General features: G+C 65.0%; 50 protein-coding genes and 1 other RNA gene. 24 read left to right on the top strand and 27 right to left on the bottom strand.

The features are described from left to right. On the top strand, positions 1-722 hold a 722-nt coding region (locus GXB81_RS12255; RefSeq protein WP_205989247.1), incomplete at its 5' end, for an alpha/beta hydrolase. Positions 723-817: 95 nt separating this feature from the next. On the opposite strand, the gene GXB81_RS12250 is transcribed toward GXB81_RS12255, so the two are convergent. Together GXB81_RS12250 and GXB81_RS12245 are read right to left on the bottom strand one after the other, a co-directional pair. After that, positions 818-1,627 carry an enoyl-CoA hydratase gene (locus GXB81_RS12250; RefSeq protein WP_205989246.1) on the bottom strand — a complete coding sequence of 270 codons (810 nt, stop codon included), beginning with the start codon at positions 1,625-1,627 and terminating at the stop codon, positions 818-820. A gap of 34 nt (positions 1,628-1,661) precedes the next feature. After that, positions 1,662-2,585, bottom strand: a complete 924-nt coding sequence (locus GXB81_RS12245; RefSeq protein WP_167049487.1) for a histone deacetylase family protein — start codon at positions 2,583-2,585, stop codon at positions 1,662-1,664. Positions 2,586-2,913: 328 nt separating this feature from the next. Here GXB81_RS12245 and mltB point away from each other — a divergent pair, with 328 nt between their 5' ends. After that, positions 2,914-4,125, top strand: coding sequence for a lytic murein transglycosylase B (mltB, locus tag GXB81_RS12240; protein WP_241016321.1), 1,212 nt, complete (start codon positions 2,914-2,916; stop codon positions 4,123-4,125). A gap of 114 nt (positions 4,126-4,239) precedes the next feature. Here the strand turns inward: mltB and cysM are convergent, their stop codons facing one another. From cysM to gyrA, 17 genes are all read right to left on the bottom strand, one after another. Then, positions 4,240-5,142 carry a cysteine synthase CysM gene (cysM, locus tag GXB81_RS12235; RefSeq protein ID WP_205989245.1) on the bottom strand — a complete coding sequence of 301 codons (903 nt, stop codon included), beginning with the start codon at positions 5,140-5,142 and terminating at the stop codon, positions 4,240-4,242. Positions 5,143-5,474: 332 nt separating this feature from the next. After that, entirely contained in the window at positions 5,475-5,840 is a 366-nt protein-coding gene (locus GXB81_RS12230; protein WP_167049493.1) for a helix-hairpin-helix domain-containing protein, read from the bottom strand. 78 nt (positions 5,841-5,918) lie between these two features. After that, a complete protein-coding gene (gene rfaD, locus GXB81_RS12225) occupies positions 5,919-6,911 on the bottom strand; it encodes an ADP-glyceromanno-heptose 6-epimerase (RefSeq protein WP_205989244.1) in 993 nt (330 codons plus the stop codon). A 112-nt stretch (positions 6,912-7,023) separates the two neighbouring features. Further along, entirely contained in the window at positions 7,024-8,031 is a 1,008-nt protein-coding gene (gene rfaE1, locus GXB81_RS12220; RefSeq protein ID WP_275691481.1) for a D-glycero-beta-D-manno-heptose-7-phosphate kinase, read from the bottom strand. Continuing rightward, positions 7,997-9,400 (bottom strand): UDP-glucose/GDP-mannose dehydrogenase family protein, encoded by a 1,404-nt coding sequence (locus tag GXB81_RS12215; RefSeq protein ID WP_167284697.1) that lies wholly within the window; start codon positions 9,398-9,400, stop codon positions 7,997-7,999. Before GXB81_RS12215 ends, rfaE1 begins: the two co-directional genes overlap by 35 nt. Positions 9,401-9,550: 150 nt before the next feature. Next, positions 9,551-10,726, bottom strand: a complete 1,176-nt coding sequence (gene lapB / locus GXB81_RS12210) for a lipopolysaccharide assembly protein LapB (RefSeq protein WP_205989243.1) — start codon at positions 10,724-10,726, stop codon at positions 9,551-9,553. 69 nt (positions 10,727-10,795) lie between these two features. Next, the gene (locus GXB81_RS12205) at positions 10,796-11,089 is read right to left on the bottom strand and encodes a LapA family protein (protein ID WP_167049501.1); all 294 of its coding nucleotides are present in this window, start codon (positions 11,087-11,089) and stop codon (positions 10,796-10,798) included. 359 nt (positions 11,090-11,448) lie between these two features. Beyond that, a complete protein-coding gene (locus tag GXB81_RS12200; RefSeq protein WP_007180889.1) occupies positions 11,449-11,772 on the bottom strand; it encodes an integration host factor subunit beta in 324 nt (107 codons plus the stop codon). Positions 11,773-11,793: 21 nt separating this feature from the next. Continuing rightward, the gene (gene rpsA / locus GXB81_RS12195; RefSeq protein ID WP_167049503.1) at positions 11,794-13,527 is read right to left on the bottom strand and encodes a 30S ribosomal protein S1; all 1,734 of its coding nucleotides are present in this window, start codon (positions 13,525-13,527) and stop codon (positions 11,794-11,796) included. A 156-nt stretch (positions 13,528-13,683) separates the two neighbouring features. After that, positions 13,684-14,370 (bottom strand): (d)CMP kinase, encoded by a 687-nt coding sequence (gene cmk, locus GXB81_RS12190; protein ID WP_205989242.1) that lies wholly within the window; start codon positions 14,368-14,370, stop codon positions 13,684-13,686. A gap of 46 nt (positions 14,371-14,416) precedes the next feature. Continuing rightward, positions 14,417-15,721: a 3-phosphoshikimate 1-carboxyvinyltransferase gene (gene aroA, locus GXB81_RS12185; protein ID WP_205989241.1), complete on the bottom strand. Its 1,305-nt coding sequence runs from the start codon at positions 15,719-15,721 to the stop codon at positions 14,417-14,419. Between the two features lie 18 nt (positions 15,722-15,739). Further along, complete coding sequence (locus tag GXB81_RS12180) at positions 15,740-16,681, bottom strand: prephenate dehydrogenase/arogenate dehydrogenase family protein (protein WP_205989240.1); 942 nt, start codon at positions 16,679-16,681, stop codon at positions 15,740-15,742. Positions 16,682-16,752: 71 nt separating this feature from the next. Continuing rightward, positions 16,753-17,880: a histidinol-phosphate transaminase gene (gene hisC / locus GXB81_RS12175; RefSeq protein WP_205989239.1), complete on the bottom strand. Its 1,128-nt coding sequence runs from the start codon at positions 17,878-17,880 to the stop codon at positions 16,753-16,755. A 127-nt stretch (positions 17,881-18,007) separates the two neighbouring features. Continuing rightward, positions 18,008-19,087: a prephenate dehydratase gene (gene pheA, locus GXB81_RS12170; protein WP_205989238.1), complete on the bottom strand. Its 1,080-nt coding sequence runs from the start codon at positions 19,085-19,087 to the stop codon at positions 18,008-18,010. A gap of 65 nt (positions 19,088-19,152) precedes the next feature. Next, positions 19,153-20,235, bottom strand: a complete 1,083-nt coding sequence (serC, locus tag GXB81_RS12165) for a 3-phosphoserine/phosphohydroxythreonine transaminase (RefSeq protein WP_167284693.1) — start codon at positions 20,233-20,235, stop codon at positions 19,153-19,155. Positions 20,236-20,472: 237 nt separating this feature from the next. Further along, positions 20,473-21,078, bottom strand: a complete 606-nt coding sequence (locus GXB81_RS12160; RefSeq protein WP_167049576.1) for a DUF2059 domain-containing protein — start codon at positions 21,076-21,078, stop codon at positions 20,473-20,475. 124 nt (positions 21,079-21,202) lie between these two features. Next, a complete protein-coding gene (gene gyrA, locus GXB81_RS12155) occupies positions 21,203-23,827 on the bottom strand; it encodes a DNA gyrase subunit A (protein WP_167049517.1) in 2,625 nt (874 codons plus the stop codon). A 475-nt stretch (positions 23,828-24,302) separates the two neighbouring features. Here gyrA and ompA point away from each other — a divergent pair, with 475 nt between their 5' ends. The 4 genes from ompA (at position 24,303) to ssrA (ending at position 27,115) form a co-directional block, all read left to right on the top strand. Continuing rightward, entirely contained in the window at positions 24,303-24,950 is a 648-nt protein-coding gene (gene ompA, locus GXB81_RS12150; RefSeq protein ID WP_167049519.1) for an outer membrane protein OmpA, read from the top strand. A gap of 162 nt (positions 24,951-25,112) precedes the next feature. Further along, a complete protein-coding gene (gene ubiG / locus GXB81_RS12145; RefSeq protein WP_167049521.1) occupies positions 25,113-25,811 on the top strand; it encodes a bifunctional 2-polyprenyl-6-hydroxyphenol methylase/3-demethylubiquinol 3-O-methyltransferase UbiG in 699 nt (232 codons plus the stop codon). Positions 25,812-25,851: 40 nt separating this feature from the next. Next, entirely contained in the window at positions 25,852-26,565 is a 714-nt protein-coding gene (gene gph, locus GXB81_RS12140; protein ID WP_205989237.1) for a phosphoglycolate phosphatase, read from the top strand. Positions 26,566-26,745: 180 nt separating this feature from the next. Next, positions 26,746-27,115, top strand: a transfer-messenger RNA (tmRNA) gene (gene ssrA / locus GXB81_RS12135). 140 nt (positions 27,116-27,255) lie between these two features. Here the strand turns inward: ssrA and GXB81_RS12130 are convergent. Then, complete coding sequence (locus tag GXB81_RS12130) at positions 27,256-27,969, bottom strand: IclR family transcriptional regulator (protein ID WP_205989236.1); 714 nt, start codon at positions 27,967-27,969, stop codon at positions 27,256-27,258. A 165-nt stretch (positions 27,970-28,134) separates the two neighbouring features. Here GXB81_RS12130 and GXB81_RS12125 point away from each other — a divergent pair, with 165 nt between their 5' ends. The 10 genes from GXB81_RS12125 (at position 28,135) to GXB81_RS12080 (ending at position 39,266) form a co-directional block, all read left to right on the top strand. Further along, on the top strand, positions 28,135-28,836 hold the full coding sequence (locus tag GXB81_RS12125) for an RraA family protein (RefSeq protein WP_167284689.1): 702 nt from the start codon (positions 28,135-28,137) through the stop codon (positions 28,834-28,836). Next, positions 28,836-29,783, top strand: coding sequence for a hydroxyacid dehydrogenase (locus GXB81_RS12120; RefSeq protein WP_205989235.1), 948 nt, complete (start codon positions 28,836-28,838; stop codon positions 29,781-29,783). Before GXB81_RS12125 ends, GXB81_RS12120 begins: the two co-directional genes overlap by 1 nt. A gap of 24 nt (positions 29,784-29,807) precedes the next feature. Next, positions 29,808-30,737, top strand: a complete 930-nt coding sequence (locus GXB81_RS12115) for an SMP-30/gluconolactonase/LRE family protein (protein ID WP_167049531.1) — start codon at positions 29,808-29,810, stop codon at positions 30,735-30,737. A gap of 135 nt (positions 30,738-30,872) precedes the next feature. Further along, positions 30,873-32,192, top strand: a complete 1,320-nt coding sequence (locus GXB81_RS12110; protein WP_241016322.1) for an MFS transporter — start codon at positions 30,873-30,875, stop codon at positions 32,190-32,192. Positions 32,193-32,246: 54 nt separating this feature from the next. Continuing rightward, positions 32,247-33,401 carry a porin gene (locus GXB81_RS12105; RefSeq protein WP_205989233.1) on the top strand — a complete coding sequence of 385 codons (1,155 nt, stop codon included), beginning with the start codon at positions 32,247-32,249 and terminating at the stop codon, positions 33,399-33,401. Between the two features lie 11 nt (positions 33,402-33,412). Beyond that, positions 33,413-34,459 carry an amidohydrolase family protein gene (locus GXB81_RS12100; protein ID WP_167049537.1) on the top strand — a complete coding sequence of 349 codons (1,047 nt, stop codon included), beginning with the start codon at positions 33,413-33,415 and terminating at the stop codon, positions 34,457-34,459. After that, on the top strand, positions 34,456-35,739 hold the full coding sequence (locus tag GXB81_RS12095) for an MFS transporter (protein ID WP_205989232.1): 1,284 nt from the start codon (positions 34,456-34,458) through the stop codon (positions 35,737-35,739). Before GXB81_RS12100 ends, GXB81_RS12095 begins: the two co-directional genes overlap by 4 nt. Beyond that, positions 35,736-36,977: an MFS transporter gene (locus GXB81_RS12090; RefSeq protein WP_205989231.1), complete on the top strand. Its 1,242-nt coding sequence runs from the start codon at positions 35,736-35,738 to the stop codon at positions 36,975-36,977. The genes GXB81_RS12095 and GXB81_RS12090 overlap by 4 nt, the downstream gene beginning before the upstream one ends. A gap of 17 nt (positions 36,978-36,994) precedes the next feature. Continuing rightward, positions 36,995-38,320 (top strand): MFS transporter, encoded by a 1,326-nt coding sequence (locus GXB81_RS12085; protein WP_205989230.1) that lies wholly within the window; start codon positions 36,995-36,997, stop codon positions 38,318-38,320. A 1-nt stretch (position 38,321) separates the two neighbouring features. Further along, a complete protein-coding gene (locus tag GXB81_RS12080) occupies positions 38,322-39,266 on the top strand; it encodes an amidohydrolase family protein (protein ID WP_205989229.1) in 945 nt (314 codons plus the stop codon). A gap of 100 nt (positions 39,267-39,366) precedes the next feature. Here GXB81_RS12080 and GXB81_RS31410 read toward each other — a convergent pair whose 3' ends face one another. Continuing rightward, positions 39,367-39,648 (bottom strand): immunity 50 family protein, encoded by a 282-nt coding sequence (locus GXB81_RS31410; protein ID WP_241016319.1) that lies wholly within the window; start codon positions 39,646-39,648, stop codon positions 39,367-39,369. Positions 39,649-40,144: 496 nt separating this feature from the next. On the opposite strand from GXB81_RS31410, the gene GXB81_RS12070 reads away from it, so the two are divergent. Further along, the gene (locus GXB81_RS12070; protein ID WP_167049547.1) at positions 40,145-40,513 is read left to right on the top strand and encodes a hypothetical protein; all 369 of its coding nucleotides are present in this window, start codon (positions 40,145-40,147) and stop codon (positions 40,511-40,513) included. 192 nt (positions 40,514-40,705) lie between these two features. Here the strand turns inward: GXB81_RS12070 and GXB81_RS12065 are convergent, their stop codons facing one another. Continuing rightward, positions 40,706-40,972 carry a hypothetical protein gene (locus GXB81_RS12065; RefSeq protein WP_167049549.1) on the bottom strand — a complete coding sequence of 89 codons (267 nt, stop codon included), beginning with the start codon at positions 40,970-40,972 and terminating at the stop codon, positions 40,706-40,708. A 202-nt stretch (positions 40,973-41,174) separates the two neighbouring features. Further along, entirely contained in the window at positions 41,175-42,251 is a 1,077-nt protein-coding gene (locus GXB81_RS12060; RefSeq protein WP_167284679.1) for a substrate-binding domain-containing protein, read from the bottom strand. A gap of 134 nt (positions 42,252-42,385) precedes the next feature. Here GXB81_RS12060 and GXB81_RS12055 point away from each other — a divergent pair, with 134 nt between their 5' ends. From GXB81_RS12055 to GXB81_RS12040, 4 genes are read left to right on the top strand one after another with little or no spacing between them, the layout of a single operon-like run. Beyond that, on the top strand, positions 42,386-42,871 hold the full coding sequence (locus GXB81_RS12055) for an NAD(P)H-dependent oxidoreductase subunit E (RefSeq protein ID WP_205989227.1): 486 nt from the start codon (positions 42,386-42,388) through the stop codon (positions 42,869-42,871). After that, the gene (locus tag GXB81_RS12050; protein WP_205989226.1) at positions 42,868-44,445 is read left to right on the top strand and encodes a formate dehydrogenase beta subunit; all 1,578 of its coding nucleotides are present in this window, start codon (positions 42,868-42,870) and stop codon (positions 44,443-44,445) included. The genes GXB81_RS12055 and GXB81_RS12050 overlap by 4 nt, the downstream gene beginning before the upstream one ends. A gap of 15 nt (positions 44,446-44,460) precedes the next feature. After that, positions 44,461-47,418 carry a formate dehydrogenase subunit alpha gene (gene fdhF / locus GXB81_RS12045; protein WP_205989225.1) on the top strand — a complete coding sequence of 986 codons (2,958 nt, stop codon included), beginning with the start codon at positions 44,461-44,463 and terminating at the stop codon, positions 47,416-47,418. An 8-nt stretch (positions 47,419-47,426) separates the two neighbouring features. Beyond that, entirely contained in the window at positions 47,427-47,684 is a 258-nt protein-coding gene (locus tag GXB81_RS12040; protein ID WP_167049559.1) for a formate dehydrogenase subunit delta, read from the top strand. A gap of 114 nt (positions 47,685-47,798) precedes the next feature. Here the strand turns inward: GXB81_RS12040 and GXB81_RS12035 are convergent, their stop codons facing one another. After that, positions 47,799-49,532 (bottom strand): FAD-dependent monooxygenase, encoded by a 1,734-nt coding sequence (locus GXB81_RS12035; protein WP_205989224.1) that lies wholly within the window; start codon positions 49,530-49,532, stop codon positions 47,799-47,801. 251 nt (positions 49,533-49,783) lie between these two features. Here GXB81_RS12035 and GXB81_RS12030 point away from each other — a divergent pair, with 251 nt between their 5' ends. After that, a complete protein-coding gene (locus GXB81_RS12030) occupies positions 49,784-51,631 on the top strand; it encodes a tetratricopeptide repeat protein (protein WP_205989223.1) in 1,848 nt (615 codons plus the stop codon). A gap of 163 nt (positions 51,632-51,794) precedes the next feature. Here GXB81_RS12030 and GXB81_RS12025 read toward each other — a convergent pair whose 3' ends face one another. Further along, positions 51,795-53,096 carry an MFS transporter gene (locus tag GXB81_RS12025; RefSeq protein WP_167284673.1) on the bottom strand — a complete coding sequence of 434 codons (1,302 nt, stop codon included), beginning with the start codon at positions 53,094-53,096 and terminating at the stop codon, positions 51,795-51,797. A 313-nt stretch (positions 53,097-53,409) separates the two neighbouring features. On the opposite strand from GXB81_RS12025, the gene GXB81_RS12020 reads away from it, so the two are divergent. Together GXB81_RS12020 and GXB81_RS12015 are read left to right on the top strand one after the other, a co-directional pair. Beyond that, complete coding sequence (locus GXB81_RS12020; RefSeq protein WP_167284672.1) at positions 53,410-53,934, top strand: GNAT family N-acetyltransferase; 525 nt, start codon at positions 53,410-53,412, stop codon at positions 53,932-53,934. A gap of 267 nt (positions 53,935-54,201) precedes the next feature. Then, complete coding sequence (locus GXB81_RS12015; RefSeq protein WP_205989222.1) at positions 54,202-55,323, top strand: hypothetical protein; 1,122 nt, start codon at positions 54,202-54,204, stop codon at positions 55,321-55,323. 152 nt (positions 55,324-55,475) lie between these two features. On the opposite strand, the gene GXB81_RS12010 is transcribed toward GXB81_RS12015, so the two are convergent. Both GXB81_RS12010 and GXB81_RS12005 read right to left on the bottom strand, forming a co-directional pair. Continuing rightward, positions 55,476-56,204 (bottom strand): DUF2968 domain-containing protein, encoded by a 729-nt coding sequence (locus GXB81_RS12010; RefSeq protein WP_205989221.1) that lies wholly within the window; start codon positions 56,202-56,204, stop codon positions 55,476-55,478. Between the two features lie 418 nt (positions 56,205-56,622). Beyond that, the coding region (locus GXB81_RS12005; RefSeq protein ID WP_205989220.1) for a type 1 glutamine amidotransferase at positions 56,623-57,621 on the bottom strand (999 nt) is incomplete at its 5' end.

Here is a 57,621-nt window from a genome sequence, read left to right as displayed (position 1 = left end):
ACGCCGCGCTGGCCGGCCGGCTCAACGGCGCGGGCATCGAGCTCGTCGCGATCGATCTGCGTGGCCACGGCCATGCGCCCGGCAAGCGCGCCTACGTGAAGCGCTTCGACGACTATCTGCTCGACGCGCAGGCGCTCGTCGACGCCGCCGCGCAAAGCTGCGCACCGCTGTTCCTGATGGGGCACAGCATGGGCGGCGCAATCGCCGCGCTCCATGCGATCGAACGGCTTGCCGCAAGCGGCCGTCGCTTGAGCGGCCTGATCCTGTCGAGTCCCGCGCTGGCGCCGGGCCGCGACGTGCCGCGCTGGATGCTCGCGGCGAGCCAGATAATCAGCCGCCTCTACCCGGGCTTCCCGGCGATGAAGATCGACCCCGCGCTGCTCTCGCGTCTACAGCCGGTGGTGAACGCCAATCGCAACGATCCGCTCGTGCATCACGACGCGATTCCGGCACGCACGGGTGCCGAGCTGCTGCTCGCGATGGCGCGCATCGAACGCGGCCGCGCGAATCTGTGCATGCCGCTGCTCGTCTATCACGGCACCGCGGACAAACTGACCGAGCCCGACGGCAGTCGCGCCTTCGGCGAGCACGCGGGCTCGCCGGATAAAACGCTTACGCTGTACGAAGGCAGCTATCACGAGACGATGAACGATCTCGACCGCGATCGGGTGATCGGCGCGTTGATCGAGTGGATCGAGATGCGGGCGGTAGGGCGAAGCTGAGCGATGCGGGGTGCGACGGTGACCTCTGGGCGACCTCGAATTGACGGCTGCGCCCAGCGACGGTTGACGAACAGAACCACAGCGCTTGCGACCGTCTACCGCTTCCAGTCCGGCGCGCGCTTGTCGATGAACGCCTGCACGCCTTCGAGCGCCGAGTCGTCCATCATGTTGCAGGCCATCGTCTGGCCGGCAAGTTGGTAGGCAGCCTCGATACCCATTTCGAGCTGCCGGTAGAACAGCCCCTTGCCCGCGCTGACCGCTTCGACCGGCTTCGCGCAGATGCTCGCGGCGAGCCGCGCGAGTTCGTCGTCGAGCATGTCGGCCGGGACCGCGCGATTGACGAGGCCCTGCTGCTGCGCCTGCGCGGCGTCGATGAAATCGCCGGTGAGCAGCATTTCGAGCGCCGCCTTGCGCGACAGGTTGCGCGACAGCGGCACCGACGGCGTCGCGCAGAACAGCCCGAGATTCACGCCCGAGACGGCGAAGCGCGCGGTATCGACGGCGACCGCGAGATCGCACATTGCGACGAGCTGGCAACCGGCCGCGGTCGCGATGCCGTGCACGCGCGCGATCACCGGCTGCGGCATGCGCTGGATCGTCATCATCAGCTTCGTGCAGCGCGCGAAAAGCCGCTGGTAATACTCAAGCGACGGCGCCGCGCGCATCTCCTTCAGATCGTGTCCCGCGCAAAACGCCCACCCGGCCCCGGCGATCACGACAACGCGCGCGTCCGTCTTCGAGATCGCGCTCAAGCTCTGCTGCAGTTCGTCGAGCAATGCTTCGGATAGCGCATTGAACGCGGCGGGCCGGTTCATCGTCACGCGCACGACACCGCGCACGCGATACGCGTCGTGTTCGATCTCGACCAGTGAGACCTTGCCGCTGTCGGCGGGACTGGCGTTCATGGCTCGCTCCTCGCTGCCGGACGTTGTGGCGATATCAGATCCCGGCCAACGCCCGCACGTGCGCGACCACGCTGCGCCCGAGCGCCGACAGGTTGTAGCCGCCTTCGAGACAGCTGACGATGCGCCCGCGCGCATAGCGCCGCGCGATCTCGCGCATCTGCTCGGTGATCCATGCGTAATCGTCCTCGACGAGCCCCATGTTGCCGAGGTCGTCTTCGCGATGCGCATCGAAGCCGGCCGAGATGAACAGCATCTCCGGCTTGAATTCGTGCAGGCGCGGCAGCCACAGCATGTCGACAGCCTCGCGCACGGCCATGCCGTTCGAGCGCGCCGGCATCGGCACGTTGCACATGTTGGACGCCTGGTTGTCGGCGCCCGTGAACGGATAGAACGGATGCTGGAAGATGCTGCACATCAGCACGCGCGGGTCGCCCGAGAACGCGGCCTCGGTGCCGTTGCCGTGGTGCACGTCGAAGTCGACGATCGCGACGCGCGCGAGGCCATGCACTTCGAGTGCATGACGCGCCGCGATCGCGACGTTGTTGAAGAAGCAGAAGCCCATCGCGCGCGCCGGCTCCGCGTGGTGGCCGGGTGGCCGCACGCTGCAGAACGCGTTGTCGTAACGGCCTTCGAGCACCGCGTCGGTGGCGGCGACCGCCGCGCCCGCGGCGCGCAACGCGGCTTGCCAGGTGTGCGGATTCATCGTCGTGTCGGGATCGATTTCGGCGATGCCCTCGGCCGGCGAGCGGCTGCGGATGTAGTCGACATGCGCCTGCGTATGCACGCGCAGCAGCGCGGTTTCGTCGGCGAGCGGCGCCGGCTCGCGCTCGATCAGCGTGTCGATGCGGCTCGCGATCAGTTGATCCTCGATCGCCTGCAGGCGCGCGGGACATTCGGGATGCCACCGCCCCATGTCGTGCAGCAGACAGTCGGCGTGGGAATAAAAGGCTGTTGCCATGGTTCTCTTGTGCGTCTCTTCTACGCGCGGCGCATGCGATGCGCGCGGCGTGTCTCCGTCGAGCGGCGCGCCCCGGCGCGCCAACATGCATCAAGTTACCACAGGCCGCCGCCGCGGCGTCGCCGCCTGACGGCTGTGGCACGATCGGCACGGTTTTGCGAAAGCCGTCGGGTATACTGCCCCGACCTGTTTCCCGGTGCCTCACTGTCTTCCACGCATTGCGCCCACTGCTCTCACTATGACCGTCAAGTCTGCCCTGTCCGCACGATCCACACGCAACCGGTTGCGCCTTGGCGCGCTGGCCGCCTCACTGTCCGCCGCATCGTGCATGCTCATGACAGCGAGTCCGGCGCACGCGCAAAGCGCCGCGCGCAAGGCGCCGGTGCTGGTCGCGCAGAGCCAGCCGCAGCAGCCGGTCCAGCAGGGGCAGACGTTCGAGGAAGAGATCATTCCGCAGCGTTACGCGAATAACGCGAATGTCGACGCGTTCATCAACGAGATGGTGGCGCGCTATGACTTCGACGCAGCCGCGCTGCACGCGCTCTTTGCCGGCGTCAGCTATTCGACGACCGCGGTGAAACTCGTGACGCCCTCGCCTTCGCCGTCGATCAAGAACTGGCGCGTGTATCAGGCGCGCTTCCTGGACCCGGTGCGCATCAATGCCGGCGTGCGCTTCTGGCGCGAGAACCAGGCCACCTTGCAGCGCGCCTATGAAGAGTTCGGCGTGCCGCCGGAAGTGATCGTCGGCATCATCGGCGTGGAGACGATCTACGGCCGCTACATGGGCAACTTCCGCGTGCTCGATGCCCTGACCACGCTGAGCTTCGATTACCCGAACACCGCCAATCGCGCGGATCGCCAGGCCACCTTCCGCAAGAATCTCGAAGACTATCTGGTGTGGACGCGCGACTCGCAGATCGACCCGACCACGGTGCTCGGCTCCTATACCGGCGCGATCGGCATTCCGCAATTCCTGCCGAGCAGCATCGTGCAATACGCGGTGAACTACGACGGCAACAAGGGGATCGATCTGCGTACGAGCCAGGCGGACGCGATCGGCAGCGTCGCGAATTATCTGCGGCAGAACGGCTGGGAAAGCGGCCGGCCGGTGGTGTGGCGCATCGCCTCGGATATCGGCAGCCTCGGCGTCGCGCAGGCGGCCGCCGACGGCCGGCCCGAACCGCACTGGCCGCTCGACCAGTTGCTGCGTGCCGGGCTCGTGCTGAACGAGCCGAACGTCGATATCGCCCAGGAAGCGGGCACGCCGGTGACGGTGGTCGATCTGCCGTCGCCGGGACGCGGCACCGAGTTCATGCTCGGCCTGAAGAACTTCTATGTGCTGACGCGTTACAACCGCAGTTTCTTCTATGCGCTCGCGGTGTATCAGCTGGGCCAGCGGGTCAAGGCGCAGATGCAGGCGCTCGATGCGGTCAATGCAGCGAAAGCGGCCAATGCGGTTGATACGGTCAATGGCACGGCATCGCAAGGAGCACAGGGAGCGCAAGCGCCGGCCGGTGCGCCGAACCCCGCTTCGCAATAAATGCCGCGACGAGGCGCCATGTGCGCTTCGCTTCGAACGACATCAAAAAGCGCCGGCTCGACCGGCGCTTTTTCTTGACACCTACGACTCGCGAGACTCGCTCGGCTCGCGCACTCAGGCCGGAAACACACCCGTGGACAGATAACGGTCGCCGCGATCGCAGACGATGAACACGATCGTCGCGTTCTCGACCTGGCGCGCGACACGCAGCGCGACTTCGCATGCACCGCCCGACGAAATGCCGGCGAAGATGCCTTCGACCGACGCCAGGCGGCGTGCCATCGCTTCGGCTGCGGACTGGCTCACGTTCTCGACGCGATCCACGCGGCTGCGGTCGAAAATTTTCGGCAGATAGGCTTCCGGCCATTTGCGGATGCCGGGAATACGCGAACCTTCGTCGGGCTGCGCCCCGATGATTTCGATCTGCTGATTCTGTGTTTTCAGATACGTCGACACGCCCATGATCGTGCCGGTCGTTCCCATCGACGACACGAAGTGCGTGATGCGCCCTTCGGTGTCGCGCCAGATTTCCGGGCCCGTGCCTTCGACGTGCGCCGCCGGATTGTCCGGGTTCGCGAACTGGTCGAGGATGATGCCCTTGCCTTCGCGCTGCATCTGCTCGGCGAGATCGCGCGCGTATTCCATGCCGCCCGTGACCGGCGTCAGAATGATCTGCGCGCCATACGCGGCCATGCTCTGACGGCGCTCGACCGACAGGTCTTCCGGCATGATCAGCACCATCTTGTAGCCGCGGATCGCCGCAGCCATCGCCAGCGCAATGCCGGTGTTGCCGCTCGTCGATTCGATCAGCGTGTCGCCCGGCTTGATGCGGCCGCGCGCTTCCGCCTTCTTGATCATCGACAACGCCGGACGGTCCTTCACCGATCCAGCCGGATTGTTGCCCTCGAGCTTGGCGAGAATCACGTTGTTGCGGCTGCGGATCTCGTCGTCGAGGAGCCGGACCAGTTGCACGAGCGGCGTGTTGCCGATCGTGTCTTCAATCGTTTTGTATGCCATATCGGGTTCTGAGGCGAGCGATGCGCGAAAGTTTGTATTCAGTCCGTTGATTTTAAACCACCCTCTGCGACGCTGCCGTGCGCCCCTTCTGCCCGCATGGATGCCCGCACCGGCAAGGCCCAAAGCCCGCGGCCGGGGAGCCGCGGGAGCCCGTCATGGAAATGACAGCTGAAGGCGTGTCCATTTACGCCACTCGCGATGGAGCAACGACAGCAGAACAAACTGAAAGCGGCCGCGGACCGCGCGTGCGCACGAAGCAGGCGAGCCGGATGCCCGCGGTGGTACGAAACCACACGAAACTGCACGAGCTTGCACACACGCGGCCCGCGCGCTTACTTCTTCACCGCCACGGCAGTGCCGTCTTTAGCCGTGACGGCCGGAACGGCCGTGCCCTTGGCCGGAGCCGCCGCCGCAACCTGCGCGCCAGCAGCCGCGCCAGCCGGACCGACAGCGAGACCCTCCGCCTGCAGGCGCTCGATGGTATGCCCGCCCATGCCCTTGACGCGCTTGCCGAGATCGGCCGGGTCCTTGAACGGGCCATGAGCGGTACGCTCGTCGAGAATGGCTTTCGCCTTCGCGGGACCGATGCCCTTGATGCCGCGCAGCGCATCCTCGTTAGCCGTGTTGACGTCGACCGTCGCATACGCGTGGCCGAAAGCGGCGAGCATGGCCGCGGTAACCAGAACTTTTCGAAACATATTGGAATCTCCCTGTTGCCACTGACCGGCGACCATCACCGGTCAGGAGATTCCAGTTTAAAGAGGTATCCGAATTATTTACACCTGGCCGAATAGCCAACGTACGTAGCGATCGACACCTTCCTGCACGCTCAGAAACGGCGCATCGTAGCCGGCCGCGCGCAGCTTCGACTGGTCGGCCTGGGTGAAGCACTGGTACTTGCCGCGCAGCGCGTCGGGGAACGGCACGTATTCGATAAGCCCGCGCTGTACCTGCTCCGCGAGCGACAGCGCCGGCTCGTTATTCAGCGCGCGCAGCGTGTTGACCACGGTGCTCGCGATGTCGTTGAACGGTTGCGCGCGGCCGGTGCCGAGATTGAAGATGCCCGATTTTTCGGGATGATCGAAGAAGAACAGGTTGACCTTCACGACGTCTTCGACCGAGATGAAATCGCGCGTCTGCTCGCCGGCAGCATAGCCGTTGTATTCGCCGAACAGCTTGACCTTGCCCTCGGCGCGGAACTGGTTGAAGTTGTGAAACGCGACCGACGCCATGCGCGCCTTGTGCGTTTCGCGCGGCCCGTACACGTTGAAGTAGCGGAAGCCGGCGATCTGGCTCTTCGCGGCGGGCAGCACGCGGCGGATCACCTGGTCGAACAGGAACTTCGAATAGCCGTACACGTTGAGCGGCTGCTCGACCTCGCGCTCCTCGACGAAGCGGCTCGAACCGCCATACGTCGCCGCCGACGAAGCGTACAGGAACTGGATGTTCTGCGCGAGGCAAACGTCGAGCACGTCGCGGCTATAACGATAGTTGTTGTCCATCATGTAGCGGCCGTCGGTTTCCATCGTGTCCGAGCAGGCGCCTTCGTGGAAGATCGCGCGCACCTTGCCGAAGTCGCCGCGCGCAAAGCGCTCGACGAATTCGGTCTTGTCGAGATAGTTGTCGATTTCGCAGTCGACCAGATTGCGGAACTTGTCCGCGCGCGTCAGATTGTCGACGGCGATGATGCGTTGTTCGCCGCGCTCGTTGAGCGCCTTCACGAGATTGCTGCCGATAAAACCGGCCGCGCCGGTGACGATGACGGTCATGATGATCCTGCGGTAGTTGAGCCTGCAGTAATGAGCCTGCGGTATGAGCTTCGCTCGGTCGCCTGCGCGAGCCCTGCGCGTCCGCCTGGACGGCAGGGCCCGGCAAGCTGCGTCAGGAAAAGAGTTCGTCGTAGTCGACGGTGGCGGTGCCGAGTTTGCCGACCACGATGCCGGCCGCGCGATTCGCGAGCCCGACCGCTTCGACAAGCGAGAGCCCCGCGCCGAGCATCGCGGCGAGCGTCGCGATCACGGTGTCGCCCGCGCCCGACACATCATACACTTCGCGTGCAACGGCCGACGCATGCAGGATGCCGTCGTCGGCGAACAGCGTCATGCCCTCTTCCGAGCGCGTCAGCAGCAGCGCCTTGAATTCGAGTTCGGCACGCAGCTTCGTCACGCGCGCGAGCAGATCCTCTTCGGACTTCCACTGACCGACCACCTCGCGCAACTCGGCGCGATTCGGCGTGATCAGCGTGGCACCGCGATAGCGTTCCCAGTCGTCGCCCTTCGGATCGACGAGCACCGGCTTGGCCGCCGCGTGCGCCTTCGCGATCATCTGCGTGACGTGCGTGAGACCGCCCTTCGCGTAATCGGACATCAGGATCACGTCGTGCGCCGGCAGCAGTTCGTCGAAGCGCGCGAGCCCCGCGAGCAGCACTTCGTGCGCCGGCGAATTTTCGAAGTCGACGCGCAGCAGTTGCTGCTGACGCGACAGCACGCGCAGCTTGATCGTCGTGAGCAAATCCGGATCGCGTTCGAGATGCGGCGTCACGCCGCTTTCGTCGAGCAGCTGCACGATGCGCTCGCCGGGCTCGTCATGGCCGACCACGCACAGGAGACCCGCCTGCGCGCCGAGCGCCACTGCGTTGCGCGCGACGTTCGCCGCGCCGCCAAGACGGTCTTCCTGACGCTGCACGTGCACCACCGGCACCGGCGCTTCCGGCGAAATGCGGTTCACGTCGCCGAACCAGTAGCGGTCGAGCATCACGTCGCCGACCACGAGCACGCGCGCCGCGCCCAGTTGCGCGCGCGGCACGACCGTCAACGGCATGGCCTGCCTGGACGCGGAAGCCGCGGGTAGGGTCTCAGGCATCGCCCGGAAGTTCAGAGGGTTGGGCATAGGGGCGTCCAATGGCGTGATAGTCGATGCCGAGTTCGGTCATCGCGTCCGGCTCGTAGAGATTGCGGCCATCGAAAATCAGCGGCGTCTTCAGTACCGATTTCAGATGCACGAAGTCCGGACTCTTGAACTCCTTCCATTCGGTCACGATCACGAGCGCGTCGGCGCCCGTCAGCGTTTCGTCCTGGGTGCTCGCGAAGCTCAGACGCGCGAGCTGCTCGGGTGCATCGTGCAGGTCCATGGCGAACACGCGGCGCGCTTCCGTGACCGCGACCGGATCGTACGCGCGCACCTGGGCGCCGCGCGCGAGCAACTCGCCGATCACGCGGCGGCTCGGCGCCTCGCGCATGTCGTCGGTATTCGGCTTGAATGCGAGCCCCCATACCGCGAACGTGCGGCCGCTCAGATCGTCGCCGAGCTTCGCCGCGATCTTGTTCACGAGCACGTCCTTCTGCTGGTAGTTCACTTCCTCGACCGCTTCGAGAATGCGCAGGTTGTGGCCGCTTTCGCTCGCGGTGCGGATCAGTGCCTGCACGTCCTTCGGGAAGCACGAGCCGCCGTAGCCGCAGCCCGCATACAGGAAGTGATAGCCGATGCGCGGATCGGAGCCGATGCCGCGGCGTACCGACTCGATATCGGCGCCGACTTTATCCGCGAGATTCGACATCTCGTTCATGAACGAGATGCGCGTCGCGAGCATCGCGTTGGCCGCGTACTTAGTGAATTCGGCCGAGCGCACGTCCATGTACAGCGTGCGTTCGTGGTTGCGATTGAACGGCGCGTAAAGGCGCTTCATCATTTCGCGCGCGCGCTGGCCGGCTTCGTCTTCGTCGATGCCGATCACGATGCGATCGGGGCGCATGAAATCGTCGACGGCCGCGCCTTCCTTCAGGAACTCGGGATTCGACACCACCGAGAAACGATGCTGCCTGCTGTCCGCGAGGCCGCGTTTCGCGAGCTCTTCCTCGATCACTGCGCGCACGCGCTGCGCCGTGCCGACCGGCACCGTCGATTTGTCGACGATCACCTTGAAGCCGTTCATCGTGCGGCCGATATTGCGCGCCGCCTCGAGCACGTATTGCAGATCGGCCGAGCCGTCCTCGTCGGGCGGCGTGCCGACCGCGATGAACTGCACGTCGCCGTGCGCGACGCTCGCCGCGACGTCGGTCGAAAATGTGATGCGTCCGGCCGCGCGCGTACGGGCAATCATCTCCTGCAGGCCCGGCTCGTGAATCGGCACGCCACCTTTGTTGAGGATGTCGATCTTGCGCGGATCGACGTCGAGACAGAAGACGTCGTTGCCGATCTCGGCGAGACACGCTCCGGTGACGAGGCCCACATAGCCAGTGCCGATAATGGTGATTTTCATACGTTTTCCGGTAGAGGGGTCCGGTGATGAGTGCCGGTCATGAGGCCGGCGGCGATGAATTCGTGGTGAAGCCCGCGCCGCTCGAACGGGGGCGGCCGGCATACGCGCAACGCGGTGGCCGCCGCGCCTGCCGGTCCGAGCGGCGCGGCGTCAGTTCGGCGCGGCAATCGGCTCGACACGGCGTGGCGCATAGGTTTCCCAACCGCTGCAGCCCGGGCATTGCCAATAGAAAAGCCGCGCCCTGAAACCGCAATTCTGGCACGTATAACGTGGCAGATTTTTGGTGCGCTGGCGGATCAGCGTGCGCATCAGCTCCAGTTCGCTGCGACGCGGTTCTTCCGCGACCGCCTGCTGCGCCTCGAGCAAACGCGTCATGCCGGCCAGATTCGGCGACTTCTGCATTTGCGAGCGCGCGAGCGCATGCGCCGCCTCGGCGCCGCGCAGCGACGCGACGTGCTGATAGGCGACGTCGAGCAGATCGTTGTTCGGATGCTGGTCCACCCAGCTCGTGAGCAGATCGGCGCCTTCCTGCGCACGGCCGAGCGCTTCGTAGGCCTTCATGATTTTTTCGGCGACGAGCGGCAAATATGCGGAGTTCTGCTCCTCGACGCGCCGCCATTGCCGGACCGCCGCTTCGGGCTCGCCGCCGGCCGCGTCGACGTCGCCGAACAGGATCGTCGCGCGCACGTTGGTCGGGTTCGCCTTCAGCGCAAAGCCAAGCTGGCGGCGCGCTTCGTCCGGCTTCTTCTGCTGCAAGGCTTCCTGCGCGAGCTCGCAATGGAACTGCGCGATTTCCTTATCGAGCGACGGCGCGCCCATCGCTTCGAGATGGCGCGCGGTGTCGATCGACTTGATCCAGTCCTTCTCGATTTCGTAGATCGTGAGCAGCGCGCGTTGCGCGCCCAAAGCGTAATCGCCGGCCTGCAGCGAGCGGAAGGTTTCTTCCGCACGATCGAGTAGGCCCGCTTTCAGGAAGTCCTGACCCAGTTCGTAGAGCGCGTGATCGCGTTCGCTGACGGGCAGGTCCGCGCGGCTCAACAGGTTCTGATGCACGCGAATCGCGCGATCCGTTTCGCCGCGGCGGCGAAACAGGTTGCCGAGCGCGAAATGCAGTTCGACCGTTTCGGGGTCGAGCTTGACGACCTCGATGAACGCGTCGATTGCCTGGTCAGGCTGCTCGTTGAGCAGGAAGTTCAGGCCGCGAAAATACGAGCGCGGCAGGTTCGCGCTTTCGGACAGCAGCGTCTTGAGGTCGTAGCGCGCCGCCATCCAGCCGAATGCGAATGCGACGGGTATGACAAGCAGCCACCAGAAGTCTAGATCCATGCGATTGATGCAAATGTGCGGGCAAGCGGAAACAAAAAGCCGCGCTCAACGCGCGCGGCACGGGGAAATTCAGATCAACGGCGGCAGCGGCGGCTGTTCGACGACCGGCGGCGTTTCGCGCGCCACACGCAGCTCGCGCTTGAGACGGCCATTTTCCATGCGCAAGCGCACGACGGCCGGCATCGCCGACACAAGCCCCGCGAGCAAACCGACCACGAAAAACGCGAGGCCAATCAGGATCAGGGGCGCCGACCAGGCATAGCCGGCGAGGAAATTCAGCGTAGCGGGTTGCGTATTGGACAGTGCCAGCACCAGCAACAGCACGAACACCAGCACGCGGATCAGCCAGACGATAAATTTCATGAGTAAGTCTCTTGACGGCAGTTGCGGGGTGACGCCGGCTTGATGACGCGTCGCGCCACGGTGTTGCCCGCGCCGAAGTGACCCGTATTGTAATTGAAGCCCTCGCGGCTGGGCAGCAGGTGGTGGCGCAGAGGCTTGCCGGGGGCTGGTCTCTGGTTGCCGCGAGCGGAAATGCGGGCGCACATAGGAACGGCAAGCGCCGCCTGGTTTGTGACCTGCGCCTGCGTAGGTATCACCGCACCAGCCACACAGTACAGACGAAAAAAAAAGCGCCCGAAGGCGCTTTTCCTGGTCTTTTGCCGACTGGCTTTGGCCGCTGACGCTAGCTATGCCACGCTGCACGACGCACAGCGAAGCATTTACAGGTCGTCATCCGGCTCTTCGGCCTTCAACGGCTCGCCCGCGCGGCGATCCACCCGCTCGCGCAACTCCTTGCCCGGCTTGAAGTGCGGTACGTACTTCTCAGGTACCAGCACCTTCTCGCCCGACTTCGGATTGCGTCCGACGCGGGAAGGACGGCGGTTGAGGCCGAAGCTGCCGAAGCCGCGAATTTCGATGCGATGGCCGTTGGCAAGCGCCTCCGACATCGCATCGAGCATCGTCTTCACCGCGAAATCCGCATCTTTGAGAACAAGCTGCGGAAATCGCGTAGCCAGCTGGGCGACCAATTCCGATTTGGTCATACTGCAGCAGACCTCTCAGGCTTACTGGTTCTGGCCGTCGAGCTTGGCCTTCAGCAGCGCGCCGAGGTTCGTCGTGCCGGTAGCGGCTGCGCTCGAATCCGAAGCAGCGAGACCGCGGATGGCTTCCTGTTGCTCGGCCGAATCCTTCGCCTTGATCGACAGGTTGATGCCACGCGACTTGCGATCGATGTTGATGATCATCGCGTTGACCTTGTCGCCTTCCTTCAGCACGTTGCGAGCGTCTTCCACGCGGTCTTGCGCGATTTCCGAAGCGCGCAGGTAGCCTTCGACTTCACCCGAGAGCTGAACCACGGCACCCTTCGCGTCCACGGTCTTGACCGTGCCATCGACGATCGAACCCTTGTCGTTCATTGCAACGTAGTTGCTGAACGGGTCGCCTTCGAGCTGCTTGATGCCCAGCGAAATGCGTTCCTTCTCGACGTCGATGCCGAGAACGATCGCTTCCACTTCGTCGCCCTTCTTGTACTTGCGGACGGCTTCTTCGCCGGTTTCGCTCCACGACAGGTCCGACAGGTGAACCAGACCGTCGATACCGCCCGGCAGACCGATGAAGACGCCGAAGTCGGTGATCGACTTGATCGCGCCTTGCAGCTTGTCGCCCTTCTTGAAGTTGCGGCTGAAGTCGTCCCACGGGTTCGGCTTGCACTGCTTCATGCCGAGGCTGATACGGCGGCGGTCTTCGTCGATTTCGAGAACCATGACTTCGACTTCGTCGCCCAGCTGGACAACCTTCGACGGCGCAACGTTCTTGTTGGTCCAGTCCATTTCCGACACGTGGACGAGGCCTTCGATGCCCGATTCCACTTCGACGAATGCGCCGTAGTCGGTGATGTTGGTGACCTTGCCGAACAGGCGCGTGCCCGACGGGTAACGGCGCGAGATGCCTTCCCACGGATCGTCGCCCAGTTGCTTGATACCGAGCGAAACGCGGTTCTTTTCCTGATCGAACTTGAGGATCTTCGCGGTGACTTCCTGGCCAACCGACAGCACTTCGCTCGGGTGACGCACGCGACGCCATGCGATGTCGGTGATGTGCAGCAGGCCGTCGATACCGCCGAGGTCGACGAACGCACCGTAGTCGGTGATGTTCTTGACCACGCCTTCGACGATCGCGCCTTCCTTCAGCGTTTCGAGCAGCTTCGCGCGCTCTTCGCCTTGCGTTGCCTCGATGACAGCGCGGCGCGACAGCACGACGTTGTTACGCTTGCGGTCGAGCTTGATGACGCGGAATTCGAGGGTCTTGCCTTCGTACGGGGTCGTGTCCTTGACCGGACGTGTATCGACCAGCGAACCCGGCAGGAACGCGCGGATGCCGTTGACCATGACAGTCATGCCGCCCTTGACCTTGCCCGTGATCGTGCCGGTCACGAGCTCGTTGTTGTCGAGCGCTTTTTCCAGCGACAGCCACGAAGCGAGACGCTTCGCCTTGTCGCGCGACAGGATCGTGTCGCCATAGCCGTTTTCCAGCGCGTCGATCGCAACGGAAACGAAGTCACCCGCCTGCACTTCTACCTCGCCCGCGTCGTTCAGGAACTCTTCGAGCGGGATGTAGGCTTCGGACTTCAGACCAGCATTCACGACCACGAAGTTGTGGTCGACACGCACGACTTCGGCGGAAATCACTTCGCCGGCGCGCATGTCCTGCTTGGTCAGCGACTCTTCGAACAGAGCCGCAAAAGATTCGGTATTCGGGGTAGAGGTTTGCAGGTCGGACATAAAAATCAGAATTTGCATGGTTTTCGCAGCGCCTGGCTCACCGGACGGTCAGCAACTTCGGCAAAAACGCGAATGCCACGCGGGGTTAAAGGGTTAAAAACAACGCTTCGCGACCATCGCGAAGCACCTACCAACAACGGAACTGTTGCGCCGCCGCTGCGTTACTGTTTCGAGTCACGCATGCGGGACTAGCGCTTCATACCATTGCACCACCTGCTCGACCGCCTGGTCGACCGACAATGCGGAGGTATCAAGCAGCTTTGCATCCGCCGCGGGCTTGAGCGGCGCGGCTGCGCGCTGACTGTCACGCTCGTCGCGCTCACGCAAATCCCGGAGCAAGTCATCTATATTAGCAGAAAATCCTTTTTGGATCAATTGCTTATGCCGGCGCGCCGCGCGCGCTTCCACGCTCGCGGTCATGAACACTTTCAGCACCGCATCCTGGAAGATCACGGTGCCCATGTCGCGACCGTCGGCAACAAGCCCCGGCTCCTTGCGAAACGCCCGCTGACGCGCCACCAGCGCGGCTCGCACGGGCACGTGCACGGCGATCGCCGAGGCCCGGCTGCCCACTTCCTCGGCGCGGATTTCGTTCGACACGTCGACGCCGTCGAGTTGCGCGAGCCCCTCGCGAAACGTGATGTGAAGGTCGTCGATCAGCGTCACGAGCGCGTCGACGTCGTTTTCGGCAACGCCGTAGCGCAGGCTCGCGAGCGCCGCGAGCCGGTAGAGCGCGCCGCTGTCGAGCAGGTGAAAGCCGAGGTTCGCGGCGACCAGCGCGGCCACGGTGCCTTTGCCGGAGGCACTCGGGCCGTCGATCGTAATGACGGGCGTCTGGTGAAAGGGACGGGTCGGTTTCATCGAAAAAGTCGCACGTCAGTCGGTTCGCAAGCGAATCCGGGTTGAATCAGGGTTGGGCGAGCGCGGCGAAGCGCTCGAAATAATCGGGGAACGTCTTGCCGACGCACTTCGGGTCGTTGATGCGGATCGGCACGCCGCCCAAGCTCACAAGCGAAAAGCACATCGCCATACGGTGGTCGTCGTAGGTGTCGATCGCGGCGTTCGGAATCAGCTTTTCGGGCGGCGTGACGACAAGGAAATCCTCGCCCTCCTGCACCTTCGCGCCGACCTTGCGCAGTTCGGTCGCCATCGCGGCGATGCGGTCGGTCTCCTTCACGCGCCAGCTCGCGATGTTGCGCAGCGTGGTCGTGCCGTCCGCGAACAGCGCGGCGACGGCGATCGTCATCGCGGCATCGGGAATCAGGTTGAAGTCCATGTCGATCGGGTCGAGCTTGCCGTGATCGTTGCCGACGCCGCGCACTTCGATCCAGTCCTCGCCCATCTGCAGGTTCGCGCCCATCCGGATCAGCGCATCGGCAAAGCCGACGTCGCCCTGGATGCTCGCGCGGCCGACGCCCTCCACTTTCAGCGGGCCGCCGCCGAGCGCGCCCGCCGCAAGGAAATACGACGCCGACGACGCATCGCCCTCCACCATGATCCGGCCCGGCGACTGATAGCGCTGCCCCGCCGGCACGACGAACTGGTGCCAGCCGTGCCGCTCGACCTTGATGCCGAAGCGCTCCATCAGCTTGATCGTGATCTCGATGTACGGCTTCGAGATCAGCTCGCCCTCCACCTGCACGGTGGTGACGCCGCTCGCGGTACGCAGGAGCGGCAGCGTCATCAGCAGCGAGGTCAGGAACTGGCTCGACACGTCGCCGCGCACGCGGATCGGCGCCTCGGCGGAAATCTGCGCGGGGCGAATGCGCAGCGGCGGATAGCCTTCGTTCTGCTCGTAGTCGATCTGCGCACCGATCTGCCGCAAGCCGTCGACGAGATCGCCGATCGGCCGCTCGTGCATGCGCGGCACGCCGTGGATCCGGTAGTCGCCGCCGTTCACGGCGAGCGCCGCGGTCAGCGGACGCACCGCCGTGCCCGCGTTGCCGAGGAACAGGTCGGCCGTGCGCGCGGTGAACGCGCCGCGCGTGCCGGTGACGACGCAGGTGTCGCCGTCGCGCTTCAGACGCACGCCGAGCTTTTCGAGCGCGTCGAGCATCACGCGGGTGTCGTCGGAATCGAGCAGGTTCGTGATCGTCGTGTCGCCCTCGGCGAGCGCCGCGAGCAGTAGCACACGGTTCGAGATGCTCTTCGAGCCGGGCAGACGAACCGTGCCGGACGCACGGGAAAAAGGTCCGAGATCGAGGAATTCCATGATGAGTCCAGTTTCCGGTTATTTCGACGCGTCGCTGCCGGCCACGCCGGTTGCGCGCTGTTCCTGCCATTGACTGCGCGCGACGCGCGAGCGCGCGAACACGGCTTCGAGCGCGGCGCCGTCGCCGGCTTCGATCGCCGTGCGCAGGCGCGCGAGCACCGCGGTGTAAGCGTCGAGTTCGTCGAGCAACGCGGCCCGATTGGCGACGCACACGTCGCGCCACATTTCCGGGCTCGACGCGGCGATGCGTGTGAAGTCGCGAAAGCCGCCCGCCGCGAACGAGAACTTCAACGCGGCATCGGGCGAATTGAGAATCTGCTCGACGAGCGCGAACGACAGCACGTGCGGCAGATGGCTGACCGACGCGAACACGCGGTCATGCTGCTCGGGCAGCATGACCCGCACGAGCGCGCCGGTTGCGCGCCACATCGCCGCGACCCGCTCGACCGCCTGCGGCGCATTCTCCGGCAGCGGACACAGCACGACGTTGCGATTCACGTACAGATCGGGCAAGGCGGCGTCGACGCCGCTCGACTCGCGCCCGGCAATCGGATGGCCCGGCACGAACTGGCCGATCCGCGCGCCGAGCGCCGCGCGCGCCGCGGCCACCACGTCGGACTTGGTGCTGCCCGCGTCGGTAACGATCGTGTTTGCATCGAGATACGGCGCGATGCGCTCGAGCAACGGCTGCGTCTGGGCGACAGGCGCCGCGAGCAGCACGAAATCCGCGCCGGCGAGCGCGGCGCGCAACGCGGCATCGTCGTCGAGCGCCGCGGCGTCATCGATCACACCGAGCGCCAAGGCGCGCTCGCTCGACGCGGACGTCCGTCCCACGCCGATCACCGTGCGCGCCCCATCGGCCTCGCCGCGTTCGCGCAAAGCGCGCGCGAGCGATCCGCCGATCAGGCCGACACCGAAAATCACCAGCTTGTCAAAAGAAAACGCGGCCACGTCGGTCACACAGTCGGTTACACAATAAGCACGCCAGCCTCGCTGGGCGGGCGCGCGGTTCAAGAAGGATCAGCGCTGATTCACGCCAAAGGCGCGGCAAGCTCCGCAAGCGCCTTTTCGAGCGCCGCGACAAACGCGTCGTTTTCCTCGGGCAGCCCGATCGTAATACGCAGCCATTGCGGCAAACCGTAGTTGGCGACCGGCCGCACGATCACGGCCTGTTTGAGCAGCGAGAGGTTCACACGGGCGCCCGCCGAATCGTCGTTGCCGACGCGCACGAGCACGAAATTGCCCGCGGACGGCACGTATTCGAGGCCGAGCCGGTCGAACGCCTCGGTCAAACGACGATAGCCTTGCGCATTCAGCGCCGCGCTCTTTTCGAGAAACTCGCTGTCGTTCAGTGCGGCGATGGCCGCGGCCTGCGCGAGCGTATTCACGTTGAACGGCTGACGCAGACGGTTCAGCAGATCGGTCAATTCAGGCTGCGCGATCGCAAAGCCGATGCGCAAACCGGCGAGCCCGAACGCCTTCGAGAACGTGCGCGACACGAGCAGGTTCGGGTAGCGGCGCACCCAGTCGATCGAATCGTAGCGCTTGTCCGCCGGCAGATATTCGGTGTACGCCTCGTCGAGCACCACGACCACATGGCGCGGCACCTTGTCGAGAAACGCCGCGAGTGTCGGGCCGTCGACGAACGTGCCGGTCGGATTGTTCGGATTGGCGACGAAGACAAGCCGGGTGTCGTCGTCGATCGCGGCGAGCATCGCGTCGAGATCGTGACCATGACGCACCGCCGGCACAGCGATCGCGCGCGCGCCGACGCCCTGCGCCGCAAGCGCATAGACCATGAACGAATACTGCGAGAACACGACCGCCTGGCCTTTCTCGACGAACGCATGAGCGGCGAGTTCGAGAATGTCGTTGCTGCCGTTGCCGAGCGTGATCCACTCGGCCGGCACGCCGTAGCGCGCGGCGAGTGCCGCCTTCAGCTCGAAGCCGTTCGAATCCGGATAACGGCCAAGATCGGCGATCGCCTGCGTCATCGCGCGCTGCGCCGAGGCAGGCATGCCGAGCGGATTTTCATTCGACGCCAGCTTCACGATGCTCGCCTCTTCGAGACCGAACTCGCGGGCCACTTCCGAAATCGGCTTGCCGGCGATGTACGGCGCGATCGCGCGCACGTAGGAAGGGCCGAAAGACGCTGTCATGAAAAAATCTCCGAACGACGATGATGGGTGAAGCTGATGGGTGAAACACGCGTAAATCTGCCGTCCGAACACCCGGAGCAGGCCGCCGGGCAACGCACTGCGCGTCGCACGGATTCCGCTGCCCGCCCTAGCGGGCGCGCGGATACGAGCCGAGTATCTTCAGGAACGCGGCCTTCTCGCCGAGTCCGGCCAGCGCGGCGGCCACGGCCGCATCGTCGCGATGACCCTCGATGTCGATGTAGAAGTAATACTCCCACGTGCCGACGCGCGCCGGACGCGACTCGAAACGCGTCATCGACACGCCGTGGCGCGAGAGCGGCTCGAGCAGCTTGACCATCGCGCCCGGCTCGTTGGGAACCGACACGATCAGCGAGGTCTGGTCGTGACCGCTCGGGCCGGTCGGCTGCTTGCCGATCATGACGAAGCGCGTGCGGTTGTGCGGGTCGTCCTGAATCAGCGCGTTGGTGACCTGCAGGCCGTAGTGGATCGCGGCGCGGTCGCCGGCGACGGCGGCAACGCTCGGATCTTCGGCCGCCATGCGCGCGGCTTCCGCATTGCTCGACACCGCCTCGCGCTTCAGATGCGGCGCGTTCGTCGATAGCCAGCGCTGGCACTGCGCGAGCGCCTGCGCATGCGCGCATACGCGCGCCACACCGGCGAGACCGTTTTGTGTGAGCAGGTTGTGATGGATCGGCAACGCGAGTTCGCCGCCGATAATCAACTGCGTCTGCAGCAACAGATCGAGCGTGCGCGACACCGCGCCTTCGGTCGAATTCTCGACCGGCACGACGCCGAAGTCGGCGGCGCCCGCCTCGACCGCGCGGAACACTTCGTCGATCGACGGACACGGCAGCCCTTCGATCGACTGACCGAAGTACTCGTGCATCGCCTGTTCGCTATAGGTGCCGACCGGCCCGAGGTAGGCCGCCTTGAGCGTCTTTTCGAGCGCGCGGCTCGCCGCCATGATCTCGCGCCAGATCGCGCCGATATGCTCGTCCTTGAGCGGTCCCGCGCTCATCTCCTGCAAGCGCGCGATCACCTGCAATTCGCGCTCGGGGCGGAACACCGGCGCGTTGAAATGCTTCTTGACCTCGCCCACCTCGAGCGCGACCGACGCGCGCTGGTTCAGGAGCGCGATCAGTTGCGCGTCGAGCGCGTCGATACGATCGCGCAGAGGTTTGAGTCGTGTATTGAGTTCGTCGTCCATGCGTGAAAAATGGCTCTGCCGGGTAACTGCTGGAAAAGATGCGCGCGCCTGCCGGTCAATACGGCTCAGGCGCTGCGCTGTTCGAATTCCTTCATGTATTCGACAAGCGACTTGACGCCTTCGAGCGGGACGGCGTTATAAATCGACGCCCGCATGCCGCCGACGGACTTGTGGCCCTTTAGCTGCACCAATCCCCGCGCTTTCGCGCCGGTCAGGAAATCTTCGTTGCGCGACTCGTCGACGAGGAAGAACGGTACGTTCATCCGCGAACGCGAGCCACGTTCGACCTTGTTCAGATAGAAGCGGCTCGAATCGATCGCGTCGTACAGCAGCTTCGACTTTTCGAGATTGCGCGCTTCCATCGCCGCCAGGCCGCCCTGCTTTTTCAACCACTTGAACACGAGCCCGGCGATATAGATCGCGTAGGTGGGCGGCGTGTTGTACATCGAATTGTTTTCGGCGACGGTCTTCCATTCGAACGCCGACGGACAGATCGGCATCGCGCGATCGAGCATGTCCTCGCGCACGATCACGACCGTGACGCCGGCCATGCCGATATTCTTCTGCGCGCCGCCGAACAGCACGCCGTATTTGGCGATGTCCATCGGGCGCGACAGGATATGCGACGACGCGTCCGCAACGAGCGGAATCTCGCCTAGATCGGGAATCTCAAACGTCTCGACGCCGTGAATCGTCTCGTTCGTGCACAGATGCACGTAGGCCGGATCGTCCGACAATTGCCATTCCGAGTGCGCCGGCGCGCGCGTAAAGCCGCTCGCGGTCTGACCGGTCGCGGCCAGATGCACGGTGCCGTATTTCTGCGCTTCCTTGAACGACTTCTGCGACCACGAGCCAGTCACGACGAAGTCGGCGCGCGGCTTCGTGCCGAGCAGATTCATCGGCACGATGGCGTTTTCGCCGAGCCCGCCGCCCTGCAGGAACAGGATGCGATGACTGGCCGGCACCTGCAGCAATTCGCGCAGATCGGTCAACGCTTCCTCGTGGATCGACATGAACTCCTTGCCGCGATGGCTCATTTCCATCACGCTCATGCCGCTGCCGTGCCAGTTGAGCATCTCGTCGGCTGCCTGGCGCAGCACTTCTTCGGGCATGGCCGCCGGGCCGGCGGAGAAATTAAAGACGCGCATGTGGAGTCCTGGAAGCGGGCGCGAAAAAACGGAATCGCGCGGGAAATCGGCGAAAAGACCTGCGAAATGGCTCGCCGAAAAAGAAAATGGCCGTCTGCGCCAGTGCGCAAACGGCCATTATCGCATTGTCGCCGCCAACCCGCCACGCCGCGTGGCCCGGCGGCTGCGCCCTCCCGGGCATTGACCCGACGGACGCGGCGGCAGGCTGCGCACTCAGCGCAGCCGTGCGAGCGGAATTTACTTGGCGGCCGGCTTGACCGAAGCGACTTCCTTGTCGGCTTGAGCGCGCGTTGCCTTGATCGATTCCGGCATGTACTTCTGCATCAGACCGTTCACGACGTCGCGACCAACCTGATCCTGCACCTGGATGAACTTGCGGCCAGTCGGGCTCTTGTAGAACGTGGTCAGGTCCTTGATTTCCGACGTGCTGTAGTACTTCGCGTACGCGTCGTACTGAGCCTGCATTGCGTCCTGACGGAAGGCGTCCGTTGCGAACACCTGACCTGCGCCGTCGACCAGCTTCGGCACTGCGTTCTGCTGCAGCGACGGAACGGCAGCCTGCTTCTGCTTGTCCGTCAGCGTCTTGTTTTCGCTCAGCGCGTCCGACAGGATGGCCGGCACGAGCTGCTTGGCCTGCATCTGCGCGCTGTTGCCGATTGCACCGACCAGCTTCTGCGCGTCGATGGCGTCGAGCAGGTCCTTGATGGCAGCCTGCTTGGCCGGATCAACCGGTGCTGCGGCAGCAGCCGGTGCCGCCGGCGCCTGGTTCTGCAGCGCTTGAGCCATGGCGAAGGTCGGTACGAGGGCAGCCAGCAACATCAGTTGTTTGAATCGTTTTTGCATCATTACTCCCTAAGAGAAATTAACTTGAACCGCGCGCCTCGCTGGAAGCGCGTATCGGCCCGATACGCGAGGATTCGCAGCGTAGCTTCAACTTATTAACCGGGGCTGAAACCACCGGCACGGATCAGACCGCGCCGCCTTCGTCGTTGTCGCCTTCAGCGGGGCTTTCGGAATCGCTCTCCGCCTCGCCTTCAGCCTCAGCCACCTGTTGCAGACCGGACAGCTTGGTCCCTTCGTCAAGGCTGATGAGTGTAACACCTTGGGTTGCGCGCCCCATTTCGCGGATTTCCGAGACACGCGTGCGGATCAGCACGCCCGTCGTCGTGATCAGCATGATCTGCGCCTCCGGGTCCACCAGCGTCGCGGCGACGACCTTGCCGTTACGCTCCGACGTCTGGATCGCGATCATGCCCTTCGTGCCGCGGCCGTGACGCGTGTACTCGGTGATCGAAGTGCGCTTGCCAAAACCGTTTTCGGTCGCGGTCAGCACCGACTGCTGCTCGTCGCCGGCCACCAGCAGCGCGATCACGCTCTGCCCGTCTTCGAGCTGCATGCCGCGCACGCCGCGCGCTTCACGGCCCATCGGACGCACGTCGTTTTCGTCGAAGCGCACCGCCTTGCCCGAATCCGAGAACAGCATCACGTCGTGCTGGCCGTCCGTAATGGCCGCGCCGATCAGGTAGTCGCCCTCATCGAGACCGACCGCAATAATACCCTTGCGCAGCGGGCGGCTGAATGCTTCGAGCGGAGTCTTTTTTACCGTTCCTAACGCGGTGGCCATGAACACGAATTTGTCGGCCGAAAACTCCTTGACCGGCAGCACGACCGTGATCTTTTCACCTTCCTGCAACGGGAACATGTTGACGATCGGGCGGCCGCGCGAATTGCGCGAGCCCTGCGGCACTTCGTAGACCTTGACCCAGTACACGCGGCCGCGGTTCGAGAAGCACAGAATGTGGTCGTGCGTATTGGCGATGAAGAGCGTGTCGATCCAGTCGTCTTCCTTCATCGAGGTGGCCTGTTTGCCGCGACCACCGCGCTTCTGGGCCCGATATTCGGACAACGGCTGCGATTTCACGTAACCCGCGTGCGACATGGTCACGACCATTTCCTGCGGCGTGATCAGGTCTTCGGTATTCAGTTCGGTCGCGTTCAGCTCGATCTTCGAGCGGCGCGCATCGCCGAATTCGGCCTTGATCGACGTGAGTTCCTCGACGATGATCGCCGAAATGCGCTCCGGGCGCGCCAGGATGTCGAGCAGGTCGGCGATCTGCGCCATGACGTCGCGGTACTCGCCGATGATCTTGTCCTGCTCGAGACCGGTCAGGCGCTGCAGACGCATCTGCAGGATTTCCTGCGCCTGGGTGTCGGACAGACGGTAGAGACCGTCGGCCTGCATGCCGAACGACGGGTTCAGCCCTTCCGGACGGTAAGCCTCGCGGCCACCCGCCGTGGCGTTGTCAGCCTCGGCGCGCGACAGCATGTCGCGCACGAGCGACGAATCCCACGCGCGCGACATCAGTTCCTGCTTGGCGATAGGCGGCGTGGGCGCGGCCTTGATGAGCGCGATGAATTCGTCGATGTTCGCGAGCGCAACCGCGAGACCTTCGAGCACGTGGCCGCGTTCGCGCGCCTTGCGCAGTTCGAAGACCGTGCGCCGCGTCAGCACTTCCCGGCGATGCGACAGGAAGCACGTCAGCATTTCCTTCAGATTCAGCAGCTTAGGCTGGCCGTCGACGAGCGCGACCATGTTCATGCCGAAGGTGTCCTGAAGTTGGGTCGCCTTGTACAGATTGTTCAGCACGACCTCGGGCACTTCGCCGCGCTTCAACTCGATCACGACGCGCATGCCGCTCTTGTCGGATTCGTCGCGGATGTCGGAAATGCCTTCGAGCTTCTTCTCGTTGACGAGCTCGGCGATACGCTCGAGCAGCGAACGCTTGTTCACCTGATACGGCAGCTCGTCGACGATGATCGCCATGCGCTGGCCGCGGTCGATTTCCTCGAAGTGCGTGAGCGCGCGCATGACCACGCGGCCGCGCCCCGTGCGATAGCCGTCGCGCACGCCTGCCACGCCATAGATGATGCCGGCGGTCGGGAAGTCGGGCGCGGGGATGATCTCGATCAGCTCGTCGATCGTCGCTTCGGGGTTTTTCAGCAGATGCTGACAGGCGTCGACGACCTCGTTGAGGTTGTGCGGCGGGATGTTGGTTGCCATGCCGACCGCGATGCCCGACGAACCGTTGATCAGCAGGTTCGGGATGCGCGCGGGCAGGATGGCCGGTTCGTTTTCGCTGCCGTCGTAGTTCGGCACGAAGTCGACCGTTTCCTTGTCGATGTCGGCCAGCAGTTCGTGGCCGATCTTCGCCATGCGGATTTCGGTGTAGCGCATGGCCGCAGCGTTGTCGCCGTCGACCGAACCGAAGTTGCCCTGGCCGTCGACCAGCATGTAGCGCAGCGAGAAGTCCTGCGCCATGCGAACGATGGTGTCGTAGACAGCCGTGTCGCCGTGCGGATGGTATTTACCGATGACATCGCCGACGATACGCGCCGACTTCTTGTACGCCCGGTTCCAGTCGTTGTTCAGTTCGTGCATCGCGTACAGCACGCGCCGGTGCACCGGCTTCAGGCCATCGCGGACATCGGGAAGCGCTCGCCCTACGATCACGCTCATCGCGTAATCGAGATACGAACGGCGCATTTCCTCCTCTAGGGAGATTGGCAGAGTCTCTTTGGCGAATTGATCCATTATCCGTATCTTTTACGTGCGAAGGCGACGGGTTCGCAGCACCTTCGCGTAAGCATTGCAGGCGCAACGCATCACGCGATTCTAACATGCCGGGCATCCGCCTCCGGCGATGGTACGTATACATATTAGAGGGCATGCGAAAACACCATTCCGGCCTGCCACTTTCTGTCACGATCAGGCTCGATTCCTGCATGCGGCGATTCGCCGCTGAGCCAGGCCTGGCGTACCCGCGCGGCGAATATCTTTGTTGCGCATGCACCACAATTGAAGAGGGATTTGATGGGGGGCGGATTTTTTTTTCGTAGGAGGGGAACGATATGGCAAAATGCCAACGCACAAAGAGTCAGACGCTGCTCGAAGTCTACACAGACGTTTTTTGTTCTGCACCAATGTTATACTTCGAGCAATGTATGACTTGTCTTCGTCAACAGGCTCGCAGTAAACCTGCGGTAATCTCAATTTCGAGAGGAGAAATATGAATAAACTTTCAAAGCTCGCGTTCATTGCAGCTACCGCGGTTATGGCTGCATCCGCCATGGCACAGTCGGTGCCGGCGTCGCGACAAGCCACGAACGACAACTGGGTGAATGGCACCGGCGAATACGTGTGGATGAACGGCACGAACGAGCTTTGCTGGCGCGATGCATTCTGGACGCCGGCAACGGCTAACGCCAAGTGCGACGGCGCTCTGGTTGCTCAAGCTCCTACCCCGCCGGCACCGGTCGCTCCGGTCGCTCCGATCACCAGCCAGAAGATTACGTACCAAGCCGACGCTCTGTTCGACTTCGACAAGGCAATCCTGAAGCCGGCTGGCAAGGAACGTCTGAGCGAACTGGCAGCGAAGATTCAAGGCATCAACCTCGAAGTCGTGGTCGCTACGGGTCACACCGACCGTATCGGTTCGGACGCATACAACGACCGTCTGTCGATGCGCCGTGCTCAAGCTGTGAAGGCATTCCTGGTCAGCAAGGGCATCGAATCCAACCGTATCTACACGGAAGGCAAGGGTCGCCGCAACCCGGTCACGACCGGCTGCAACCAGAAGAACCGCAAGCAACTCATCGCCTGCCTCGCACCGGACCGTCGCGTGGAAGTCGAAGTTGTCGGTACGCCGAAGCAGTAAGCTGCGACTTACCGCAGTATCGAAAGCCCCGCTCTGGCGGGGCTTTTTTTATGCCCGCGCGCCTCATCGAGCCGGCACTTTTGCCGCCCCGTCTCTCGCCCTATATACTCGGGGTTTATCCTCGAGCGCTCGCTCACCGCTCTCATCGAGGCAGCTTTCGCCATGACCAACGCCGATCCCCACGAACTACAGAAATTCAGCGACCTCGCGCATCGGTGGTGGGACCCGAATGCCGAATTCAAGCCGTTGCACGAACTCAACCCGATTCGCCTCGGCTGGATCGACGCTCACGCGCATCTGGCTGGCAAAAAAGTGCTGGATATCGGTTGCGGCGGCGGCATTCTGTCGGAATCGATGGCGAGTCTCGGCGCCCATGTGAAGGGCATCGACCTGTCGACGCAGGCACTCGGCGTCGCAGATCTGCACAGCCTTGAAAGCGGTGTAACAGTCGATTACGAAGAAATCGCCGCCGAAGCACTCGCTGCCCGCGAACCGGCCACCTACGACGTGGTCACCTGCATGGAAATGCTCGAACACGTGCCCGAGCCGGCCGCAATCGTCGACGCCTGCAAGAAACTCGTGAAGCCGGGCGGCTGGGTGTTCTTCTCCACCTTGAACCGCAACGTGAAGTCGTACCTGTTCGCGGTGATCGGCGCCGAATACATCGCGCGGATGCTGCCCAAGGGCACGCACGACTACGCGCGCTTCATCCGTCCATCGGAACTCGCGGGCTTCGTGCGCGCCGCCGGCCTGCACACGACCGACATCAAGGGCATCGTCTATAACCCGCTCAGCAAGCATTTCGTGCTGTCGGCCGACACGAGCGTCAACTACATGCTCGCCTGCCGCCTCGACACCTGAACGTCCCGACCCGCTTTGACCTGCAGCCTCCGATCGAACAATGAGCGACCCGACTCCCCTACCCCAACGCGAAGACAATGACGACGCACTCGGTCTTTGCCAGGCCGTGCTTTTCGACCTCGACGGCACGCTAGCCGACACGGCACCCGATCTCGCGGCGGCCGTCAACAAGATGCGCCACGATCGCGGACTCGACATGGTCCCGCTCGAAAAGCTGCGTCCACTCGCGTCCGCGGGTGCGCGTGGGCTGATCGGCGGCGCGTTCGGCATTGGACCGGATCATCACAAATTCACCTCGATGCGCGAGGAATTCCTCGCCAACTACGAAGCGGATCTGTGCATCGAGACCACGCTCTTTCCGGGCATCGCCGAAGTGCTCGACGAACTCGACGCGCGCGGCGTGCGCTGGGGCATCGTCACGAACAAGGTCACGCGGCTCACCGAGCCGCTGGTCGCGCAACTCGGCCTCGAGGAACGGGCAGGCTGCGTGGTGAGCGGCGACACCACCCCGCATCCAAAGCCGCACCCCGCGCCCTTGCTGCATGCCGCGCGCGAACTGGACATGGCGCCGGAGCGCATCGTCTATGTCGGCGACGACCTTCGCGACGTGCAGGCGGGCTTTGCCGCCGGCATGAAAACCGTCGCCGCGGCATACGGCTATTGCGGTAACGATATCCCGCCGACGCAATGGCACGCTCAGCACGTGGTCAGATCGCCGGCCGAGTTGCAGAAGCTGCTGCGCGAAATCAGCTGATTACGTGACGCCAATTCACCGGCATCACAGCCGTATCGCGCCGATCCGACACACTTGCTGACACAATTGCATAGCCTCCGCACTGGCGCGCCGCCAACCGGAAGTACGCGGAAACACGACGCGGCCGTCGATCTATTGTAAAATCTCCACTTGGCTCATAGATTCAGAGCAACGAACCGCGGGGGCGACCTGGTTTCGACAGGGGTTGCGAAGCGGCTAGGGCATGTCGAGGACCCGTCACCTCGTTAATCAATGGGAAAAACGTAACTGCAAACGACGATACGTTCGCACTGGCAGCCTAAGGGCCGCCGTCCTCTGCCTAGTTCACTGACGGGCTAGTGTCGCAAGACCGGTAGCAATACCGACAGAGGTCATATACGTCAGTTAAGCCTTGGCGGCGTCACGACGTCCGGGTCGAAAATCTAGTGAATCGCCGTAGCGCAGCGTGTTCGTCCGCGTCGCTCCGGTTAAATCAAAAGACAGAACTAAACATGTAGAACTGGTCGTAGAGGACTTCTGGACGCGGGTTCGATTCCCGCCGCCTCCACCAAACATTGATTGAACACAAAACCCCGTAAGCCGCAAAAGCTTACGGGGTTTTTGTCTTTTCCGGCTCAACCATCGAGCCCGTCACCCGGGCGACAACTGCCCCCGAGCGAATTGGCACCACGCCTACTCCGCTCCCAAAGTCTACGCACCACCATACATGCGCTCACAGAGCCCAACGCTCGCCCCGAGCTTGCGCGAAAGATCGAACGCTGCGCGTAGCTGCAGGCCTTTGAACTCTCCCGACTCGTGGGCCGCCTCGAGCCTCGATGCCGGCCCGGACAGCGTAAGCGCGGCCACGCACTTGTCTTCCGCACCGAAAACCGGCGTGGCGAAGGCGGCCGTATGCTGGTCACGCGCGCCGGAAGTGAAAAGCGGAATGTCCGGCGTGGCATCGAAAACCGGCTCGCCCAATGCCCAGAACCGCAGGACGCATCCAATCGCCGTATCGTCGAGCGGCAGAGAGGTTCCGGGAAGCCGCGTCTCGCGCAAACCCTCCGCCGGCTCCGCCCTGAACAGGCAAAGACGCTGGGAATTCCCGAGAACGTAGTACGATGCGCTTTCCTTCGTTGCGGCGGCCAGTGCGTGCAGAATCGGCTCGACCACCGACGACAGATGGAAGGATTGCTCGTAGAGCTTCCCGAGATACAGCACCCTCGGACCCAACGAATACATCCCCGCCTCCGAGCGTATGACGTAGTTCGTCCGCTCCAGCGAATTCATCAGGCGATACACCGTCGTCTTGTGCATGCCCGACGCCTGCGCGAGCGCGGCGAGCGACAGCGATTCCGCGCCAGGCTTGAAGCAATCGAGCAGCGCCAGCGCCTTTTCAACTGACTGAACCCCTTCGTTTCCCATCGCAATCCCCGAATTGGTCAATCGGAGAATTGTACATCGTACAACGTCGTTTTATACCATAAAAGGGTAAACACCAGTGGATACCGATTAATCGCGCGGCTAAAGTAGTTTCATTAAGTACAACACAGTTGTACATTGTACAACTCAATACATGAGGCTACTCCCATGAGCGCAATTTCCAACGCAACTCCCGCCATCGTTCGCGACTTCGAACGCGTTTCACCTGAACTCGTCGAGGCCGCGTCCCGTTTTCAGGCCGCCATTCTTGCCGACGTTGCCGGCCGCCGCGGCACCCTGCACGGCCGCGTCAAGCCCCTGTCGCCGAACATGAAGGTCGCGGGCCCGGCCGTGACCGTCGAAGTCCGCCAAGGCGACAACCTCGCCATCCATGCCGCGCTCGCCATCGCCAAACCCGGCGACGTGATCGTCGTCGATGGCAAGGGCGATCAGAGCTGCGCGCTCATCGGCGAAATCATGGCGACCCAGGCGCACGCAAGCGGCTTTGCCGGCTTCGTGATCGACGCGGCGGTGCGCGACTCGCACGAACTCGCGAACGGCGCGTTCCCGGTCTTCTCGGCCGGCCTGAATCCGTGCGGCCCGACCAAGGGCGTCGCGGGCCGCGTGAATCATCCGATCGCCGTTGCCGGTGCCGCCGTCAAACCGGGCGACCTCATCGTGGGAGACGCCGACGGCGTCGTCGTGATTGCGCGCGAAGAAGTCGAGCAGATTCTCGTGCTCGCGCAGAAGAAGCTCGACGCGGAAACGGCGCGTATCGCCGCGATCCGCAACGGCGAGGCGCTGCGGCCGGCCTGGGTGGAAAAGGAATTGCGCGCGGCCGGCATGCTGGCCGAAGGCGAGGCGCTGTAATGCAAACGGCCAACCAGAAACCTGTCGTGCTCGTCACGGCGGCGGATCTCGCGCCGCAAGCGCTCGCGTTGCTCGACCGCTTCGAGGTGGTCTTCGCGGGCAAGCAGCCGACCGAGGACGACATCGTCACGCTGTGCGCACAGTACAAGCCGGTCGCGATCATCGTCCGGTATGGCAAGGTCAACGCGCGCATCATGGATGCCAGCGAAAACCTGCGGGTCATTTCCAAGCACGGCAGCGGCATCGACGTGATCGATCAGGACGCCGCGGCGCAACGCGGCATCGCCGTTCGCGCCGCGGCCGGCGCAAACGCGGCCGCCGTCGCCGAGCATGCCTGGGCGCTGATTCTCGCGTGCGCCAAGTCCGTGACCCAGCTCGATGGGCGCATGCGTGCCGGACATTGGGACAAGTCGACGCATAAGTCGGTCGAGCTCAACGGCCGAACCCTCGGTCTCGTGGGTCTCGGCGCGATCGGCCGGCGGGTCGCCGCTGCGGCCCAGGCCTTCGACATGCAGGTGATCGCGTTCGATCCCTATACGAAGGAAGCCCCCGCCGGCGTAAAGCTCGTCACGCTCGACGAGCTTTACGCATCGGCCGACGTGGTCTCGCTGCACTGTCCGCTGACGGCCGAAAACCGCCAGATGATCGATCGCGAGACGCTCGCCAGGCTCAAGCCGGGCGTCATTCTCGTCAATACCGCACGCGGCGGACTCATCGACGAGCCCGCACTCGTCGACGCCCTCGCCAGCGGCCAGGTGCGCGCGGCAGGTCTCGACAGCTTCGACGTCGAACCGATGGCGCATCCCCACCCGTTCCAGCGCGTGACCAACGTGATCCTGTCGCCGCATATCGGCGGCGTGAGCGACGCGGCCTACGTGAACATGGGCAAGGGTGCGGCGGCGAATGTGCTCGCAGCGATCGAAGAGCACGCCCAACGCCTCGTGTGATCGGCGCCAGAGTCAGAGGTTGATATGTATTTGCTCAAGTCCCCGGAAGTCCGCGAAGCGGAAGTCTTCACCCGCATGCCGGAGCGTTTTCGCAAGCCCGGCGTGCAGACCGAATGGGCGCGCGCCAATCGCGGCGGTCAGTCGACCGATTCGTTTCTCGAAGGCCCGGTCTGGAGTCCTACGGGTCATCTCTACGTGACCGACATTCCGCATGGCCGCATCTTCCGCATTGCCGGCGACGGCGAGTGGGAACTGATCGCCGAATACGACGGCGAGCCCAACGGCATGAAGCGGCTCGACGACGCCCACCTGCTCATCACCGACTATCGCAACGGGCTGATGCGGCTGGACATCGAGCGCGGCACAGTGTCGCCTTATCTCGAGCGCCGCAATACCGAGCGCTTCCGGGGCGTCAACGATCTGACCTTCGACTCGGCCGGCAATCTGTACTTCACGGACCAGGGGCAGACAGGTCTGCACGATCCGACCGGGCGCGTCTACCGTCTTTCGCCGCAGGGCAAGCTCGATATGCTGCTCGGCAATTGCCCGAGCCCCAACGGCCTCGTGCTCTCGCCCGACGAAAAGGTGCTCTACGTCGCGATGACACGCGGCAATTGCGTGTGGCGCGTCCCGCTTCAGGCGGACGGATCGGTCAGCAAGGTCGGGCAGTTCTTTACCTCGTATGGCCCGAGCGGCCCGGACGGACTCACCATCGATACGGCGGGACGCCTGTTCGTCGCCAATCCCGGTCTTGGCCGTGCGTGGGTCCTCAATCACCTGGCGGAACCCGAAGTTGTCCTGACCAGTCCGGCAGGCGCATCGCTCACCAATCTTTGCTTTGGCGGGCCCGACATGAAGACGCTCTTCATGACTGAATCCGTCTCGGGAACCGTCCTGCGAGCCGACATGGATATCGCCGGCCCGCTTCCTCAGCAGGCCAGGCACACTCACTAGCCGGCATCCAGGCGGATCGCTGCCGCGACCCGCCCGTCCGATCAGAACACGTTGCGCCCGGCGAGGCGCAATGGAGGAGCGCACATGCAAGTTTCCCGAACCTTGAGCGCGAACAGCGCGCCGCCCGACAACCCCATGCCCGGGCATCCGGCAATGCACCCGGAGCACTATGCCGCCAGCGAGCGCACGCTGGCCAAGGCCTATCGCCGGATATTGCCGTTCATTTTCGCGTGCTACGTGGTCAGTTATCTCGACCGCACCAACGTCGGATTCGCAGCACTGACGATGAACCGCGAGCTCGGCCTCACCGCCCAGGAATTCGGCCTGGGCGCCGGGCTCTTTTTCATCGGCTATTTCCTGTTCGAAATCCCGAGCAATCTGATCATGCAGAAGGTCGGCGCGCGCGTCTGGATCGCCCGGATCATGATTACGTGGGGCCTGATTTCGATGGCGACGGCTTTCGTCACGGGGCCGAAGAGCTTTGCCGCCGCCCGCTTCCTGCTCGGTCTCGCGGAAGCCGGCTTCACGCCCGGCATCTATCTGTATTTCACGCACTGGTTCCCCGGCAGATGGCGCGCGAAGATCACGGCGGCCTTCCTCGTCGGCATTCCGGTCGCGAACATGATCGGCTCGCCGATCTCCGGGGCGCTGCTGCAACTGAGCGGCCTGCACGGGCTGCACAGTTGGCAATGGCTTCTGCTCGCGGAAGGCTTGCCGGCCATCCTGCTCGGCATCGTGTGTCTCTTCGTGCTGGCCGACCGTCCGGAGAAAGCGCGCTGGCTGAGCGAGGAAGACAAGCAGCTCCTCGCGCAACGCCTCGCGCTCGAACAGCAGGGCATCGCCAGAAAACATGGCGCCAGGCTGCGCGACGCCATGACGAACTGGCGAGTCTTCGTGCTGGCGTTCGTCAACTTCTGCGGGATTGTCGGCTCGATCGGCGTCGGCTTGTGGATGCCGCAAATCATCAAGCAATTCGGTGTCAGCCATGCGGTCGTCGGCTGGCTCGCGGCGATTCCCTACGCGCTCGGCGCCGTGCTCATGCTGGTGTGGGCGAGAGTCGCCAACCGCGCGTCGAACCGCGTGCCCTACGTGGCGGGCGCGCTGCTCCTCGCCGCGGCGTCGCTCGCTGTCAGCACGATGCTCGACGTCCCGACGCTCAAGCTGATGGCGCTGTGCCTGACGGTCAGCGGCATCCTCGCCTTCCAGGCAACCTACTGGGCGATCCCTTCCGGATTTCTCACGGGCCGCGCCGCGGCAGGCGGCCTCGCGCTGATCGTCTCGGTCGGCAACCTCGGCGGTTTTGTCGGGCCGTCGATGATCGGCGGCATCAAGGAGTTCTCCGGCAGCTTCACCGCGCCTTTGCTCGCGGTGGCGTGCGTGATGCTGGTCGGCGCCCTGACGATCGCGTGGCTGGGAGACCCCGGCGCGGACGCCGGCGAAGCCTCGCGCACCTGACACCGTTGCCTCACCCATAACTTCAATATACCTAAACGACTTTCCGGAGACATCATGCCGTACAAAAAGGCCGTCACGACCGTCGCCACCCAGCCTCCCGTTCCGTTGCGCGCCGCCGCTGCACTGGCCGCGCTCGCGCTCACTCCTCTCGCGGCGCATGCGCAAAGCAGCGTGACGCTTTATGGCATCGTCGATGTCGGTGTGGAGCACATCAACAACACGCCGACGGGCGGCGCAGTGACCCGCGAGGTCTCGGGCAATCTCTCGGGTTCGCGCTGGGGTTTGAAGGGCGTCGAGGATCTCGGCGGCGGGATGCAGGCGATCTTCACCCTCGAAAACGGCTTCAACATCAACGACGGCACGCTCGCGCAATCGACCAAGGGGCTGGGCGCCAATGCGGCCACCACCTCGCGCCTTTTCGGCCGCCAGGCCTGGGTCGGCCTCGCGTACGGCAATCAGAAGCTGACCTTCGGCCGGCAGAACTCGGTCTTCTACGATCAGGCGGTCGTGTTCGATCCGATGGGCGCGTCGTCGCGCTATTCGACCTTGTCGGTCGACTACGCAGCCGCGGGGCGCATCGACAACGCCGCGAAATACGTCGGCGCGTTCGGGCCCGTAACCGTTGCGGCCATGTACAGCACGCGCTATGACACGGGATACGGCAGCGAAGTGCCGGGCGCCCAACTGACCGGCCGCTACTTCGGCGGCTCGCTTACTTACGCGCGCGGCCCGCTCGCGGCGAGCGTGTCCTACGAACAGCGCAACAGCAACACCGTCGCCACGAACACCGCCACGGAACGGCGCGCGGTCGCGGCGGCAACGTATGTCATCGGCAGCCTGAAGGCATTCGCCGGCTATCGCTATCTGCAGGCGTCGAACGCGTTCCTGCCTGCCAATCCGATCGCGCTCGCGAACGGTGCGCAGTCGAGCGCCGCCAATCTGTACTGGGCCGGCGCGCTCTATAACTTCACGCCGGTTTTCTCCGTCACCGCGTCGGCCTACTACCAGGACGTCCATTCGACGAGCGCCGATCCCTGGATGGCGGTGCTCAGCGCCGACTACCTGCTCTCGAAAAGCACCGACCTCTACGCGACCGCCGGCTTCGCGCGCAACAAGGGCAACTCCGCGCTCGGCGTGAACGGCTACGGCACCGTCGCGGCGGGCTACGACCAGACCGGCTTCGTGGTCGGCATGCGCAAGAAGTTCTAGGCGGCGAGGCCATGCAGATCGTCCACGCCCCTCACCTGCCCATCCGGGAAAACTGGCTCGCGCGGCGGCGCGAGGAAGTGTTGCAGCCGGATCTCGCCATCGTCGACGCGCACCATCACCTGTGGGACCGGCAGACGGGCCGCTACCTCGCCGACGAATTGCGGCAGGACACGGGCGGCGGCCATCGCATCGTCTCGACGGTCTACGTGCAGTGCCGCTCCATGATGCGAAGCCACGGCCCCGACGCCATGAAACCCGTCGGCGAAGTCGAATTCGCCAACGGCGTCGCCGCGATGTTCGCCAGCGGTGCCTATGGCGCTTCGCGTTGCTGCGAGGCCATTGTCGGCGGCGCGGACCTCGCGCTCGGTCACGCCGTCGCACCGGTGCTCGAAAAGATGCTCGACGTCTCGGGCGGGCGGCTGCGCGGCATTCGCAATCCGCTCGCATGGCATGACAGCGAGGCGGTGCGGTCGAGCCCGGTCGTGCCGCCGCCCGATCTCATGCAGCGCCGGTCGTTTATCGACGGTGTGCAAACGCTCGCGACATACGGCCTCAGTCTCGACGCCTGGGTCTATCACACCCAGCTCGATGCGCTCTACGACCTCGCCGTGCAAGCGCCGAACGTGACGATCGTAATCGATCACTTCGGCGGTCCGCTCGGCATCGGGCCTTACATCGGCGAGCAGGCCGAAGTGCGACGCGCCTGGACGGCCGCACTGCGGCGCCTCGCGCATCTGCCGAACACGCGCATGAAACTCGGCGGCGCCGGCCTGACCGTATTCGGTTTCGACTTCGCGGCGGCCGAACTCCCGCCGTCGTCCACCGACCTCGCGGCCGCGTGGGCGCCGATGTTCGAGACCTGCGTCGAGCTTTTCGGCGCGCAACGCTGCATGTTCGAAAGCAATTTCCCGGTCGACAAGGGGATGTTCGGCTACACGGTGCTCTGGAACGCCTTTAAGCGCCTGGCAGGCAGTGCGTCGCCTGACGAGCGTGCCGCGCTGTTCAGCGGAACCGCCGCGTCGACCTACGGGTTGGACCTATCAGGAGACAAGACATGAAACCGGAAACGGCGACGGTAGCGACCGCGGCAAGCGGCGCCAGCACGCACGCGAAGGGGTACCGCGACATCTCGCGCGCGGAATGGCGCTCGCTGTCACTGGCGGGTCTGGGCTGGACCTTCGAGAGCTACGACTCCTTTCTCCTGTCGCTGCTGTTGCCCACGCTGGCCTTGCAGTTCGGCCTGAGCAAAGCGCAGCTCGGCCTCTTCACGAGCATCACCGCCGCCGGGCAGATCGTCGGCGGCATTCTCTTCGGCTATGTGTCGGATCGCCTCGGCCGCGTGCGTACGGCCTTGCTGTGCATCGGCATTTATTCACTGTTCTCAGGACTGCTTGCGTTTGCGCCGAACGAGCACTGGTTCGCCGTCTCGCGATTCTGCGGCGCGTTGGGCATGGGCGGCATGTGGACGGCCGGCGCCGCGCTCGTCGCCGAAACCTGGCATGCGAGCCGGCGCGGCAAAGGCGGCGCGCTCATGCAGATGGGGCTGCCGATCGGCGCGATCATCGCCATCAGCGTGGCGGGCATCGTGAGCATGGCTAACGGCGGACTCGCCGGCAACGGCTGGCGCCTGCTGTTTCTGATCGGCGCGCTGCCGTTCTTCATTCTCTTCTGGGTCGCGCGCAAGACGCCCGAATCGCCGATCTGGCTCGAACGCAAACAGGCCGCGCGGCACGACAAGGCGCATCAGTCCGCCGCTGCCACGCAGCTCAACGTGCGGGGCTTGCTGACCGCGTTCACGTTCATCTTCTTCCTGCAATACCTGTACTGGGGCGTTTTCACGTGGACACCCACGTTCCTCGTGACGGTGAAGCACCTCGACTTCGTGCACAGCCTCAAGTTCGTTCTCGCGTTGCAGTTCGGCGCCATCTCGGGCTTCCTGCTGTTCTCGGCCTTCGTCGACAGGATCGGCCGGCGGCCCATGTTCATCGCTTATCTGCTCGTGGGCGCAGCAGCCGTGGGCGTCTATATCTTCTCCGCGAATCCGTTGCTGCTGATGGCCGCGATCTTTCTCACCGGGTTCGGCGTGAACGGCATCTTCGCGGGTGCGGGCCCCTTTCTCGCCGAGATCATCGGCGACACGGCCTCGCGCGGCTTTCTCATGGGCCTCGCCTATAACGGCGGACGGCTCGGCGGCTTTATCGCGCCACTCGTCATCGGTGCGCTGGCTTCGAGCGCCGGCGGCTTCGTGCTGGGCCTCGCGACCACGATCGTCGCGTTCGTCGCGGCGGCGATCGTCGTGTTCTTCGCGCCGGAAACGCGCGGCAAGGCACTCGCATGAACACGACGGCACGGCAGCCCGGCTTCTACGACCGGCTGTTTCCGGCGCTCGCCGAACCGGCTTTGCGCCGCTACGCGTGCGGCCAGGTCGTTTCGGTGCTCGGCAGCTGGACCCAGAACATCACGCTGAACCTGCTCGTGTACCACCTGTCGGGCATGGCATCGGTGCTGGCGCTGCTGAATTTTCTGCTGTACGGGCCGCAACTCGTGGTCGCGCCGCTGGCGGGATCGCGCATTCACTCGGCCAACGCGCGGCGCACGACGCTCTGCGTGCTCGGCACGTCGATGCTGCTCACGATGAGCCTGCTCACGCTCTGGCTGCTGGGGCTGCTCGGCGTCAAGCTGATCCTGCTGCATGCGCTTGCCATCGGTATGTCGAGCGCCGTGGAAACGCCCTCCCGCCAGATGCTGCTGGTGACGAGCCTGTTCGATCAGCGACTCACGTCCAATGCGGTTGCCATGAACACGATGGTCTACAACGTGGGGCGCATGGTCGGCCCGAGCATCGCCGGCTTCGTCTATCCGGCGTTCGGGCCCGGCGCCGCATTTGGCGTGTATGCGTGCGCGCTGGCCGTGATGGCACTGTGCGTGCGTTCGATGAAAACCACCGGCGCGCCGCACGCGGCACGCGCGGATAGCGGCCTGAGAGACGCGGTGGGCTACGTGATGTCGGACGCGTTTTCGGCGCGCTACCTGCCGATCCTCGCCTGCATCGGACTCTTCGCCGCAAGCTACCAGACGCTGGTTCCGCTGCTGGCCGACCGCGCCTATCACAATGCCGCGCACTATACGGGCCTCTTCTTCGCCGCGGCCGGCAGCGGATCGCTCAGCGCGGCGGTGCTGCTTTCGTCGGCCTGGGGGCCGCGCGCCTCGGCACGGCTGCTCGCGCTCTCGCCGTGGAGCGCCATCGCGGCACTGCTCGTGCTCGCCTCGACGAACGACATCGGCCTGTCGATCCCGGCGTTCTACGCGCTCGGATTCAGCCTGACCTTTTCGGCGACCTCGACCAACGCGACGATCCAGCAGCGCTGCCCGGAGCAGGTGCGCGGCGGCCTCGTGGGCATGTATGGCATGGCCTACAACGGCACGATGCCGTTCGGCTATCTGCTCGCGGGAACGGCCGCCGAAGCGCTCGGCGTGCGCAATACGTTCAGCGTCATGGCGTTCGTCCTCGCAAGCTGCGTCGTCGCGATCCACGTTTTACATCACATCCGACTGCGCCGCTCCGGCGCACAATAACGCCAGGAGACTCACTCATGCAATTCAACGGCAGCGCCGCTGCATCCGCGCTCGAGCAGCAGACCCTTCGCAAGGTCGTCTGGCGGCTCGTGCCCTTCCTCATGCTCTGCTACCTGCTCGCGTTCATCGACCGCGGCAACGTCGGCATGGCGTCCCTGCAGATGAATCACGACCTCGGACTTTCACCGCGCGTTTTCGGGTTCGGCAGCAGTCTCTTCTTCGTCTCGTACTTCTTCTTCGAAGTGCCGAGCAACATGGCGCTGCAACGCTACGGCGCGCGTATCTGGATTGCCCGCATCATGATTACGTGGGGACTCGTTTCAACGGCCACCGCGCTGGTGCGCACGCCGACCGGTTTCTACGTGCTGCGCTTTCTGCTCGGCGCGGCCGAGGCCGGTTTCTTCCCCGGCGTGCTGCTTTACCTGTCCTACTGGGTTCCTGCGAAGTATCGCGCCCGCATCGTCGCCACCTTCATGGTGGCGATTCCCGCCGCGAGCTTCATCGGCTCGCCGATCTCGGCGGCCCTGCTGCAACTCGACGGCTTCGCGGGGCTGCGCGGCTGGCAATGGCTCTTCATCCTCGAAGGCATTCCGACCGTGCTGCTCGGCCTGGTCTGCCTCGTGCTGCTGACCAACAAGCCGGACGAAGCGCGCTGGCTGTCGGCCGGCGAGCGCGAGTGGCTGACCGGCGCCATCGCGAGCGAAGCGCGCGCTCCCAGCAAAGTCCCGCCGATGCCGCTCGCGAAACTGTTTCGCAATCGCTATGTGCTGTGTCTCGCGCTCGTCGATGTGTGCGCCTCCGGCGCGGGCAGCACGCTTTCCGTGTGGCAGCCTCAATTGCTGAAGTCGTATGGCTTGACGGTCATGCAGACCGGTCTGCTCAACTCGGTGCCCTACGCGCTGTCGTCCGTTCTCATGGTGTACTGGGGACGACGCTCGGACCGGCGGCAGGAACGGCGCTGGCATACGGTGATTCCGATGCTGCTCATCGGCCTCGGCCTGTTCGGCACGTCGCTGAGCGGTTCGCTTTTGCCCACCCTGACGATGCTGTGCGCGGTGCTGGTCGGCGCCTATGCCTTCAAGGGGCCGTTCTGGGCGCTCGCCTCCAGCATGCTGTCCAACAGCACGGCCGCGGCGGGACTCGCGACCATCAACGCGATCGCCAATCTGCTCGGCGGCGGCCTGATGGTGAACGTCTACGGCTGGGTCAAGGAAGCCACGGGCAGCTACGCGCTCGCGCTGATGCCGCTTGGCCTGCTGACGCTCGTGAGTGTGGCGACGCTCCTGCTGCTGAGCCGCCCGGGCCCCGATCAACGCGTGCCGAATAAAGTCGAGGTGGTTTGACATGCCCGATATCAAACGCCGCCAATTCCTCGGCATGCTCGGTGCGGGCAGCCTCGCCGCCGCACTGCCCCGTCTCGGCGAGTGCGCCGGGATCTGGTCCAGCGGCACCGAGCGGCCATCGTTCAGGCTTCCTGAAGGTACGGTGGACTGCCATATGCACATCTACGACGACCGCTTTCCGAGCGCGCCGGGCACCACGCTGCGGCCACCCAATGCGACCGTCGGGCAATACCGGCAGATCCAGCAGCGCCTCGGCATGCGCCGCAATGTCGTGGTGACGCCATCGACCTACGGCACCGACAACCGCTGCCTGCTGGACGCGCTGAAGCAGTTCGGCGCCGACGCGCGCGGCGTGGCGGTCGTGGATACGTCCGTCACCGACGCCGGGCTTGCGCAGATGAACGAAGCGGGCGTTCGCGCCATACGCTTCAATCTCAGCTATCCGGGCGCCACGACCGTCGAGATGCTCGCGCCGCTTGCGGCCCGTATCGCGCCGCTCGGCTGGCACATCGAGCTGGTCGTGCAGGGCGCGAAGCTGCCGGCGCTGGAGAAGCACCTGCTCGCGTTGCCGTGCCCTCTCGTGCTCGATCACATCGCGCATGTTCCGCAGCCGGACGGCCTCGGCTCGGATGCCATGAAGAGCGCGCGCAAACTGGTCGAGCGCGGCAATACCTGGGTGACGCTCTCGGGCCCGTACGTCGATACGAAAAGCGGCGCGCCCGAGTATGCCGACGTCGCGCCGGTGGCGAAAGCATTCATCGCGATGGCGCCCGAGCGCATGCTGTGGGGCACCGACTGGCCTCATCCCACGGAAAAAACCACCAAGCCCGACGATGCGGGATTGGTGGATGTGATCGCTTCGTGGATCGGCCGTAGCGATTGGCAACGGATGATCTTCGCGTCCAATCCGGAGAAGTTATACGGGTTTCCTCAGATCGCCCGTTGAGGGCGTTTGCCGCGCGAGGGATGGTGTCGCGTTTTTTCACGTTTTGTCACGACAAGGCCGGCGGTGGAGCCGCCCTCTCTCTCCGGCCGCGGCATGGCTCTTACGAAACCTCGCGCACATAAGGCCGCACGTCGACGATCACGACTTCCTTGCACGTCAGCCGGATATCGAGACCGACATTCGGCATGAGGTCCAGTTGGATCAATGCTCCCGGTGCTTGCGCGAGCGTCATTTCCATGATCGTGGCTTCCTCGAGCATGGCGTTCACGTCGATCCCGGAAGTCCGCACGTCCAGACAGTCGAGCACGACCACCTGATCGGGACGTCCGTCTACGGCCGGCGCGCCATAACGGTTGTGCAGCACTTCGAGCCGCACATCCACTAGTTCGCGCGTACGCGCACCGGGTAGCAGGCGACCGTCTCCGTCCTCCCGCGTTTGCCGTTCCCGTCGCATGCAAAACGAACGAACCGCCGAATCATGAAAGGACGGATAGCCGCCGAGAGCCCTTGCCAGCGTTTCGCCATGGGTTGCCAGTTCCCATCCCCATGTTTTTTGCGGGTGACTCTTTGGCGGACTATTCATCGCGTGACCCTTATTCAAGATTGATTGGCGACAGGGGCAGGCTGGATCGTGCCCCACGCGCGGAATATTCCCCCGCTCCCACCCGTTCATCCCGTACGCGCGCGCCGGTGAAGCCGGTGAATCGCGCCGGCGGATCGCAAATCGGCATCCGCTGCCTATACTCGAACCTGGCGAAGTCCAACGCAGATGTCCAGCGCGTTAGCAAAACGCGTTGCCAGAAACGCAGTGCCCGCAACACGCGGTCAAACCGCACCGTCCGACCATCCAACACGTCGTCAACACAGGAGCCCGCATCATGCGCAAGTCCATCCTCGTCCTGGCCCCACTCGCCTTCGTTGCGCTGCAACAGAGCGCCCTCGCCGATCCGCCCAAGGTAGACGGCGGCCGCTTCGTCACCGCGGACGGCATGTCGCTCTACACCTTCGACAAGGACACCACCCCAGGCGTGAGCGCCTGCACCGGCGGCTGCATGAGTTACTGGCCCGCGGCGACGGCAGCCCCGACCGACAAGCCCGCGGGCGACCTGACGCTGATCCCGACCGCGGACGGCAAGCAGCAGTGGGCGTACAAGGGTCATCCGCTCTATCGCTATTCGTCCGACAAGCAGGCGGGGGATACGAAGGGCGACGGTTTCAAGGACGTGTGGCACATCGCCAAGCCTTGAACCGACACACGCGGAAACACTTCGGTCGCAAGGCATATCGGCCGTAGGCTGTCACAAATCGCCCACGCAGAATCGCGCGGGGAAGCAGGCCCACAAAGCACAACGCCGGCGCAAAGCCGGCGTTGTCGTTGCCTCGGGCACTGTCAGACGTTCGACGTTATCAGACGTCGAACGAAGCCCGGCACACCCCTCTTACTGGTCCTGAGGACACTGCAGATTGCAGCCGTTCGGATCGCCCATGTCGCCACGCTTGCGCGCCGCCGTGGGTTTGCCATGCTGATACTTGCTCGACGGCGCGGACGCCGCGAACGGCATCTGCGGATGTTCGTTGATACGGAACTCGTCCTGCAGGATGCCGCCCGGCACGCCGGGCGAATTCTGCGCGAAAGCAACGGAAACGGTGGCGCAAAGCACACCCGCCGCGGCGACCGCGGCACATGCGTGAAGAAGAGCTTTCATAGTGTTCGGCGCGGCGTGGCGCGTGGTTAAAGCGGATGCGAAGCCAAGAGAGTAGCTGAAACGAACGCACTTCGCAGCGGCCTACGCAGCTTAACGATTACAACCGCTTACGCCATCGCCGGGGCAGCGCCGATTCCACCCTCCATCCCAGCGCACTTTCCAGCGCGCTTGCCACCCCACTTGCCATCGCGTTTTCCACCGCTCAAGCCGCCTCGCCGAGGCCTTCCGCCAGATCCACGAGCCTGCCGCAGTCGCGCGGATCGTAGCCGTCGAGCTGCTCGACGCGATGGCGAAACGCGCTGCCGCGCAGCAGTTCGATCACCGAGGCGAGCGGCGCGCGCGTCAGATGCGCGCGGTCGCACGCGAAGTAATAGTCTTCGTCGACGACCGGAATGAAGTCGAGCCCGAAGTGATGCGCGGCCGGCTCCACGCCGAAACCGACGTCCGCCATGCCGCTCGCGACGAAGGCCGCGATCGCCGAATGCGTGAGTTCGGTGGACGCGTAGCCGTTGACCCGGTCCGGGTCCACGCCGATCCGGCGCAGCGCGAGATCGAGCAGCATGCGCGTGCCGGAACCCGGCTGCCGGTTGACGAAGCGGATGTCGTCGCGCGCGAGATCGCCGAGGCCGCCGATCCGCTTCGGGTTGCCCTTGCCGATGAACAGCCCCTGCTTGCGCCGCGTCAGATGCACGAGCACATGGCGCTGCGGATCGAGCCAGCGCCGATAGGTATCGGCGCACACCGCGCGGAATTCGCCGAGCGGCAGGTGAAAACCCGCCAGATCGCACTCGCCGCGCGCGAGTGCACTGACCGCGTCCGCGCTGTCGCGATATTTGATCTCGACCGGCAGATCGTGCGCGACGAGCGCCGTCACCAGTGCGGCCACCGCGTAACCGTGCGAGGCGTGGATGCGCACGTCGTCGGCGGGCGGCGCGAGCCAGCGGTTCAGGTCGCTCGCCACCTCGCTCGCGAGCGCCTGCAGATTGCCGTCGAGCCGCTCGCCGCACAGCCGCTGCGCGCGCAGCACCGCTTGGCCGAGTTCGGAGAGCACCGAGCCGCGCCCGCGCTCTTTCTCGATCAGCGCGCCGCCCAGACGCTCCTCGATGCCGCGCAGCAAACCCCACGCATGCCGGTAGGACAAACCCTTAAGCGCCGCGGCCTGGGCAATGCTGCCCGATTCGTCGACGAGCGCGAGCAGCGGCACCAGCTCCGACAGGCTGGCCTCGCGGCCGTCCGCACCCTTCACCACCAGTTCGACCTGGCATTCGATCCTGACCATATATGTGTATCTCTTTCCTATTGCGTGCGCCCGTCGGCCCGCCTATCGTTCGGCTATACCATATCGAATAAGCGAAGCATACGTGCACGTATTATGAATAACAAGTGCATATATCGCTTTGGAGGAGCCCCCTTTTGGAAGATTCTCTCGCCACGGCGCCGGAGCAACTCGTGCAACGTCACGCACAGCCTGGCCGCACGCTCATCACGATCCTGCACGCGATCCAGGACGAAGTCGGCTATGTGCCGCCCGCCACGGTCGAGCCGCTCGCCCGCGCGCTGAGCCTGTCGCGCGCGGAAGTGCACGGCGTCATCACCTACTACCACCATTTCCGCACCACGCCGGCCGCGCCCGTCACTGTGCAGCTGTGCCGCGCCGAAGCGTGCCGCAGCATGGGCACCGAAGCGCTCGCGCGGCACATCGAGGCGCACACCGGTTGCCGCTTCGACGCCGGCCATCAGGACGGCGCCACCGTCGAACTGGAATCGGCGTACTGCCTCGGCCAATGCGCACTGTCGCCGGCGCTGATGCTCAACGGCACGCTGCACGCGCGCGTGTCGCCGCAGAAATTCGACGCGCTGTTCGCCGCGGTCCGCACATGCGTGGAGGTGCCGGCATGACGCGCCTCTACGTTCCCCGCGATTCGTCGGCGCTCGCACTCGGCGCCGATGCCGCTGCCGAGGCCATCGCGAGCGAAGCCGCGCGCCGCGGCATGCAGATCGAACTGATCCGCAACGGTTCGCGTGGCTTGCTGTGGCTCGAACCGCTCGTCGAAGTCGCCACGCCTGAGGGCCGCGTCGGCTATGCGAACGTCGAAGCGGCAGACGTCGCCGCGCTGTTCGACGCGGGCTTCGTCGACGGCGGCGAGCATGCGCGGCGCGTCGGCGTGGTCGACGAGATGCCGTATCTGAAGAAGCAGCAGCGCCTGACCTTTGCGCGCATCGGCATCACCGATCCGCTGTCGATCGACGACTATGTCGCCCACGGCGGCCTCGAAGGCTTGCGCGCGGCGCTGCAAACCGACGGCGACGCCGCCTGCGAAGCGCTGATCGAATCGGGCCTGCGCGGACGCGGCGGCGCGGCGTTTCCGGCCGGCATCAAATGGCGCACGGTGCGCGGCGCGAAGGCGGCGCAGAAGTACATCGTCTGCAATGCCGACGAGGGCGACTCCGGCACCTTCTCCGATCGCCTCGTGATGGAAAGCGATCCGTACATGCTGATCGAAGGCATGATCATCGCGGGCGTCGTGACCGGTGCGAGCGTCGGCTACATCTATGTGCGCAGCGAATACCCGCACTCGATCGCGACGCTCGAAACGGCCATCGGCCGGGCGCGCGCAGCCGGCTGGCTCGGCGACAGCGTGCTCGGCTCGAACGCGCATCGTTTCGAGCTATTCGTCGCGAAAGGCGCGGGCTCGTACGTATGCGGCGAGGAAACCGCCTTGCTCGAATCGCTCGAAGGCAAGCGCGGCATCGTGCGCGCGAAGCCGCCGGTGCCGGCGCTCGCCGGTTTGTACGGCCAGCCGACCGTCATCAACAACGTAATTACGCTTGCCACGGTGCCGATCATCTTCGCGCGCGGCGCGGCGTTCTACAAAGACTTCGGCATGGGCCGCTCGCGCGGCACGCTGCCGTTCCAGCTGGCCGGCAACATCAAGCGCGGCGGCCTCGTCGAACTCGCGTTCGGCGTGACCCTGCGCGAACTGCTGAACGATTACGGCGGCGGCACCGCCAGCGGCCGGCCGGCGCGCGCGGTGCAGGTCGGCGGCCCGCTCGGCACCTATCTGCCCGAAAGCCAGTGGGACATCCCGATGGACTACGAAGCGTACGCGGCGGTCGGCGCGGTGATCGGCCACGGCGGTCTCGTCGTGCATGACGACACCTCGAACCTCGCCGAACTCGCGCAATACGCGATGCACTTTTGCGCGCTCGAATCGTGCGGCAAATGCACGCCGTGCCGGATCGGCTCGACGCGCGGCGTCGAGGTGATCGCGCGGATTCGCAACGGCGATACGTCGACGCGCCAGGTGCAACTGCTGCGCGATCTGTGCGACACGATGGTGTCCGGTTCGCTGTGCGCGATGGGCGGCATGACGCCGTATCCGGTGCTGTCCGCGCTCGATCATTTCCCCGCAGACTTCGGTCTCGCTGCCGATGCCGCTGCCGGCCACGCCACCCAAGCGGCCGCGGCCTGACCCAGGAGCCCCATCATGTCCGATCAGCTCAACTCTTCCACCGGCGGCTGCGGCTCAGGCAACTGTGCGTGCAAGTCGCAGGCCATGGCGCGCGCCGCCAACCCGTTCTCCGACGACACCGACTACGGCACCCCCGCCCGTCACGCGGACGTCGACGTCACGCTTGAAATCGACGGCCAGGCGGTGACGGTGCCCGCCGGCACCTCGGTGATGCGCGCGGCGGTCGAAGCCGGCGTCAACGTACCGAAGCTCTGCGCGACCGATTCGCTCGAACCGTTCGGCTCGTGCCGTCTGTGCCTCGTCGAAATCGAAGGACGGCGCGGCTATCCGGCCTCGTGCACGACGCCGGTCGAAGCCGGCATGAAGGTGCGCACGCAGACCGACCGTCTGCAATCGCTGCGCCGCAACGTGATGGAGCTGTACATCTCCGACCATCCGCTCGACTGCCTGACCTGCCCCGCCAACGGCGACTGCGAACTGCAGGACATGGCGGGCGTGACGGGCCTGCGCGAAGTGCGCTACGGCTTCGACGGCGCGAATCACCTGAAGGACAGGAAGGACGAATCGAATCCGTACTTCACGTATGACCCGTCGAAGTGCATCGTCTGCAATCGCTGCGTGCGCGCCTGCGAGGAAACCCAGGGCACGTTCGCGCTGACGATCGCCGGCCGCGGTTTCGAATCGCGCGTCGCCGCCAGCGAGAACCAGCCGTTCATGGAATCGGAGTGCGTGTCGTGCGGCGCCTGCGTCGCCGCCTGCCCGACCGCGACCTTGCAGGAAAAGACCGTCGTGATGCTCGGCCAGCCCGAGCACTCGGTCGTGACCACCTGTGCGTATTGCGGCGTCGGCTGCTCGTTCAAGGCCGAGATGAAGGGCAACCAGGTCGTGCGGATGGTGCCGCACAAGAACGGCCAGGCCAACGAAGGCCATGCCTGCGTGAAGGGCCGCTTCGCATGGGGCTACGCGACGCACAAGGACCGCATCAAGAAACCGATGATCCGCGCGAAGATCACCGACCCGTGGCGCGAAGTCAGTTGGGAAGAAGCGATCTCGTATGCGGCCTCGGAATTCCGCCGCATCCAGGCGAAGCACGGGCGCGATTCGATCGGCGGCATCACGTCGTCGCGCTGCACCAACGAAGAGACTTACCTCGTGCAGAAGCTCGTGCGCGCCGCGTTCGGCAACAACAACGTGGACACCTGCGCGCGCGTCTGCCATTCGCCGACCGGCTATGGCCTGAAGACCACGCTCGGCGAATCGGCAGGAACGCAGACCTTCGCCTCGATCGATAAGGCCGACGTCATCATGGTGATCGGCGCGAATCCGACCGACGGCCACCCGGTGTTCGGCTCGCGCCTGAAGCGGCGCGTGCGCGAGGGCGCGAAGCTGATCGTCGTCGATCCGCGCAGGATCGACATCGTCGATACGCCGCACGTGAAGGCCTCGCATCATCTGCAATTGCGCCCCGGCACCAATGTCGCGATCGTCAATGCGCTCGCGCATGTGATCGTCACCGAAGGTCTGCTCAACGAAGCGTTTGTCGCCGAGCGCTGCGAAACGCGCGCGTTCGAGCAATGGCGCGCGTTCGTCGCGCTGCCGGAGAACTCGCCCGAAGCGACCGAGGCCGCGACCGGCGTGCCCGCGCAGCAGGTGCGCGAAGCCGCGCGCGTCTACGCGACCGGCGGCAATGCCGCGATCTACTACGGCCTCGGCGTCACCGAACACGCGCAAGGCTCGACGACGGTGATCGGCATCGCGAACCTCGCGATGGCAACCGGCAATGTCGGCCGCGAAGGTGTCGGCGTGAATCCGCTGCGCGGCCAGAACAATGTGCAGGGCTCATGCGACATGGGCTCGTTCCCGCACGAGTTGCCGGGCTATCGCCATATCGGCGACACGGTCACGCGTTCGCTGTTCGAAGACGCCTGGCACGTCACGCTGCAACCGGAACCGGGCCTGCGCATTCCGAACATGTTCGACGCCGCGCTGCACGGCAGCTTCATGGGCCTCTACTGCCAGGGCGAGGACATCGTCCAGTCGGACCCGAACACGCATCATGTGGCGGCGGCGTTGTCGTCGATGGAATGCATCGTCGTGCAGGATATCTTCCTGAACGAGACCGCCAAATACGCGCACGTGCTGCTGCCCGGCTCGTCGTTCCTCGAAAAGGACGGCACGTTCACCAATGCCGAGCGCCGCATCTCGCGCGTGCGCAAGGTGATGCCGCCGCTCGGCGGCTATGCGGACTGGGAAGTCACGCTGCTGCTCTCGCGCGCGCTCGGCTACGAGATGGACTACGCGCATCCGTCCGAGATCATGGACGAAATCGCGCGGCTCACGCCGACCTTCCACGGCGTGTCGTACCGCAAGCTCGACGAAATGGGCAGCATCCAGTGGCCGTGCAACGAAGAAGCGCCCGACGGCACGCCGACCATGCACGTCGACACCTTCGTGCGCGGCAAGGGCAAGTTCGTGATCACCAAGTTCATCGCGTCGCCTGAAAAAGTCACGCGCCGGTATCCGCTGCTGCTGACGACGGGCCGCATCCTCTCGCAGTACAACGTCGGCGCGCAGACGCGCCGCACCGAGAACTCGCTGTGGCATGACGAAGACCGGCTCGAACTGCATCCGCACGACGCGGAAGAACGCGGCATCAGGACCGGCGACTGGGTCGGCATCGAATCGCGCGCGGGGCAGACCGTGCTGCGCGCGAAGGTCACGGAGCGGATGCAGCCGGGCGTCGTCTATACGACGTTCCACTTCCCCGAATCGGGCGCGAACGTCATCACCACCGACAGTTCCGACTGGGCCACCAACTGCCCCGAGTACAAGGTGACCGCGGTACAGGTGATGCCGGTCGAGCAGCCGTCGCAATGGCAGAAGGACTACTCGCGCTTCAATAGCGAGCAGCTCGAACTGCTCAAGCAGCGCGAGCCGGCCAAGGCGCCCGCCGCCGTCACCTCGGGCAAGTGAGGCGAGCCATGGACAATCGGAATCTGATCGACATGGCGAACCGGATCGGCGATTTCTTCGAATCGATGCCCGATCACGAGGAGGCGCTGAGCGGCGTCGCCGACCATATCCATCGTTTCTGGGAGCCGCGCATGCGGCGCGCGCTGCTCACGACGCTCGACGAAGCGCCGGATACGTATGACATCGCGCTGTCGGACTTCACGCGCGAGGCGATCGTCAGGTATCGCGAGAAGCTGACGCCGGCGCAAACACCGGCAGCAGTTTAGGTCCAGGTCCAGTCCCGGAGCGCTTTCGCATGAGCCGCGCGCGCAACGAGGTTGCGCGCGCCGGCATGCGCATGCGAGACCGGGATCGACGTTCAACTCAACGAGTGTCAGGCCTCACAGCGCCACCTGCTCCCGCATCTCCCCCGCCGCCGTGAACCATGCTTCGCAGTGCCGCAACAGGCCGTGCAGGTCCGAACCGGTACGCCCGCGCGCGCCGATATAGCCATCGGGCCGCACCAGATAGAACGACGGCCGCGTGCGGCCATACGATTCGGCGAGCGCGGGCGCGCCGTCGCCGCTCGTATCGGTAACGCGCCAGATTCGCACCGCGCCCGGCAGCAGGCGCTCGACTTCGACCGCGAGCTTCTCCACCTCGGGGTCGGCCGGCGGCGCATGCTTCGCGGCGGGATCGAGCGGCGTGCCATCGACCGGCAGCGGCGGCACCAGCAGAAACAGCGAGAAAAACGCCGGATCGTGCAGGTCGAAAATGCAGCCGACCCCGGGCGCGCGCCCGAGCGGACCATCGACCACATGCACGAGCGCATCGGGCGCGCGTTCGCCCGCACGCGGGCCGCCGTCGAGCACGCGTTCGAGCGTGAGCGGACTGCGCCGGTACTGGACCGACAGTTCGCTGATCGTCGCGCGCGCGGCATCGCGCAGCGGACCGAGCGCGGCCAGCACCGGCATCACGCGCTCGCGCAACAGCTTCAGCGGACCGTGACCGGCTTCGGCCATCTGCGTGATGAAGCCGGTCTGCCGCAGCACGTCGCGCCCGATCGGATGCCGTTCGAGGTGGTACGTATCGAGCAGCCGGTCGGGCGCGGCGCCGCGAATCACGCGCGCGAGTTTCCAGCCGAGGTTCAGCGCTTCCTGGATGCCGGTGTTCATGCCCTGCGCGGCGGCCGGGCTGTGCACATGCGCGGCGTCGCCGGCCAGAAAGATGCGGCCCACGCGCAGGCGATCCACCATGCGGCTATTCACGTGGAAATACGAGGACCACGCGAGATCCGAGACGTCGACACGCTCGCGCACGCGCCGCGCGATCAGCGTCTTGCATTGTTCGAGCGACGGCGGCGGCGGCAGATTCAGCGGCGGGCCCGGCGGCGGCTCGCTGGGCGCCACCACCGGCACGACGGCGGCACCCGGCAGCCCGGCCGCGTGATCGGCAATCAGACGATGGCGGCCGTGGCCCATCGGAAACAGCGCGACGAGGCCTTCACCGGAAGCGAAGATATGGAACTGGTCGTCGGGCCAGTCGGTTTCGGCGCGCAGATCGGCGAGCAGAAACGTCTGCCCGAAGGTCTTGCCCTCGAAGCTCAGGGCGAGCCGGTGGCGAATCAGACTATGCGCGCCGTCGGCCGCGATCAGGTGCGACGGACGCAGCGTTTCGGTGTGGCCGTCCGCGCGGCGCAGCGTCGCCTGAATGCTCGCCGAGCCCTGCATGAACGAGGTCAGTTCGGTGCCGCGCTCGACCGTCACGCCGAGCGTCGCCAGATGCTCGGTGAGCAGCCGCTCGGTCACGGACTGATCGAGAAACAGCAGATACGGATAGCGCGTGTGCAGCGGATCGAAATCGAGCTGCGCAAGCCGCATGCCGTTCGAGAACAGATTGGCGACGCGCGCGCGATGGCCGAGTTCGAGAAACGGTTCGATCAGCCGATGCTGTTCGAGCAGTTCGAGCGTGCGCGCCTGAATGCCGATCGCGCGCGAATGCGGATTCGGCTGCGCCGCCTTGTCGATCAGACGCACGGGGATATGGGCGCGCGCGAGACTCATCGCTGCGGCAAGTCCAGTGGGACCGGCCCCGACGATCAGCACCGGCGACGCGTCGTAGGCGACAGCGTCCATGCGGAACTCCGGAGGCAACAATGCGTTCTAGTGTACGCCGCCGACAAGCCGCGCACGGGTGCGCTGCATCAATCGCGTGGCGGCACATGCGTCACGCGCGGGCGCGGCGCCTGTCGCTCGTCGGGATGCGCCCGTGCGATGGGTCCGGGAGATAGGTCCACAAGAGATGTCCACAACCGGCGCAAATCGGAGTCCGCCCGCGCAAGTATGGGAAAATGCGCCCTCGTCCGCTCCGAATGCCCTCCCCCGTCATGCAACCCGTTTTTGACCGCGCGTTCGCGGCGCATCGTGACGGCCGCCTCGACGAAGCCGAACGCGGCTATCGCGCTACGCTCGACCACGACCCCAGCCACGTCGACGCACTGCACCTGCTCGGCGTGCTGCGCCATCAGCAAGGCCAGCATGAGGAAGCCGCCGCGCTCGTGCGGCGCGCGGTGAATCTGCGTCCCGGCGACGCCGCGCTGCAACTGAACCTCGGCAATGCATTGAGGGCGCTCGGCCAGGTCGACGCCGCGATCGAGCAGTTCCGCAACGCGCTCACGCTCGCGCCGACGTTCCCGATGGCGCACTACAACCTCGGCAACGCGTATGCGTCGGTGGGCCGTCACGAAGACGCCGCCGACGCGTTCAGCCGCTCGCTGCGCCTGCAACCGGACGACGCGTCCTCGCACAACAATCTCGGCAACGCACTGCACGCGCTCGGGCGTCATGCAGAGGCGATCACGTCGTTCCGGCGCACGCTGGAGCTGCGCCCCGATCACGCGGGCGCGCTGAACAACCTCGGCATGTCGCTGAACGCGCTCGACCGGCCGGCCGAAGCCGTACCCTGCTTCGAGGCCGCGCTCGCCACCGAGCCGCGCTTCGTCGCCGCGCACTTCAATCTCGCCAATACACTCGACGCCACCGGTCGCCATGCCGAGGCGGTCGCCTCGTTCGAGGCGGCGCTGCGCCTGCAGCCGAATCTGCCGCCCGCGATCTACGGCATGGGCAATGCGCTCGCGGCGCTCGGCCGGGCCGCCGAGGCGCAGCCGTACCTGGAACGCTCGGTCGGTCTCGATCCGCAATTCGCGCTCGCATGGCTCGCGCTCGGCACCGTGCACCAGGCGCTCGGCGCACAGGCCGCCGCCGTGCGCGCATTCGATCAGGCGTTGCGCCTGCGCCCCGATCTCGCGGCCGCGCATATGAACCGCTCGCTGGCCTGGCTCGCAATGCGCGATTTCGCGCGCGGGCTGCCCGAATACGAATGGCGGCTGCAAACGGTCGCGCAGCCGGTTATCGAAACCTTGCCGCGCTGGCATGGCGAGCCGATCGAGGACCGCGTGCTGCTGGTCCATGCGGAACAGGGTTTCGGCGACACGCTGCAATTCGTGCGCTTCGTGCCGCTGGTCGCGCAGCGCGCCGCGCGCGTCGTGCTCGAAGTGCAGCCGTCGTTGCTGCCGCTCCTCGCGCCCGCCGCGCGAACGTGGCGCGTGACACTGATCGCGCGCGGCCAGCCGCGCCCGGCCGCCGATCTGCAGATTCCGCTCTTGAGCCTGCCGTTCGCGCTCGGCACGAACTACGACACGATTCCGGGCCGCACGCCGTATCTGAGCGTGCCGCCCGCGTATGGCCGCAAATGGCGCGGCTCGCTCGGCGGCCAGGAGAAACGCAAGATCGGGCTCGCGTGGTCGGGACGCATTCAGCGCAACGAAACGCGTTCGATGCCGCTTGCCGCGCTCGAACCGCTGTTCGCACTCGACGGCATCGACTGGATCGTGCTGCAACCCGACCTGAACGATGCCGAACGCGCGACGCTCGACGCGCATCCGCGCGCGGCCTCGATTCATCGCTTCGACAAACGTATCGGCGACTTCGCCGATACCGCCGCGATCATCGAGCGGCTCGATGCGGTCGTGTCGATCGACACGTCGATCGCGCACCTGGCCGGCGCGCTGCGCAAGCCGCTCTGGCTGATGCTGCCGTTCGCCGCCGACTGGCGCTGGTTCGAAGACGACACGCGCAGCCCGTGGTATGCGGGCGCGACACTCGTGCGTCAGCCTCGGCCCGGTGCATGGGATGAAGTGGCCGACGCGGTGGCGAAGGCTTTGCGCAACAGTTAACGGCGAGCGCGCGGCGTCGTGGGAACGCGGAAATACGGGAACGCAGGAGCACGCGTCGCAACCACCCTACGCCGTCGCACACTCTCGCGCCTCGCCACGCGCCGCCCAACAAAAAGCCCCGCATACGCGGGGCTTTTTGTTTTCAGACGATCAGCCGAACCCGTCAGGCCGCCCGATACTGATTGCGCGATTCCGGCGTGCGATACAGGAACAGCGTCGCGAGCAGACCGCAGATCGCCGCCACGCCGAGCACCAGACCCGGCGCCGCCTTGTTGCTCGTCACGTGGATCACCAGCGTGGCAATGGCCGGCGTAAAGCCGCCGATCGTCGTCGCGAGGCTGTAGGCGAGCGAGAAGCCGGCGGTACGCACTTCGACCGGCATCACCTCGGTCAGCGCCACGACCATCGCGCCGTTGTAGCAGCCGTACAGGAACGACAGCCACAACTGCACGAGCAGGAGACGCACGAACGACGGATCGGCAACGAGCCATTGCAGCGCCGGATACGCAGTGAGAATCGTCAGGACCGTGAACACGAGCAGCACCGGACGGCGGCCGATACGGTCCGACAGCGCGCCCGAAAGCGGCAGCCAGATCAGGTTCGAGATACCGACGCAAACCGTGACGACGAGCGTGTCGATGGCCGAGAGCTTCAGCACTTCCCTGCCGAAGGTCGGCGTGTAGGCGGTAATCATGTAGAACGACACGGTCGTCATGATGACCATGCCCATGCCGCCGAGCACGATCGGGTAATTCGCGAGCATCGACTTCATGATCTCGCCCATGCTCGGACGATGCTTGCGCGCTGCGAACTCCTCGGTTTCCTGCAGCGAGCGGCGGATGATGAACAGGAACGGCACGATCAGGCAGCCGATCAGGAACGGTACGCGCCAGCCCCATGCGAACATCTGGTCGGCAGGCAGCAGCTTGTTGAGCAGCACGCCGATCAGCGCGGCGAACACCACCGCGACCTGCTGGCTGCCCGACTGCCACGAGCAGTAGAAGCCCTTGTTGCCCTTCGTCGCGATCTCCGAGAGATACACCGACACGCCGCCGAGCTCGACGCCGGCCGAGAAGCCTTGCAGCAGCCGCCCGAGCAGCACGAGCACCGGTGCGAGGAGCCCGAGGGTCGCGTAGCCGGGGATTGCCGCGACCGTCAGCGTGCCGAGCGCCATCAGGCTCAGCGTGAGGATCAGGCCTTTGCGGCGGCCGTGATGGTCGATGTAGGCGCCGAGCACGATCGCGCCGAGCGGACGCATCAGGAAGCCCGCACCGAACACCGACAGCGACAGCATCAGCGAGGCGAAATCGTTGCCGCTCGGGAAGTAGGTCTTGGCGATCGCCGAAGCGTAGTAGCCATAGACCATGAAGTCGTACATCTCAAGAAAGTTGCCGCTGACGACGCGGAAGACTGTCTTGACCTTGGATTCTTCGGTAGCGGAAGTAGCGTGGGTCGCAGTAGACATGACACTCTCGTGTGAGCCCGCCGTGCTGTTCGATAGTCGGCGACAGTCGCGGTCAGGCAGTTGAAACGATCCCCTGCGTTCGGCAAGCGGATGCCACGAACGATACCGGAAAAGCGCGCGCGAGGGCGCCGCATTTTGCTGTTCGCGATGCACCGCCGGTATCAGGGTAAACATCGTGATTCATGCGGGGCCCGCGCCACGTAATGTTACTGCTGAACACGCCGCCGCGAAACGCATACAGTTTGCTTACGCGACACCGGCACGCAGCGCGGTAAACTTTTCGTGCAACACTATTGAGTCGATTCTTACCCCGATGCGAACCACCCCTGCTCTTTCATTGCGTCCCGCGACCACCGAGGACGCCGCGCTCATTGCATCGATTCACAGCGCCAGCTGGCAGGCCACTTATCGCGGCCTGTTGCCCGATGCGTTCCTCGATGGCGAAGTCACGCGCGAACGCGCCGCCTACTGGGCCGCGCGTCTCGATGCGCCGGGCGGCGAGCGCCGCACCGTGCTGATCGCCGAACTCGGCGACGAGCCGACCGGCTTCGTGTGCGTCGAGCGACAGCCCGAGTCCGCGTGGGGTGTGCTGCTCGACAACCTGCACGCGCTGCCCGGCTACCAGGGCATCGGCGTCGGCAAGCTGCTGATGCGCGCCGCCGAAGACTGGGCGCGCGCGCAAGGCGAGACGCAGCTGTATCTATACGTGCTCGAAGGCAATACGCCGGCAATCGGCTTCTATGAGCGGCAGGGCTGGCAGTTCGTCGGCGCGGAGCCCGATCATATGGGCGGGGTCGACATCACGGCGTTGCGGTATGTGTACCGGTTGAGTCCCTGAACGTATAGGACATCATTTTCGGAGAAGTCCGAACGTCAAAAGGGGCTGTTTCAAGGCATCATTTTCTGTTTGCCGATGGCTTCATCGGGTCGAGCCTTTGCATCGCGCCGCTATCAGGTCTCCGAATCAATCGGGATCGCGCGATGAGCGGCAGCAGCCCAGGCTCGCGCCGAGTCGCCATCGGCTCCCACAGATTCTGCGACTGCCCACCGGCGCTCCGTCGTCGTCGGGTGCGGGAAGAAACCGATGCCTAGCACTCCGTTCACCTTGATCGAAGGCGCTTACGCGCTACCACGCCTGCGTCCGCTCGCTCATTTGCCCGCGCCATTCGGCCGCGACTGGTCTGCGCATCCGCCCGGCGAAGCCTGGCGCGCGGAACTCGAATTGCGCTGTGTCGCGCTGCTGCGCACCGCGTGCCTGAGAGACAGGGACATGTTCGCGTGCTGCGAGTGGCAGCCGTTCGACAGGCCGGATGTGGCGGCGCCTGCGACCAGGGCCACGCGCGCCGCCGAGGTTGCGCGGCCCACGATTATTTCCAGCGCAAGCGGTGCCGACGCGCTGCGAACCTTCGCCCAGGAGCCGATGCGAATCCCGCTCAGGGTACGCCCGTCCCGGCACGCAAAACGTCGCGCTTCGCGGCATTGGGCTGCGATAGCGGGCGGTACCTGTATGGTCGGCGGCGCGGCGATGCTGGCGTGGATTGCGATGGGCCAGCATTTCGCGCCGACTCGGATGGCAGGTGCGCTGCTGAAACCCTTCGACATGCTTATGGCTAGCCACGAGGTACACGAGGTACACGAGGTGCGGCCTGAGCAGGATTACACGCGCAATGAGGTTGCGTATCGGCAAACGCGGGATGTCGGCGAAGTCGACGCTCCGGCCCCAGTGACTGTTACGCCGGCAACGAGGCATGCCGAGGTCGTTGCTACACCGAGCGTCCCACCTGTCGCTGCATCGGTGCACAAAGCGCTAAGACGGGATGCGCCAATCCACCCCGCTCACTCGATCCATTCGAGCAACGTGGTCACCCGGCATTCCGGCAACATGCCGCGCGCCAGGAAGGATCACAGGCCGGAGCAAGGCGGTGCTGTGCAGATGGCGTCGTCACATGGCACGCCGCGCATCGCGCTCATGCGTGCCGCACCGGTCGCTTCGCCTCGGTTGCACACTCGCCCGGTTGTGCGAACCGACTCGCTACCGGCGCAAGCACGCTTTAGCCGCGACGAATACGCAGCCGTGACCATGGCCGCCGCCACACCCGTGTACGAGATCGCGCCACCGCCACGCCCGGCCGCGTCGAACGATGCGTCGGCCAGCAACGGCACGGAGTGGATGACTCACATCTCGCAGCGCCGCGTCACCGAAATTCCGGAGCAATTCGCGAAGTGAGCGGAACGTCCGCACGACGTCATCCGCGGGCGGGATTCAGTTGCGCTGTTCGAATCGACCAATAGATCGAGCGATAGGTGGAGGTAAAAAAACCCGGCTCTTCCCCGGAGCCGGGCTTTGTCAGGGTCGCGTTCATGGCCGACCCCAAGCGCTTATTTCTGCGCCGGCAAACCCGCTTCGGCCTGTTGCCGCAACTGCTCGACCTCGCTCTGCACCTGACGCAACTGCGCTTGCGCCTTGTCGCGCTCGGCGCTCAACGTGAGCGCTTCGCCGTGCGCCTGCCGCTGATAGTCGTCGACCTTGGCCTGCTGCGTACGCGCGACGTCGACGTCGGCCTGCAAGCGCTGCGCCTGTTCCTGCGAGGTCGCGATGATGCCCTGCAGATACGCGGTCTGCGCCTGCAGTTGCGTGCGGCGAATCTCGACGTCGGCGAGCCGCGCCGTCTGCTGCGCAAAATCGGTGTAGATGGCTTCCGCGCGCCCGGCATCGTCGGACTGGATCACGCGCCAGAAATGCTTGTCCTGAAACAGCGCGACGTAATACGTCATCCGCGCCGGATAGAAAAGCAGGCTTGCGCCGTAGCTGCCGTTGTACGTGGTGCGCAACTCGCTCAGGTTCGAGTCGTGTACCAATTGCATCAGCTCGGCGACGTCGCCTCGCGCACTGCCCGCTGGCGCCGAGGCATCCGCAGCCGTGGGCGCACTTGCCGCACTTGCAGACGCGGCATCGCCGGGTTGCGGCGTCAGTTCGCTCACGGCCGGCCGCGTGCCGGCCACCGGTGCGGTGCCGCCGTCCTGCCCCGCCTGCACGGCACCGGCATGCCAGAACGCATACGCGCCCGCGAGCAGCAACGCGCGTCGAATTACCAGGGAAAACCTCATACTGCCTGCTCCACGCCAATCCAGAATAGCCGGTGATTATCGCGCGGATTCGCGACAAGGCGAAGTACCGCGCCGCTGTCTCGCGCTATCTCAAATAGGGTGGAAATCGAGATACGTCGATCAGCAAAGATTCAAGCAAGATTCGCACGGTCACGAAACCGCCATCGCACCTTGCCAGCGACCAGGCAACACCGTGGATTCCTGACTATCCAGATAAAAACCGGCAAGCGCGAACGCACGCCGGCCGCCCATGCCAACACGCAAACCATCGGCACAGCGGCAACACAGACCGCAACGGTACGACACCAGGAGCGTCAGAAGAAAAAACGCGCCGCCGCATAGCGCGACAGCGCGTCGAACAAACCGGCGACGAGAAACGCAGAGCGCGCCACCCCTCGCACGCAGGCGGAAAACCCGGCTAGAACCGCGTCTCCCGCGCCACGCGCAGGAACGTATCGAGCAACGGCGTGCAATCGAGCAGTTCCGGGCCGCCCGCGCGATGAAACTCCGGATGCCACTGCACGCCCATCACGAACGGCGCGCGCCGGTAGCGCACGGCCTCGATGATGCCGTCCGACGCCGACACCGCCTCGATATTGAGATCGCGGCCGAGCGTCTTCACCGCCTGGTGGTGGATCGAGTTGACGATCGCGTCGCGCCGTCCCGGGAACATGTTGAGCAATGTCGAGCCGTCCGGAAAATGGACGCCGTGGCGGTGCTGATCGTAGTTTTCGTTGACGTGCGCGCCGGCGGTCGGCACGTCGGTCGCGATGTCCTGATACAAGGTGCCGCCGAACGCGACGTTGATCAGCTGACAGCCGCGGCAGACGCCGAGCACCGGCTTGCCCGACTCGACGAACTCGTGTAGCAGTTCGAGTTCGTACATGTCGCGCACGCGGTCGCCGGGCCACTCGTGACTGATTGCCGTTTCCGCATAGGTCTGCGGCGAGACGTCGGCGCCGCCTTGCAGCAGCAGGCCGTCGAGATGCTTGGCGTAGTCGCGCAAGCGGATGTTGCTCGGGTGCAGCATGCCCTGATGACCGACCGTCGGAATCATGAACACGATCACGTCGCGCGACATGACCCAGTGCGCGATCGATTCCTCGAGATACTGCAAGGTCTTGCCGCGCAGCCCCTTCGCACCCGGCTCCGGATGGAAGATGCGCGCCGACACGCCGATGCGCAGCGTGCGCTGCGTGATCCGCTGGCCCGCGCGATCGAACAGTTGCCGCGCGCGCGCCGCGATGATGCGGCCGAACACGCTCCACGCCGAATCGCTCTGCCGCAGATAGCGCGGCGGCGACGGCGGGAATGCATTGGGCGGCGGCGGATTGGTCGCGCTGAAATCGGGTGCCGCGCCGAACCCTGGCGGCGGCGCGCCGGCCGGGCGCGCGGTGGCCGCGTCTTCGGCGGCGGG

The sequence above is a fragment of the Paraburkholderia sp. Ac-20336 genome, assembly GCF_017105025.1.
Taxonomy (GTDB): domain Bacteria; phylum Pseudomonadota; class Gammaproteobacteria; order Burkholderiales; family Burkholderiaceae; genus Paraburkholderia.
This window is presented reverse-complemented; position numbering and strand designations above follow the sequence as displayed.

Bases quoted from the DNA above. Each gene is read 5' to 3' on its own strand.
- GXB81_RS12115 (WP_167049531.1), top strand. From the start codon at position 29,808: ATGTATTTGCTCAAGTCCCCGGAAGTCCGCGAAGCGGAAGTCTTCACC.
- GXB81_RS12105 (WP_205989233.1), top strand. From the start codon at position 32,247: ATGCCGTACAAAAAGGCCGTCACGACCGTCGCCACCCAGCCTCCCGTT.
- cysM (WP_205989245.1), bottom strand. From the start codon at position 5,142: ATGGCATACAAAACGATTGAAGACACGATCGGCAACACGCCGCTCGTG.
- gyrA (WP_167049517.1), bottom strand. From the start codon at position 23,827: ATGGATCAATTCGCCAAAGAGACTCTGCCAATCTCCCTAGAGGAGGAA.
- cmk (WP_205989242.1), bottom strand. From the start codon at position 14,370: ATGAAACCGACCCGTCCCTTTCACCAGACGCCCGTCATTACGATCGAC.
- GXB81_RS12010 (WP_205989221.1), bottom strand. From the start codon at position 56,204: ATGAGGTTTTCCCTGGTAATTCGACGCGCGTTGCTGCTCGCGGGCGCG.
- GXB81_RS12120 (WP_205989235.1), top strand. From the start codon at position 28,836: ATGCAAACGGCCAACCAGAAACCTGTCGTGCTCGTCACGGCGGCGGAT.
- GXB81_RS12020 (WP_167284672.1), top strand. From the start codon at position 53,410: ATGCGAACCACCCCTGCTCTTTCATTGCGTCCCGCGACCACCGAGGAC.
- GXB81_RS12205 (WP_167049501.1), bottom strand. From the start codon at position 11,089: ATGAAATTTATCGTCTGGCTGATCCGCGTGCTGGTGTTCGTGCTGTTG.
- GXB81_RS12245 (WP_167049487.1), bottom strand. From the start codon at position 2,585: ATGGCAACAGCCTTTTATTCCCACGCCGACTGTCTGCTGCACGACATG.
- pheA (WP_205989238.1), bottom strand. From the start codon at position 19,087: ATGGACGACGAACTCAATACACGACTCAAACCTCTGCGCGATCGTATC.
- GXB81_RS12065 (WP_167049549.1), bottom strand. From the start codon at position 40,972: ATGAAAGCTCTTCTTCACGCATGTGCCGCGGTCGCCGCGGCGGGTGTG.
- fdhF (WP_205989225.1), top strand. From the start codon at position 44,461: ATGTCCGATCAGCTCAACTCTTCCACCGGCGGCTGCGGCTCAGGCAAC.
- GXB81_RS12100 (WP_167049537.1), top strand. From the start codon at position 33,413: ATGCAGATCGTCCACGCCCCTCACCTGCCCATCCGGGAAAACTGGCTC.
- GXB81_RS12230 (WP_167049493.1), bottom strand. From the start codon at position 5,840: ATGTTTCGAAAAGTTCTGGTTACCGCGGCCATGCTCGCCGCTTTCGGC.
- GXB81_RS12025 (WP_167284673.1), bottom strand. From the start codon at position 53,096: ATGTCTACTGCGACCCACGCTACTTCCGCTACCGAAGAATCCAAGGTC.
- GXB81_RS12215 (WP_167284697.1), bottom strand. From the start codon at position 9,400: ATGAAAATCACCATTATCGGCACTGGCTATGTGGGCCTCGTCACCGGA.
- ubiG (WP_167049521.1), top strand. From the start codon at position 25,113: ATGACCAACGCCGATCCCCACGAACTACAGAAATTCAGCGACCTCGCG.
- rfaE1 (WP_275691481.1), bottom strand. From the start codon at position 8,031: ATGCCCAACCCTCTGAACTTCCGGGCGATGCCTGAGACCCTACCCGCG.
- GXB81_RS12130 (WP_205989236.1), bottom strand. From the start codon at position 27,969: ATGGGAAACGAAGGGGTTCAGTCAGTTGAAAAGGCGCTGGCGCTGCTC.
- gph (WP_205989237.1), top strand. From the start codon at position 25,852: ATGAGCGACCCGACTCCCCTACCCCAACGCGAAGACAATGACGACGCA.
- GXB81_RS12070 (WP_167049547.1), top strand. From the start codon at position 40,145: ATGCGCAAGTCCATCCTCGTCCTGGCCCCACTCGCCTTCGTTGCGCTG.
- GXB81_RS12090 (WP_205989231.1), top strand. From the start codon at position 35,736: ATGAACACGACGGCACGGCAGCCCGGCTTCTACGACCGGCTGTTTCCG.
- GXB81_RS12080 (WP_205989229.1), top strand. From the start codon at position 38,322: ATGCCCGATATCAAACGCCGCCAATTCCTCGGCATGCTCGGTGCGGGC.
- GXB81_RS12060 (WP_167284679.1), bottom strand. From the start codon at position 42,251: ATGGTCAGGATCGAATGCCAGGTCGAACTGGTGGTGAAGGGTGCGGAC.
- rfaD (WP_205989244.1), bottom strand. From the start codon at position 6,911: ATGACCGTCATCGTCACCGGCGCGGCCGGTTTTATCGGCAGCAATCTC.
- aroA (WP_205989241.1), bottom strand. From the start codon at position 15,721: ATGGAATTCCTCGATCTCGGACCTTTTTCCCGTGCGTCCGGCACGGTT.
- GXB81_RS12050 (WP_205989226.1), top strand. From the start codon at position 42,868: ATGACGCGCCTCTACGTTCCCCGCGATTCGTCGGCGCTCGCACTCGGC.
- GXB81_RS12110 (WP_241016322.1), top strand. From the start codon at position 30,873: ATGCCCGGGCATCCGGCAATGCACCCGGAGCACTATGCCGCCAGCGAG.
- GXB81_RS12125 (WP_167284689.1), top strand. From the start codon at position 28,135: ATGAGCGCAATTTCCAACGCAACTCCCGCCATCGTTCGCGACTTCGAA.
- GXB81_RS12035 (WP_205989224.1), bottom strand. From the start codon at position 49,532: ATGGACGCTGTCGCCTACGACGCGTCGCCGGTGCTGATCGTCGGGGCC.
- GXB81_RS12040 (WP_167049559.1), top strand. From the start codon at position 47,427: ATGGACAATCGGAATCTGATCGACATGGCGAACCGGATCGGCGATTTC.
- GXB81_RS12095 (WP_205989232.1), top strand. From the start codon at position 34,456: ATGAAACCGGAAACGGCGACGGTAGCGACCGCGGCAAGCGGCGCCAGC.
- hisC (WP_205989239.1), bottom strand. From the start codon at position 17,880: ATGACAGCGTCTTTCGGCCCTTCCTACGTGCGCGCGATCGCGCCGTAC.
- GXB81_RS12250 (WP_205989246.1), bottom strand. From the start codon at position 1,627: ATGAACGCCAGTCCCGCCGACAGCGGCAAGGTCTCACTGGTCGAGATC.
- mltB (WP_241016321.1), top strand. From the start codon at position 2,914: ATGCTCATGACAGCGAGTCCGGCGCACGCGCAAAGCGCCGCGCGCAAG.
- lapB (WP_205989243.1), bottom strand. From the start codon at position 10,726: ATGGATCTAGACTTCTGGTGGCTGCTTGTCATACCCGTCGCATTCGCA.
- GXB81_RS12200 (WP_007180889.1), bottom strand. From the start codon at position 11,772: ATGACCAAATCGGAATTGGTCGCCCAGCTGGCTACGCGATTTCCGCAG.
- serC (WP_167284693.1), bottom strand. From the start codon at position 20,235: ATGCGCGTCTTTAATTTCTCCGCCGGCCCGGCGGCCATGCCCGAAGAA.
- rpsA (WP_167049503.1), bottom strand. From the start codon at position 13,527: ATGCAAATTCTGATTTTTATGTCCGACCTGCAAACCTCTACCCCGAAT.
- GXB81_RS12085 (WP_205989230.1), top strand. From the start codon at position 36,995: ATGCAATTCAACGGCAGCGCCGCTGCATCCGCGCTCGAGCAGCAGACC.
- GXB81_RS12030 (WP_205989223.1), top strand. From the start codon at position 49,784: ATGCAACCCGTTTTTGACCGCGCGTTCGCGGCGCATCGTGACGGCCGC.
- ompA (WP_167049519.1), top strand. From the start codon at position 24,303: ATGAATAAACTTTCAAAGCTCGCGTTCATTGCAGCTACCGCGGTTATG.
- GXB81_RS12160 (WP_167049576.1), bottom strand. From the start codon at position 21,078: ATGCAAAAACGATTCAAACAACTGATGTTGCTGGCTGCCCTCGTACCG.